Annotated in this window: 42 protein-coding genes and 1 pseudogene (1 of these 43 running past the window's edge); 9 read left to right on the top strand and 34 right to left on the bottom strand. The window is 70.5% G+C overall.

The features are described 5' to 3' along the window. Together ACZ6ZQ_RS28570 and ACZ6ZQ_RS28565 are read right to left on the bottom strand one after the other, a co-directional pair. Window positions 1-360, bottom strand: partial view of an NAD(P)/FAD-dependent oxidoreductase gene (locus ACZ6ZQ_RS28570; protein WP_469771382.1) — the 5' portion only. It extends 837 nt beyond the left edge of the window; only the first 360 of its 1197 coding nucleotides appear in the window; its start codon is at window positions 358-360; its stop codon lies beyond the left edge, outside the window. Between the two features lie 57 nt (window positions 361-417). Continuing rightward, window positions 418-2808: a collagenase gene (locus ACZ6ZQ_RS28565; protein WP_469771381.1), complete on the bottom strand. Its 2391-nt coding sequence runs from the start codon at window positions 2806-2808 to the stop codon at window positions 418-420. A gap of 182 nt (window positions 2809-2990) precedes the next feature. On the opposite strand from ACZ6ZQ_RS28565, the gene ACZ6ZQ_RS28560 reads away from it, so the two are divergent. Next, entirely contained in the window at window positions 2991-4367 is a 1377-nt protein-coding gene (locus tag ACZ6ZQ_RS28560; RefSeq protein ID WP_469771380.1) for an aminopeptidase P family protein, read from the top strand. Window positions 4368-4468: 101 nt separating this feature from the next. Here the strand turns inward: ACZ6ZQ_RS28560 and ACZ6ZQ_RS28555 are convergent, their stop codons facing one another. Beyond that, the gene (locus tag ACZ6ZQ_RS28555; RefSeq protein ID WP_469771379.1) at window positions 4469-4867 is read right to left on the bottom strand and encodes a RidA family protein; all 399 of its coding nucleotides are present in this window, start codon (window positions 4865-4867) and stop codon (window positions 4469-4471) included. Further along, the gene (locus ACZ6ZQ_RS28550) at window positions 4864-6012 is read right to left on the bottom strand and encodes an acyl-CoA dehydrogenase family protein (protein ID WP_469771378.1); all 1149 of its coding nucleotides are present in this window, start codon (window positions 6010-6012) and stop codon (window positions 4864-4866) included. The genes ACZ6ZQ_RS28555 and ACZ6ZQ_RS28550 overlap by 4 nt, the downstream gene beginning before the upstream one ends. Before the next feature lie 154 nt (window positions 6013-6166). On the opposite strand from ACZ6ZQ_RS28550, the gene ACZ6ZQ_RS28545 reads away from it, so the two are divergent. After that, a complete protein-coding gene (locus ACZ6ZQ_RS28545; protein WP_469771377.1) occupies window positions 6167-7792 on the top strand; it encodes an AMP-binding protein in 1626 nt (541 codons plus the stop codon). A gap of 4 nt (window positions 7793-7796) precedes the next feature. Next, the gene (locus ACZ6ZQ_RS28540) at window positions 7797-8606 is read left to right on the top strand and encodes a PaaX family transcriptional regulator (RefSeq protein WP_469771376.1); all 810 of its coding nucleotides are present in this window, start codon (window positions 7797-7799) and stop codon (window positions 8604-8606) included. Here ACZ6ZQ_RS28540 and ACZ6ZQ_RS28535 read toward each other — a convergent pair. From ACZ6ZQ_RS28535 to ACZ6ZQ_RS28465, 15 genes are all read right to left on the bottom strand, one after another. Then, window positions 8590-10965: a bifunctional salicylyl-CoA 5-hydroxylase/oxidoreductase gene (locus ACZ6ZQ_RS28535; RefSeq protein ID WP_469771375.1), complete on the bottom strand. Its 2376-nt coding sequence runs from the start codon at window positions 10963-10965 to the stop codon at window positions 8590-8592. The genes ACZ6ZQ_RS28540 and ACZ6ZQ_RS28535 overlap by 17 nt on opposite strands. 2 nt (window positions 10966-10967) lie before the next feature. Then, a complete protein-coding gene (locus tag ACZ6ZQ_RS28530; RefSeq protein WP_469771374.1) occupies window positions 10968-11795 on the bottom strand; it encodes an enoyl-CoA hydratase family protein in 828 nt (275 codons plus the stop codon). 290 nt (window positions 11796-12085) lie between these two features. Then, complete coding sequence (locus ACZ6ZQ_RS28525; protein WP_469771373.1) at window positions 12086-16249, bottom strand: trypsin-like peptidase domain-containing protein; 4164 nt, start codon at window positions 16247-16249, stop codon at window positions 12086-12088. 49 nt (window positions 16250-16298) lie between these two features. Continuing rightward, on the bottom strand, window positions 16299-17147 hold the full coding sequence (locus ACZ6ZQ_RS28520) for an amino acid permease (protein WP_469771372.1): 849 nt from the start codon (window positions 17145-17147) through the stop codon (window positions 16299-16301). Window positions 17148-17290: 143 nt separating this feature from the next. Continuing rightward, window positions 17291-18331: an ornithine carbamoyltransferase gene (gene argF, locus ACZ6ZQ_RS28515; RefSeq protein WP_469771371.1), complete on the bottom strand. Its 1041-nt coding sequence runs from the start codon at window positions 18329-18331 to the stop codon at window positions 17291-17293. A gap of 61 nt (window positions 18332-18392) precedes the next feature. Next, window positions 18393-19643, bottom strand: a complete 1251-nt coding sequence (locus ACZ6ZQ_RS28510; protein ID WP_469771419.1) for an arginine deiminase — start codon at window positions 19641-19643, stop codon at window positions 18393-18395. Window positions 19644-19920: 277 nt separating this feature from the next. After that, window positions 19921-22485: a polynucleotide kinase-phosphatase gene (locus ACZ6ZQ_RS28505; protein ID WP_469771370.1), complete on the bottom strand. Its 2565-nt coding sequence runs from the start codon at window positions 22483-22485 to the stop codon at window positions 19921-19923. Next, entirely contained in the window at window positions 22482-23942 is a 1461-nt protein-coding gene (locus tag ACZ6ZQ_RS28500; RefSeq protein ID WP_469771369.1) for a 3' terminal RNA ribose 2'-O-methyltransferase Hen1, read from the bottom strand. Before ACZ6ZQ_RS28500 ends, ACZ6ZQ_RS28505 begins: the two co-directional genes overlap by 4 nt. Before the next feature lie 47 nt (window positions 23943-23989). Continuing rightward, window positions 23990-24901, bottom strand: a complete 912-nt coding sequence (gene mmuM, locus ACZ6ZQ_RS28495; RefSeq protein WP_469771368.1) for a homocysteine S-methyltransferase — start codon at window positions 24899-24901, stop codon at window positions 23990-23992. 66 nt (window positions 24902-24967) lie between these two features. Next, window positions 24968-25891, bottom strand: coding sequence for an LLM class F420-dependent oxidoreductase (locus ACZ6ZQ_RS28490; protein ID WP_469771367.1), 924 nt, complete (start codon window positions 25889-25891; stop codon window positions 24968-24970). A 202-nt stretch (window positions 25892-26093) separates the two neighbouring features. After that, window positions 26094-26645, bottom strand: coding sequence for a DUF6099 family protein (locus ACZ6ZQ_RS28485; protein ID WP_469771366.1), 552 nt, complete (start codon window positions 26643-26645; stop codon window positions 26094-26096). Between the two features lie 125 nt (window positions 26646-26770). After that, entirely contained in the window at window positions 26771-27142 is a 372-nt protein-coding gene (locus tag ACZ6ZQ_RS28480; RefSeq protein ID WP_469771365.1) for a nucleotide pyrophosphohydrolase, read from the bottom strand. Further along, the gene (locus tag ACZ6ZQ_RS28475) at window positions 27139-28266 is read right to left on the bottom strand and encodes an AAA family ATPase (protein ID WP_469771364.1); all 1128 of its coding nucleotides are present in this window, start codon (window positions 28264-28266) and stop codon (window positions 27139-27141) included. Before ACZ6ZQ_RS28475 ends, ACZ6ZQ_RS28480 begins: the two co-directional genes overlap by 4 nt. 56 nt (window positions 28267-28322) lie before the next feature. Then, entirely contained in the window at window positions 28323-28742 is a 420-nt protein-coding gene (locus ACZ6ZQ_RS28470) for a cell division protein SepF (RefSeq protein ID WP_469771363.1), read from the bottom strand. Between the two features lie 435 nt (window positions 28743-29177). Next, on the bottom strand, window positions 29178-30152 hold the full coding sequence (locus ACZ6ZQ_RS28465; RefSeq protein WP_469771362.1) for an alpha/beta hydrolase: 975 nt from the start codon (window positions 30150-30152) through the stop codon (window positions 29178-29180). Between the two features lie 165 nt (window positions 30153-30317). Here ACZ6ZQ_RS28465 and ACZ6ZQ_RS28460 point away from each other — a divergent pair, with 165 nt between their 5' ends. From ACZ6ZQ_RS28460 to ACZ6ZQ_RS28450, 3 genes are all read left to right on the top strand, one after another. Then, a complete protein-coding gene (locus ACZ6ZQ_RS28460; RefSeq protein WP_469771361.1) occupies window positions 30318-32771 on the top strand; it encodes a SpoIIE family protein phosphatase in 2454 nt (817 codons plus the stop codon). A gap of 156 nt (window positions 32772-32927) precedes the next feature. Beyond that, the gene (locus ACZ6ZQ_RS28455) at window positions 32928-35000 is read left to right on the top strand and encodes a SpoIIE family protein phosphatase (protein WP_469771360.1); all 2073 of its coding nucleotides are present in this window, start codon (window positions 32928-32930) and stop codon (window positions 34998-35000) included. Between the two features lie 621 nt (window positions 35001-35621). Continuing rightward, window positions 35622-36353, top strand: a complete 732-nt coding sequence (locus ACZ6ZQ_RS28450; RefSeq protein WP_469771359.1) for a DUF4097 family beta strand repeat-containing protein — start codon at window positions 35622-35624, stop codon at window positions 36351-36353. Between the two features lie 147 nt (window positions 36354-36500). On the opposite strand, the gene ACZ6ZQ_RS28445 is transcribed toward ACZ6ZQ_RS28450, so the two are convergent. The 12 genes and pseudogenes from ACZ6ZQ_RS28445 to ddaH form a co-directional block, all read right to left on the bottom strand. Further along, window positions 36501-37004: a CYTH domain-containing protein gene (locus tag ACZ6ZQ_RS28445; RefSeq protein ID WP_469771358.1), complete on the bottom strand. Its 504-nt coding sequence runs from the start codon at window positions 37002-37004 to the stop codon at window positions 36501-36503. Window positions 37005-37097: 93 nt separating this feature from the next. Beyond that, the gene (locus ACZ6ZQ_RS28440) at window positions 37098-37853 is read right to left on the bottom strand and encodes an ABC transporter permease (protein WP_469771357.1); all 756 of its coding nucleotides are present in this window, start codon (window positions 37851-37853) and stop codon (window positions 37098-37100) included. Window positions 37854-37856: 3 nt separating this feature from the next. Then, window positions 37857-38603 (bottom strand): ABC transporter permease, encoded by a 747-nt coding sequence (locus tag ACZ6ZQ_RS28435; protein ID WP_469771356.1) that lies wholly within the window; start codon window positions 38601-38603, stop codon window positions 37857-37859. Continuing rightward, window positions 38600-39475: pseudogene (locus ACZ6ZQ_RS28430) on the bottom strand (ABC transporter ATP-binding protein); the annotation flags it as partial. The pseudogene ACZ6ZQ_RS28430 and the gene ACZ6ZQ_RS28435, both read right to left, overlap by 4 nt. A 71-nt stretch (window positions 39476-39546) precedes the next feature. Continuing rightward, window positions 39547-40878, bottom strand: coding sequence for a metallopeptidase TldD-related protein (locus tag ACZ6ZQ_RS28425; RefSeq protein WP_469771355.1), 1332 nt, complete (start codon window positions 40876-40878; stop codon window positions 39547-39549). Then, the gene (locus ACZ6ZQ_RS28420) at window positions 40875-42230 is read right to left on the bottom strand and encodes a TldD/PmbA family protein (RefSeq protein ID WP_469771354.1); all 1356 of its coding nucleotides are present in this window, start codon (window positions 42228-42230) and stop codon (window positions 40875-40877) included. Before ACZ6ZQ_RS28420 ends, ACZ6ZQ_RS28425 begins: the two co-directional genes overlap by 4 nt. Before the next feature lie 20 nt (window positions 42231-42250). Beyond that, window positions 42251-43354: a PqqD family peptide modification chaperone gene (locus ACZ6ZQ_RS28415; RefSeq protein ID WP_469771353.1), complete on the bottom strand. Its 1104-nt coding sequence runs from the start codon at window positions 43352-43354 to the stop codon at window positions 42251-42253. A 61-nt stretch (window positions 43355-43415) separates the two neighbouring features. Beyond that, window positions 43416-43604 carry a hypothetical protein gene (locus ACZ6ZQ_RS28410; protein WP_469771352.1) on the bottom strand — a complete coding sequence of 63 codons (189 nt, stop codon included), beginning with the start codon at window positions 43602-43604 and terminating at the stop codon, window positions 43416-43418. Window positions 43605-44458: 854 nt separating this feature from the next. Continuing rightward, the gene (locus tag ACZ6ZQ_RS28405) at window positions 44459-45142 is read right to left on the bottom strand and encodes a DedA family protein (RefSeq protein ID WP_469771351.1); all 684 of its coding nucleotides are present in this window, start codon (window positions 45140-45142) and stop codon (window positions 44459-44461) included. Continuing rightward, window positions 45135-45884: a lysophospholipid acyltransferase family protein gene (locus ACZ6ZQ_RS28400; RefSeq protein WP_469771350.1), complete on the bottom strand. Its 750-nt coding sequence runs from the start codon at window positions 45882-45884 to the stop codon at window positions 45135-45137. Before ACZ6ZQ_RS28400 ends, ACZ6ZQ_RS28405 begins: the two co-directional genes overlap by 8 nt. Window positions 45885-45922: 38 nt before the next feature. After that, window positions 45923-46669 (bottom strand): GNAT family N-acetyltransferase, encoded by a 747-nt coding sequence (locus tag ACZ6ZQ_RS28395; protein WP_469771349.1) that lies wholly within the window; start codon window positions 46667-46669, stop codon window positions 45923-45925. 179 nt (window positions 46670-46848) lie between these two features. Then, complete coding sequence (gene ddaH / locus ACZ6ZQ_RS28390) at window positions 46849-47709, bottom strand: dimethylargininase (protein WP_469771348.1); 861 nt, start codon at window positions 47707-47709, stop codon at window positions 46849-46851. A 511-nt stretch (window positions 47710-48220) separates the two neighbouring features. Here ddaH and panD point away from each other — a divergent pair. Further along, window positions 48221-48637, top strand: coding sequence for an aspartate 1-decarboxylase (gene panD / locus ACZ6ZQ_RS28385; protein ID WP_469771347.1), 417 nt, complete (start codon window positions 48221-48223; stop codon window positions 48635-48637). 56 nt (window positions 48638-48693) lie between these two features. Here panD and ACZ6ZQ_RS28380 read toward each other — a convergent pair whose 3' ends face one another. After that, window positions 48694-49548 (bottom strand): alpha/beta fold hydrolase, encoded by an 855-nt coding sequence (locus ACZ6ZQ_RS28380; RefSeq protein ID WP_469771346.1) that lies wholly within the window; start codon window positions 49546-49548, stop codon window positions 48694-48696. Window positions 49549-49764: 216 nt separating this feature from the next. Here ACZ6ZQ_RS28380 and ACZ6ZQ_RS28375 point away from each other — a divergent pair, with 216 nt between their 5' ends. Further along, window positions 49765-50742 carry a TauD/TfdA family dioxygenase gene (locus ACZ6ZQ_RS28375; protein WP_469771345.1) on the top strand — a complete coding sequence of 326 codons (978 nt, stop codon included), beginning with the start codon at window positions 49765-49767 and terminating at the stop codon, window positions 50740-50742. Window positions 50743-50807: 65 nt separating this feature from the next. Here ACZ6ZQ_RS28375 and ACZ6ZQ_RS28370 read toward each other — a convergent pair whose 3' ends face one another. After that, the gene (locus ACZ6ZQ_RS28370; RefSeq protein ID WP_469771344.1) at window positions 50808-51722 is read right to left on the bottom strand and encodes a GHMP family kinase ATP-binding protein; all 915 of its coding nucleotides are present in this window, start codon (window positions 51720-51722) and stop codon (window positions 50808-50810) included. A gap of 339 nt (window positions 51723-52061) precedes the next feature. On the opposite strand from ACZ6ZQ_RS28370, the gene ACZ6ZQ_RS28365 reads away from it, so the two are divergent. Beyond that, complete coding sequence (locus ACZ6ZQ_RS28365) at window positions 52062-53618, top strand: sensor histidine kinase (RefSeq protein ID WP_469771343.1); 1557 nt, start codon at window positions 52062-52064, stop codon at window positions 53616-53618. Window positions 53619-53633: 15 nt separating this feature from the next. Here ACZ6ZQ_RS28365 and ACZ6ZQ_RS28360 read toward each other — a convergent pair. After that, on the bottom strand, window positions 53634-57671 hold a 4038-nt coding region (locus tag ACZ6ZQ_RS28360; RefSeq protein ID WP_469771342.1), incomplete at its 5' end, for a non-ribosomal peptide synthetase.

The following is a 57671-nucleotide window of genomic DNA, read 5'->3' as shown; positions in this document are numbered from 1 at the left end:
GTCGTGCGCCTCGACGCCCGCTTTCCGCTGTTGTTCGGCGAAGTCGCGCAGTGCGGTGAGGGCGGTCTCGTCGGGCGCCACGACGAGACCGCCCTTGGGCTCGTACTCGGTCTCCGGTGGGAGCGCTTGGGCGAGCTCGCGCCAGAGTCGGGTGGACAGCAGCGCGAGATCGAGCTCGGGTCCCGCCTCCTTGTCGGAGACGAGCAGATTGCCTTCCCCGGCACCGGTGGTGCCGCCGGCGACGGAGCCGCGGTCGACGACCGCGACGGCGAGTCCGGCCCGGCTCGCGTAGTAGGCGCAAGCCGCTCCGACAACGCCGGCGCCGACGATGACGGCATCCAGGGGGTGTCTGTTGGGCACGGCAGTAATATGTCACATTGCCGCGTTCCCGGGGAAGGGAATCGCCGGAAACCACGATCAGCTGCGCAGCGGTCCCTCACAGCTGTAGGACGACGTGCCGGCCCGGCCGTTGGTCCAGATCTCGACCGGCCCGAAGGAGCAGTTCATGTCGGCGAGGTTGTTGGACGCGGCGCCGGCCCGGTCGAGGATGAAGTAGTCGACCGTCTCGGACATGTCCTTGAAGACGAGGTCCGGGCTGCCGGCGTCGGAGAGGTTCGCGGTGATCCTGCCCGTGCAGGTGAAGCGCCGCTTGCCCGGTTCGCCGCCCTCCGCGCAGGCCGGGTCGGAGTGCGTCGCGGAGGAGAAGGACGAGCGGACGGCGTCCAGCGAGGCGTCCCTGAGCTGCCCGTTGGGTGTGTATGTCGTGTGGGGCACGAACAGCTCGTCGGCCTTGGCGATCTGTGCGTCGAGGAACGTGTCGTACGCGCGCTGCAGCGCCGCATCGCCGCCGAGCCGGCTGCGCCAGGCGTCGAAGCCCGCCGGGTCGTCGGCCCGCAGACGGCCGTACATCTCGCGGAGCAGGGAGGGCCGCTGCGTCCACAGGAACTCGAAGAACGTGCCCGCGTAGTTGTAGAAGCGGAAGCCGTCCCCGTCGTAGGTGGCGTGCAGCAGCTGGTTCACGGTCATCCGCGGGCCGCCGCCCGCAGTGTCCCTGATGATCCCCTTGACCAGGGACTTGCGGACGGCGATGCCGTCGTCGCGGGTGGCGCCGTCGAAGAACTCCGCGGTGCCCTCGTCCATGGCGGTGGTGCGGTCGCCGGTGTACCAGGGACCTTCGCCGAAGTAACCGGGCACCGCCCAGCGGCCGTTGAGGTAGTGGACGTACTCGTGCCGGAAGAGTTCTTCGAGGGTGAGCGAGGAGTCCTGTGGGACGCGTCGCTGATAGGTGTAGAAGGTGGCGCCGCGCTCGATGTAGATGCCGCCGTTCTCGGTGCCCATGCCGGTGAGGATCGGGTGGTAGACCTCGTAGTCGGCGCGGGAGGCGTACAGCACGATGTTCAGTGAGGTGTTGGTGTCGCCGGCGAGTGGCTGCTCGGCGCCGAGTACCCGGTGGAACTGCGCCTTGACCTGCTTGCTCGCGTAGTAGAGCTGGTCGACGGTGGCGCGGTCGAGTCCGGTGCGAACCTTGATGGCGCCGTTGTCGTAGGTGTACGTGTAGGGGAAGATCTGCCGCTCGATGTCGTCCTTGCAGACCGCGTACGGCTTGCACGCCTCGTAGAAGTTCAGCCAGGAGACGAGTGAGGCCCAGGGGCGGCTGCCGTTGCCGAAGTTGGTGCGCGTGACGGGCAGCAGGGCGCCGAGGTCGGGCACGGTCTGCGCCTTGAGGGCGTCGATCTGGCCGAAGCGGCCGTACTCGCTGAGCGCGTCGCGCACGACCCATTCGTTGGCGGTGCCCTTGAGGTGGGTGTGGCCGGCGAACGCCCTGAAGGCGGCCCGGTACGAGGCGTTCTGCGTGACCACGTTGTGGAACGCGGTGTCGCGGTTGCCGGGGTAGATGCCGAGGTAGTTGACGGAGAGGGCGGCCAGGGCCGCGCCGCCCCAGGAGGCGTTGTCGTACTGGCCCGGGTGGTACCTGTCCATCGTGGCCAGGACCTTCTGGATGAGCCTGAGCTGGCTGTGCCGCAGGCCGGGAGCGCTGGCGGTGTAGAGCGCCTCGCGCAGGGTCTCGGCGTTGGCGCGGGTGACGTCGAAGGTGCGGGCGGCGGTGCCGAAGTCGTTGATGGCCCGGCGCAGCACTTCGGTGGTCGGGACGTCGGTGATGTCGATCTCGGGGCGCGAGAAGTCGTGGTACGCGACGGCGTGGAGATAGGTGAACATCTCCAGCATGTGGGTGCTGTTGCGGCCGTCGTGGCGGGCGGCGAGCGAGGAGATCCGCCGACCGACGGCCTGGACGTGCCGGTCCGACATGATCGGCGCGAGCCGGGCGTCCCAGGTCCATATGAGGCCGCTGAGACAGCCGTCGGCGGTGACGGCGGGGGCGGCGAGGAAGTCGGCGAGCTGCTCCGGGCCGAGGCGGGTGACGCCGTCGAGGGTGCAGGGGACTCCGGCGGCGCGAACAGCGGCGCCGCGGGCGGCCGTGCTCTTCCTGGGGCCCTGCCGGCCGGGGGTACGGCCTTCGGCCAACTCGCCGGGGGCCGGGGCCGGTCCGACGGCCGGCTTGGGGGCCCTGGCGAGACGCTCGACCTCGTCGAAGGGGTTCTCGGCGTGCGGAGCACCCGTGGCTGCGGCGGCGGCCTGGCCCGGCCGGGCGGCGAAGGCGGCGGGGACGGTGGAGGAGGTGGGCGTCGTCGCTTGCGTACCGGACGCCCGGGCGGTCTGCCCGAGCGGGGCGAGGAGGGTGACGGCGACGGCCGCGGCGAGCAGGGGTGTACGCGCGGATCTGGGCAGCACGGATCTGGGCTGGGACACCGAAAGCTCCTGTGTGTGGGAGGTGGCTGGGGTGTGGCAGCGGTGCGGTCATCGCGAAGCGCCGTGGCGCATATGGGGATTGGCCGTTTGGCCGTATCGGCTGGCGCGATGTGACCCGTAACATAGTAATGTGAAATTGCACTGACAACCCCTCAATGCATTTCCGTCACCAAGGAGTCGCGATGTCCGGCACCCCGCCGCGCCTCAACACCGGAAGTCATGACCTCCCCGTCTCAGCGGAGTTGGCCGCGTTCATGGGCAGCGGCTGGGCGGCCTCTCCCCTGCCCGCCGGTGCCCGCGTCCCGGCTCATGCCGTCACTCCGGCCCGCCGCGCCCGTCTGTCGGCGCGCTTCCCCGGTGAGCGACTGCTCGTCCCCGCCGGGGAGTTGAAGGTCCGCTCGAACGACTGCGACCACCGCTTCCGGCCGCACAGCGCCTACGCCTGGCTGACCGGGCTGACCGGCGAGGACCAGCCGGGCCATGTGCTCGTCCTGGAGCCGTCGGGGCCGGGCGGCCATGAGCCCGTGCTCTATCTGCGGCCGAGGTCGACCCGGGGCAGCGGCGGTGACGACGAGTTCTACCGGGACCGTCGCTACGGCGAGTTCTGGGTGGGCCGCCGTCCCGATGTTGCCGAGGCGGAGCAGCTGACCGGCATCCGCTGCGCACACCTCGACGACCTCGACCGGTTGCCGCCGGGCCGCAATGCGGCGTCCGACCCCGAGCTGGCCACGGCCCTGTCCGAGTTGCGTCTGGTGAAGGACTCCTGGGAAGTCGAACAGCTGCAGCTCGCCGTCGACCACACCACCGCCGGCTTCGAGGACGTCGTACGCGCGCTCCCCCGCGCCCTCGCCCACCCGCGCGGCGAGCGCTGCATAGAGGGCGTCTTCGGGCTGCGCGCCCGGCTGGAGGGCAACGGCACCGGCTACGAGACGATCGCCGCATCCGGCGCGCACGCCTGCGTACTGCACTGGATACGCAACGACGGCCGGCTCGACCCTTCGGAGCTGCTGCTGCTCGACGCCGGTGTGGAGACCGACACCCTCTACACCGCCGACATCACCCGCACGCTGCCGCTCTCGGGCCGCTTCTCCCCTGTTCAGCGCCGGGTGTACGAACTCGTTCTCGCCGCCCAGGAGGCGGGGATGGCGGCGCTCAGGCCCGGTGCGAGCTTCCGGGACTTCCACCGGGCCGGCATGCGAGTGATCGCCGAGGGGCTGGCCGACTGGGGGGTGCTGAAGAACGCCGAGGGCGATCTCCACCGCCGCCACACCCTGTGCAGCAGCGGCCATATGCTCGGCCTCGACGTGCACGATTGCGCGAAGGCCCGCGCCGAGACGTACCTCGACGGTGTGCTGGAGGAGGGCCAGGTCCTGACCGTCGAGCCGGGCCTCTACCTCCAGCCCGACGACGAGACGCTCCCCGCGGAACTGCGCGGTATCGGCGTACGGATCGAGGACGACCTGGTCGTCACGGCGGACGGCGCGCGGCTGATGTCGGGTGCGCTGCCGCGTACGCCGGACGCCATCGAGGAGTGGATGGGCGCGCTGCTGGACGGGTGAGCGTGCGGTGCCGCATGTCCGTGCAATGTCACGTGTCCGTGCAGACGTGCGGCGTCACGTGTCCGTGCAGACGTGCGGTGTCAGGTGTCCGTGCAGACGTGTCACGGCAGTACGGCGATCCCGTCCAGTTCGACGAGTGCCTGTTCGTCCCAGAGGCGTACGGCGCCGATGACCGCCATCGCGGGGTAGTCGCGGCCGGCGAGCCGGTGCCAGATGCGGCCGAGTTCGGCGGTGTGGGCCCGGTAGTCGGCGATGTCGGTGGCGTAGACGGTGACGCGGGCGAGGTCGTGGGGGGTGCCGCCGGTCGCGGCGAGGGCGGCGAGGAGATTGGCGAGGGCTGTCTCGAACTGCTCGACGAGCCCGGTCCCGGTCACCTTGCCGTCGGCGTCGAGCGCTGTCTGCCCGGCCAGGAAGACGAGCCTGGATCCGGTCGCGGCGACGGCGTGCGAGAAGCCGCTGGCCGGGGACAGTCCGGGCGGGTTGATGCGTTCGAGGCTCATCGGGTGTCGGCGTCCTTCCGCGTGTCGGCGCCCGTCCGGGCGTACAGCTCCTTGGCGATGATGCTGCGCTGCACCTCGCTGGCGCCTTCGTAGATGCGGGGGGCGCGGACCTCGCGGTAGAGGTGTTCGAGGAGATGGCCGCGCTGGAGGGCGCGGGCCCCGTGCAGTTGTACCGCTGTGTCGACGACGTACTGGGCGGTTTCGGTGGCGAACAGTTTGGCCATGGCGGAGCGTTGTGGCACGTCCGGGGCGTCGTTGTCGTAGGCGCAGGCCGCGGCGTAGACGAGTAGCCGTGCGGCCTCGGTCCTGGTGGCCATTTCGGCGGCCTGGTGGGCGACGGCCTGGAGGTTCTTGAGCGGCCCGCCGAAGGCGGTGCGCCGGGTGGTGTGGGCGAGTGTGGCGTCGAGTGCGGCCTGCGCCATGCCGATGGCGAAGGCGCCGACGCTGGGGCGGAAGAGGTTGAGGGTATTCATGGCGACCCGGAAGCCGCTGCCCGGTTCGCCGAGGACGTCGTCGCGGGTGACGGGCACCGCGTCGAAGGCGAGCGCACCGATGGGGTGCGGGGAGAGCATCTCCAGGGGGCTGCCGGTGAGGCCGGGGCGGTCGGCGGGGACGAGGAAGGCGGTGATGCCCCGGGCTCCGGGAGCCTCACCCGTTCGGGCGAAGACGGTGCAGAAGTCGGCTTCGGGGGCGTTGGAGATCCAGCGTTTCTCGCCGGTGAGGCGCCAGCCGTTGCCGTCCGGTGCGGCTTCGAGGGTGAGGGCGGCCGCGTCGGAGCCGGCGTCGGGCTCGCTGAGTGCGAAGGCGGCGATGGCGCGGCCGGTGATGACTTCGGGGAGCCATCGGGTGCGCTGTGCGCCGGTGCCCGCCTGGACGAGCGGGTAGGTGCCGAGGCCCTGGAGCGCGAGTGCGGTTTCGGCTTCCGTGCAACCGTGGGCGAGGGATTCCCGTAGCAGGCACAGGTCGAGCGCTCCGGCGTCGAAGAGCCGTTTGAGCAGGCCGAGTTCGCCGAGGGCGGCGACGAGGGGGCGGTTGACGCGGCCGGGTTCGCCCTTTTCCGCGAGGGGGCGCAGCCGTTCGGCGGCCAGGGTGCGCAGTTCGGCGCACCAGGCGGTTTGTGCCGGATCGAGCGAGAATACGGGCATCCGTGCCCCCATTTCCTGCGGTCGGGGGGTCGGGGTCGTGCGGAGGAGCCGCACGTGCAGGTGTCCCCGGGAAGGCAGAGTATCGCGGAGTGTTGACTGTCGTCACCTTGGCGATACGCTCGATGCGCGACCCCACCACGCCTAGGGGGCGAACATGGAGCTGACACCTTCGGCTCACCGCGACACGTTCACGCGCGACCATCTGCCGCCCGTGGACGAGTGGCCCGAGCTGATTTTCGATGTGTCCGGGCCGCCCGGGCTGCGCTATCCGGAGCGGCTCAACTGCGGGGCGGAGCTGCTGGACGGGACGGTCGAGCGGTATGGACCTGACCGGCCCGCGTTCCGTGACGGGTCGGGTGGTGTGTGGACGTACGGCGAGTTGCGTGAGCGGGTCGACCGGATCGCGCATGTCCTGACCGGCGAGCTGGGTGTGGTGCCCGGCAATCGGGTGCTGTTGCGTGGGCCGACCACGCCGTGGCTGGCGGCGTGCTGGCTGGCGGTGATGAAGGCGGGCGCGGTGGCGGTGACCGTTCTTGCGCAGCAGCGCGCCCGGGAGCTTGCCGTCATGTGTGACATGGCACGAGTCACGCATGCTCTGTGTGACGTCCGCGCCGTGGACGACCTGGTGAAGGCGGAGGTGGCCGGGCTGCGGATCACGGTGTTCGGCGGGGATGCGCCGGATGACCTGATGCGGCTCGTGGAGGGGGTGCCGTCGTCGTTCCGGGCGGTGGAGACGGCGGCCGACGATGTCGCGCTGATCGCTTTCACGAGCGGTACGACGGGGCGGCCGAAGGGGTGCATGCACTTCCACCGGGACGTGCTGGCCGTTGCCGACACGTTCTCGGCGATGGTGCTGCGGCCGACGCCCGACGATGTGTTCGCGGGCAGTCCGCCGCTCGGTTTCACTTTCGGGCTGGGCGGGCTGGTGATCTTTCCGTTGCGGGCGGGTGCGTCGGCGCTGCTGCTGGAGCAGGCGGGCCCCAAGCAGTTGCTGTCGGCGATCGCCGAGCATCGGGTGTCGGTGCTGTTCACCGCGCCGACGGCGTACCGGGTGATGCTGGACGATGTCGCCGGTCACGACGTGACGTCGCTGCGGCGGTGTGTTTCGGCGGGGGAGAATCTGCCGGCGGCGACCTGGCGGGCGTGGTTCGAGCGGACCGGGCTGCGTCTGATCAACGGCATCGGTGCGACGGAGCTGCTGCACATCTTCATCTCGGCCGCTGATGAGGAGATCCGGCCGGGGACGACGGGGGTGCCGGTGCCGGGGTGGGAGGCGCGGGTGGTCGACGGGGGGTCCGGGGAGCCGGTGCCCGACGGTGAGCCGGGGCTGCTGGCTGTGCGCGGGCCGGTGGGCTGCCGCTATCTGTCGGATCCGCGGCAGAGCGTGTATGTGCGGGGCGGCTGGAATTTCACGGGTGACACGTATGTGCGCGAGCCGGACGGGTGGTTCCGTTATGTCGCCCGGGCCGACGACATGATCATCTCGGCGGGGTACAACATCGCGGGTCCGGAGGTGGAGGACGCGCTGCTGGATCATCCCGATGTGGTGGAGGCGGCGGTGGTCGGCCGCCCCGACGAGCTGCGTGGCCAGATCGTCGTGGCGTATGTCGTGGTGCGCGACGGTGTGGTGCGTGGTGAGCGGACGGCAGGGGTGCTGCGGGACTTCGTCACCTCGCGTCTGGTGCCGTACAAGTGCCCGCGGGTGATCGTCTTCGTCGACGCGCTGCCCCGTACGCCGACGGGCAAGCTCCAGCGGTTCAGGTTGCGGGCCCTAGAGTGATCACGTGGCCGAGCAGCACACTCCCCGTTCCCTGATTGTCACCCTGTACGGCGCGTACGGACGCGAGAGGGCAGGTTCGCTTGCGGTGGCGGAGCTGATCCGTCTGCTGGGTGCGGTCGGTGTGGACGCGCCGTCGGTGCGCTCGTCGGTTTCCCGGCTGAAGCGTCGTGGGCTGCTGGTTCCGGAGCGTACGGCGTCGGGGTCGGCGGGTTATGCCTTGTCGGCCGATGCGCGTCAGCTCCTCGACGACGGTGACGAGCGTATTTACGGCCACCGGGCGTCGAGGCTGTCGGACGGCTGGGTGCTGGCGGTGTTCTCGGTGCCGGAGGCGGAGCGGCACAAGCGTCATCTGCTGCGCTCGCGGCTGGGGCGGCTGGGTTTCGGTGCGGCCGCGCCCGGTGTGTGGATCGCTCCGGCCCGTTTCTACGAGGAGACCCGTCATACGTTGCAGCGGCTGCAGCTGGATCCGTATGTGGATCTTTTCCGGGGTGAGCATCTGGGGTTCGTCGCGACGGCGGAGGCGGTGGCGCGCTGGTGGGATCTGGCGGCGATCGCGAAGCAGCACGAGGAGTTCCTGGATGTGCACGGCCCGGTGCTGCGGTCGTGGGAGTCGCGCGCCGGCACTCCGGCCGAGGAGGCCTACCGTGACTATCTGCTGGCGCTGGATTCGTGGCGGCGGCTGCCGTATGCGGATCCGGGTCTGCCGCAGGAGCTGCTTCCGGCCGGGTGGCCGGGTGGTCGTTCGGCGGCGGTGTTCGCGGGACTGCACAAGCGTCTGCGGGACGCGGGTGCGGGGTTCATGACGGAAGAGTGAGCCGTGGTCGGGGTGCGTCGGTGCGGCCGGTGGGTGGTGTGCGGCTGCCGGCGCGGTAGGGCGGGGGCCAGGGGGCGGCGGGGCCGGTGTAGTTCTGGTCGGCGGCTGCGTGGAGGGTCCAGTGGGGGTCGTAGAGGTGAGGGCGGGCGAGGGCGCAGAGGTCGGCGCGGCCCGCGAGGAGCAGGGAGTTGACGTCGTCCCAGGAGGAGATGGCGCCGACGGCGATGACGGGGATGTGGAGGGTGTTGCGGATCCGGTCGGCGTAGGGGGTCTGGTAGGAGCGGCCGTATTCGGGGTGTTCGTCGGGGACGACCTGCCCGGTGGAGACGTCGATGGCGTCGGCGCCGTGTGCGGCGAAGGCGCGGGCGATGTCGATGGCGTCGTCGGCGGTGGTGCCGCCTGGGGCCCAGTCGGTGGCGGAGATCCGGACGGTCATGGGTTTGTCGGCGGGCCAGATGTCGCGGACGGTGTCGAACACTTCGAGGGGGAAGCGCAGCCGGGCGGTGAGGGTGCCTCCGTAGGCGTCGGTGCGGTGGTTGGTGAGGGGGGAGAGGAAGCCGGAGAGGAGGTAGCCGTGGGCGCAGTGGAGTTCGAGGAGGTCGAATCCGCTGTGCACGGCGCGGTGTGCTGCGGCGGCGAACTGTTCGCGGATGGTGCGGAGTCCGGCCTGGTCGAGTTGGTGGGGGATCTGGTTGATGCCGGGCCGGTACGGGAGTGGTGAGGCGGCGACGAGGGGCCAGTTGCCGTCGGGCAGGGGCTGGTCGATGCCTTCCCACATGAGGCGGGTGGAGCCTTTGCGGCCGGAGTGGCCGAGTTGGACGCCGATGGCGGTGCCGGGTGCCTGGGTGTGGACGAAGTCGGTGATGCGGCGCCATGCGTCGGCCTGTTGGGTGGTGTAGAGGCCGGTGCAGCCGGGGGTGATGCGGCCTTCGGCGCTGACGCAGACCATCTCGGTCATGACGAGCCCGGCTCCGCCGAGGGCGCGGGCGCCGAGGTGGACGAGGTGGAAGTCGCCGGGGATTCCGTCGTCGGCACGGTATATGTCCATGGGTGAGACGACGACGCGGTTGCGCAGGGTCAGTCCGCGCAGCCGGAAGGGCGTGAACATCGGCGGCGTGCCGGGCGGGCAGCCGAAGTGCTGCTCGACGGACGCGGTGAACGCGGGGTCGCGCAGCCGGAGGTTGTCATGCGTGACCCGGCGGCTGCGGGTGAGCAGGTTGAACGCGAACTGCCGTGGCGGCTGGTCGAGATACGTCCCGAGCTCCTCGAACCAGCGCAGGCTGGCCGCCGCGGCGCGCTGCGTCGACTCCACGACGGGCCGGCGCTCGGTCTCGTACGCCGCGAGGGCCTCGGGGAGCGTGGGCTGTTCCTCGATGCAGGCGGCGAGGGCGAGGGCGTCCTCGACGGCGAGTTTGGTGCCGGAGCCGATGGAGAAGTGGGCGGTGTGCGCGGCGTCGCCGAGGAGCACGGTGTTTCCGTGCGCCCAGTGGTCGTTGACGACGGTGCGGAAGGCGGTCCAGGCGGAGGTGTTGCCGCGCAGCGGCCGGCCGCCGAGGGCGTCGGCGAAGATCTTGGCGCAGCGTTCGGCGGACTGCTGTTCGTCGCATTCGTCGAGCCCGGCGGCTCGCCAGACCTCTTCCCGCATTTCGACGATGACGGTGGAGGCGTCGGGCGCATAGGGGTAGCCGTGGAGTTGCATCACGCCGTGCTCGGTTTCGGCGATCTCGAAGCGGAAGGCGTCGAAGGCGAAGTCGGCGGCGAGCCAGATGTAGCGGCAGCGGTGGGTGGTGATGCGGGGCGCGAAGGCGTCGGCGTGTGCGGCGCGGGTGGGGCTGTGTACGCCGTCGGCGGCGATGACGAGGTCGTGGGTGGCGGCGAGTTCGGCGGCGGGCGGGGCCGGTGTGCGGAAGTGGAGCCGTACGCCGAGGGAGGCGCAGCGGTCGTGGAGGATTTCCAGGAGGCGGCGGCGGCCGAGTGCGGCGAAGCCGTGGCCGCCGGAGGTGAGGGTGTGGCCGCGGTGGACGATGTCGATGTCGTCCCAGCGGACGAACTCGTCCTGGAGGGCGCGGTAGACGGTGGGGTCGGCGTGCTCGATGCCGCCGAGGGTTTCGTCGGAGAGGACGACTCCGAAGCCGAAGGTGTCGTCCGGGGCATTGCGCTCCCACAGTGCAATGTCACGTGTGGGGTCGAGCCGTTTGAGCAGCGCGGCGGCGTACAGGCCGCCGGGGCCGCCGCCGATGACGGCAATACGGAGAGGGCTGCGTGGGCTGCGGGCGGCGCTGGGTGTGCGGGCGGTACGAGGGGTCTGTGCGGGCGGGGGCTGGAGGGGGCCGGGGCAATCTCCGGGGTGGGCGGGCATGGTCATCGCCCTTGCCATTTCGGGGTGCGCTTTTCGGTGAACGCGGCGTGGAATTCCGCGTAGTCCTCGCCGTTCATGAGCAGGGCCTGCGTCGCTGCGTCGAGTTCGACGGAGGCGGCGAGCGGCATGTCCAGTTCGGCGGTGAGGAGTGCCTTTGTCTGGGCGTAGGCGAGGGCGGGGCCTTCGGCGAGGCGGCGGGCGAGGGCGGCGGCCGCGGTGTGGGCCTGGCCTTCCTCGGTCAGTTCGCTGATGAGGCCGATGCGTTCGGCTTCGGTGGCCCGGACGGGTTCGCCGAGCATGAGCAGCCGGGTGGCGTGGCCGAGGCCGACGACGCGCGGCAGCAGGTATGCCGCGCCCATGTCGCCGCCGGAGAGTCCCACTTTGGTGAAGAGGAACGCGAACCGGGCGGAGGGGTCGGCGACGCGGAAGTCGGCCGCGAGTGCGAGTACGGCGCCGGCTCCGGCGGCGACGCCGTGTACGGCGGCGATCACCGGGAAGGGGCATTCGCGCAGGGCGCGTACGACGTGTCCGGTCATCCGGTTGAAGTCGAGGAGCTGGGCGGTGTCCATGGCGAGTGTGGCGCCGATGATGTCGTCGACGTCGCCGCCGGAGCAGAAGCCGCGGCCTTCGCCGCCGAGGACGAGTGCCCGTACGGACCGTTCCCGGGACAGTTCGGCGAGCAGGTCGCGCAGGTCGGCGTAGGCGCCGAAGGTGAGCGCGTTGAGTTTCTCCGGCCGGTCGAGGGTGACGGTGGCGACGCCGTTCTGCCTGGTCAGCCGGATGTGGCGCCATTGCTCGGTGTGGGGTGCGGAGCTGGTAAAGGGGCTCATGGGCGCGGCCTCCTTCAGCCTGCCGGCTACTGCCTGCCTCACGAAGTTATCACTTGTACGTGACTTCCGTCATGAGTGCGCGATACGGATGGTGTGGCCGGTGCGGGCGCTGTGAGAGGACCCCGCGAACGGAACCTGCCTCGCCCGGAGCCCACGGGACCCTTCCCGCCGCTTCCCCGGCGACCGCCTCCTGGCATGTCGCGCTGCCGCACACCGCGGCCGCCGTGCCGATGGCGCGTGCCCTGGTGCGTAGGGCCTGGTGCGTAGGGCCTGGCGCGTGGCGGTCCCGTTCACACTTCCCGCGCGACGTCCTGCGCGGAGCTGACGGGCTGCTCCGCCTCCACCTGGGTCAGGGCCAGCCTCCCCAGCCGGCTCGCGCCGTCCGGTGCGAGTACGGCCAGGGCGCGCAGGACGAGGTACCAGGCACCGGTTCCCAGTACCTCGCGCACGGCGGCCCGAGCCGTGGGATGGTCCTGAGCGCACGTCTGCCGCGGATCCCACCGGCCCGGCCCGCAGGCCAGAATGCGACGCAGTCCCTGGAGTTCCCCCTCGCCCGGAGCGCTGCCGAGGACTTCCGTCCTCGACAGATCGACTCCCGCGGCGAGCGCGGCGATCACCGCGAGCGCCTCGTCCTGGGCGACCGCCTTGCGCCGCTTGCCGTCACGAGCCCCCGGCCCGGCCTCTCCCCGGGCCAGTCGCATGCCTTCCCCGGGATCCCCGAGCGCGGCGAACGCGCAGGCCAGTTCGGCGCACTCCCCCTCCCACTTCACGATGGACGCCTGCAGGCCGGCCGAGGCGCCCGGATCCCCGTCTCGCAGAGCCACCAGGGCCGCGGCCCCGAGTTCGGCCTCCAGCAGGCCCTCGTCGGCCAGCGGCACGGCGACCTCCGCCAGCGCCTCGCGCTCACCGTCCGGCAGTCGCCCACGGTGTGCGATCGCCTCCGAGAGCTGAAGGAACAGCCCGTCGGGGCTGCCGAGATCGGCGAGGTCCTCGTAGTGGTGCGTCAGCCAGGGGTCGTCGTCCCGCTTGATCTCCTCAGCCAGGTCCTGGATCTGGAGCATGGCCCGGTCATGCCATTGCCGCCCGTCCGGCCCGCTGCCGCCCGCCACCGCCGCCAGCACGGAGAACGCGTCGGCCCGGTGCCTCCTGTCCTGGAAGGCGTGGGCGATGTCCCACGCGGACTGCACGTCCCCCGCACAGGTCAGCGCCTGGACGGCCCCGATGAGCCGGTGCCAGTACCCCGTGTCGTAGTGCGAGACCGTTCCGTCCACATCGCGCTCCGCGCCGTACTCGATCGTGCGCCGGGCGTCCTGCGCGAGCGCCACGGCTTGCCGCGGATCGCTGCCGGCCACCGTCAGTGCCAAGTGGTTCAGCACGGCGGCTTTGGCGTCCCTGGCCGGCAGGGAGTGGGCGAGCCGCTCCGCCGGGGCCAGGTCGCCGCTGTCCGCGAGCATCATGGAGATGGCAGCCACCGCGTGCTCCTTGTCCGGCAGGTCGGAGCTGGCGTACGTGCTGCGCTCCAGCTCCAGGGCGATGCCCTCGGCCGCCTCGGGGTCCCGGTGCACCAGGGCGAGAGCGCACAATGCCTCCGCTTCGCGCCGCAGCGGCCGCGGGAGGACGGCGAGCGCTTCCAGGGCCTCCTCCGGCTTTCCGTGTTCGACAAGCCCCCGGGTCCGCTCCATGTTCATCACGTCGTATGCGAGCGCAGCCGTCACGGGGCCGAGGAATGCTCTGCCTTGCGCCGCCGACTCCCTGACCAACGCCCCTTGCACTGCCGCCTGTGTGAAGTAGTTCATGCGCCTGGCGACCGCCCACGCGTCGTCGAACTCCCCGCAACGCGCGAGCGCCTGCGCGGCCATGAGTTCGTCCCTGGCGGCGAACCACCCTGTTGTCGCCGCGGCCGCCGCACGTTTCGCCAGGTTCCGGGCGTACTTCGGCCGCACTCTCGCAAGCAGCAGGGCGACCATGGCCGCGGCGGGTGCGAGCGCCGGATCGCCTTGGCCGTTCCACCGGACTGCCTGTGCCAGCAGTGCGTCGCAGCGCACTCGGTCGGTCCCCCACCAGGCGAGACCGCTGATCGCCAGGAGTGCGGCCCGGTCGGCTCCGTCCCCGGTCTGGGCCGCTGCGAGCCGCTCCGCCACCTCCGCGAAGGTGCCTCGTTCGTCCAGCGGCACATGCCTGAGTGCCTGGATCAGGGCGACGGCCCGTTCGCGGGGGTCCAGAATGCCGAGGACCGTGTTGAGTGCCTGGACGTACTCACCGGCGACGGCCCGGACCACCGCCAGGTCCCGGTACTCCGCCGGTGATCCGCGGCCGGGCGGGTCCGCTTCGCCGAGCAGCCGGCCGGCCTCATCGGCGAGTTCGAGCGCGCGATCGAGGTCGGTACTCAGCAATTGCCGGGCGATGCCCGCCAGCGCCCGGCCCCGGTCGTGGTCGTCCGGGATGCACCGGGCCTGCGCGACGGCCTTGCCGCTCTTGCCCAGTGCGGCCCACAGCACCGGTAATCCGGCCGGCAGCGCGGCGTTGCGGGCCGTCAGGCAGGTGTCGGAGAAGGCGAGCAGCGCGGCGGACCACAGGTCGTCGTCGCGGTCCGAGCCGGCCACCGCGGCACGGGCCGAGGTGATCTCCCTGAGGGCGGCTCCGTCGGCGCCGGTGGCTTCGCGCAGTCGTGCCTGGCGCCGGGTGTCGACGACGAGGTCCACATGCCGGCGGGCGCCCGGGCACTTCTGCTCCACGACCCGCCCGTACGCCTGGAGCAGATACCGGGGGGTCTCCCGCGGCCATCCTCGGTCGCGGTAGCCGTCGGCCCAGGTGTGCAGCCGCTCCAGATACTCGTCGACTCCCGTCCCGAGAGCCTGTTCGGCCTCCTCGCGCAGCGTCTCGTGGGCGAAGAGATATCCGCGGTCGTCCCGGTCGGATCCGTCGGCGGCGCTCAGACCTCTGGACCGTGTGGCGAGACTTCTGCCGAAGGTGCCGCCGAGGCACATCTGCAGTTCGTACGGGAGGCGTCGGGTGAGCTCTTCCAGGTCACGCAGGGTCAGACCGCCCTGCGCGGCCGTGACGAAGCCGACGATCTCGCGCTGGACGTCGTCGCCGCCGCGCAGCGCCCGGTACAGCTCTTCGCGGGCCTCGTTGCGCGTGTGCTGGGCGAACGCGCTGGTCCCCAGGATGCGGGTGGTGCAGTGGCGCAGTGGGTGCGAGGCCGGGACGTCGGACGGCACACCGGGGTGCGGGCGGCTCGTCAGCAGTACGCGGAGGTTGTCCGGGGGCCGAGGGGGCAGGAGCGAGGCGATGCTGGGGCGGCCGCTGCCGGTCGAGGCCGACTCGTCCTCGTCGAGTCCGTCGACGACGAGCAGCAGCCGTTCGCCGCGTTCGTCGAGCCGCTGGGCGGCCTCCTCGATCAGCAGGCGGCGATAGGTGTCACGGTTGCCGACGGTGGTGGCGGGCGATTCGGCCAGCGGCGCCAGCTGGTCGATCAGCGCGTCGGAGAAGGCATCGCTGTCGGCCTGGCCGGCGAGCCGGCGGGTGACGAAGAACGACACGGGGACGACGCCGGCCGGGGGATGCAGGGCGAGCCATGCGGCGAGTGCGGTCTTCCCTGCCCACGGTGGGGCCTGCCACCACTGGTAGGGGTCGTCCCCGGCGCAGAAGGCGACGATCTCGGCGAACTCGTCCTGCCTCCCGATCAGTTCGGGAGGGGCGATGTCCTTGACCTGAGCCCGGTAGGCGTTGCGGACGAGTTCGCCCGGGCCTGCGGGGAGTACGTCGTGGAGGGTCTGGGGCCGGACGGACTGCCCGAGCAGCTCCTGGAGCCGGTTCAGGTCGTCCTCGCCGAGCCCGTCCGCCCAGCGGTCGGCGCGGAGCACGGCGAGCCGGCCGGGACCGTCGCAGGCGTGGTGGAGGCCGACGATGCCGATGAGCCGGCCACCGCTGCACACGGGTGCTCCGGACATGCCCTCCCACGGTGAGTGCGCGGTGTCCGGCTCGTGCTCGGGTGGCGCCACGATGAGTTCGAGGGTGCCTTCGCGCCGGTTGGACAGCACGGGTGCCGTGCCCTCGGCGTGGCAGGTGTCGCGGTAGGTGGTGCCGCTGCCGTCGGTGTCGTCGCGGAGTTTGAACCGGGGAAATCCGAGTGTTGTGCAGCGCAGGACCGCGTCGCGCTCCGCGATCCGGCCCAGGAGGACCGGCTCGTCGGTGTCTTCGCCCGCGACACCGAGCAGCGCCATGTCCGACGGGGCGTGGGACCAGAGGATGCGGGCTGTGCGGGTCCGTTCGCCCGGCTGGTCGGCGTCGAAGCGTACGAGGACGTCGGCCGCGTCGTCGATGACGTGTGCCGCTGTGAGGACGACTCCGCTGCGCACGAGGTAGCCGCTCCCCCGTTGCCGGCCGCCGGTCCGCTGCGTCACGATGATCTCCGCGACGCGTCCGGCGGCCAGACCACCCCGGCCGTGCATGACGCCTCTGCTCCCCCCCTGGGCAGTTCCGTCGAAGGGCCTTGGCCCGTCAGGAAATGTCAGCGTACAAGCTCGGCGACGGTGTCGCGGGGGCTGTCTGCGGGCTGTCCGTGCCGTCCGCGTCGGCGAGGCGCGAATTGCGGCGGCCGTAGAGCGCGTACACGGCGGCGCCGGCGGTCAGGAAGACCGCGAACTGGACCCACGTCGTCCACCCCGTGCCCCACATCAGGTAGAGGCAGAACAGCACGCCCAGGACGGGGCTGACGGGGAACAGCGGCACGCGGAACGCGGTCCTGGTGCCGGGGTGGCGGCGGCGCAGGGCGATCACGGCGATGTTGACGACGGCCATCACGGCGGTGGCGCGGGCGGACTCGCGGATGCCGCGGACCAGGAGCAGGGCGGCGAGCAGGATCACGACGACGGCGGGGATGTTGACGATGCCGCCGTCGCCGGGCGGGCTGGAGAGGGCGGCGGGCAGCTGATGGCCGGTGAGGCTGCCGAGGAGTTCGCCCAGGTACTGGCCCCAGCCGACGGAGACGGCGGAGACGGACACGCCGTACTCCAGCAGCAGGCACCAGCCGGTGAGGAAGGCGACGCGTTCGCCGAGGGTGGCGTAGGCGAAGGAGTAGGAGGAGCCGGACACCGGGATCGCGCTGCCCAGCTCGGCGAAGGAGAACGCGGTGAAGACGCAGGTGATCGCGGCGAGGACGAAGGAGACGACGACGGCGGGGCCGGCTTCGGCGACGCTGTCGGAGAGGCCGACGAAGATGCCGGTGCCGACGATGGCGCCGACGCCGAAGCAGACCAGCTGGAAGAGGCCCATGGTGCGCTTGAGGCCGTGGCCCTCGCGGTCTGCGCCGGCTTCGGCGAGGAGCTGGGCTGGGCTTTTGATGCGCATGGGGGTGGTTCTCTTTTCGGGTCTTGCCAGGTTCGTCAGGTCGTGCACACAACGAAGTGGGGTCCGGGCGTGCGAGCCCGGACCCCACTGATCGGCGATTATCGTAGCGGCTGATTCACATAAGCACCCAATCGGGCGTATGGCTATTCGGCAGTGGCGAGTGTTGCCACCAGGACGGCCTTGATGGTGTGCATACGGTTCTCGGCCTCGTCGAAGACGACCGAGTGAGCGGATTCGAAGACCTCGTCGCTGACTTCGAGTTCGGTCAGGCCGTGGCGCTCGTGGATCTCGCGGGCGACCTTGGTGCCCAGGTCGTGGAAGGCCGGCAGGCAGTGCAGGAACTTGACGTCGGCGTTGTTGGTGGCGCGAAGGACGTCCATGGTCACCCGGTAGGGGGCGAGGGCCTTGATGCGCTCGTCCCAGACCTCCTTGGGTTCGCCCATGGAGACCCAGACGTCGGTGGCGATGAAGTCGCAGCCCTCGACGCCTTCGGCGATGTCCTCGGTGAGCGTGATCGTGGCGCCGCCGGCCTCGGCGAGCCGGTGGGCCTGCGCGACGACCTCCGGGGAGGGCCAGTAGGCCTTGGGGGCGACGATCCTTACGTCCATGCCGAGCAGGGCGCCGGTGACCAGGTAGGAGTTGCCCATGTTGAATCGGGCGTCGCCGAGGTAGGCGAAGACGATGGCGTCGTCGTTGTCGATGCCCTCACCGGTGCCCTTGCCGATGCCCTTGCCGCTGTGCTCGGTCATGGTGAGCACGTCGGCGAGCATCTGGGTGGGGTGCCAGTCGTCGGTGAGGCCGTTGAAGACCGGTACGCCGGCGTGTGCGGCGAGCTCTTCGACGGCGGCCTGGCTGTCCCCGCGGTACTCGATCCCGTCGAACATCCGGCCGAGCACGCGGGCGGTGTCCTTGACCGACTCCTTGTGGCCGATCTGGGAGCCGGAGGGGTCGAGGTAGGTCGTCGAGGCGCCCTGGTCGGCGGCGGCGACTTCGAAGGCGCAGCGGGTGCGGGTCGAGGTCTTCTCGAAGATCAGCGCGATGTTCTTGCCGCGCAGCCGCTGGACCTCGGTGCCGGCACGCTTGGCGGCCTTGAGCTCGGCGGCCAGGTCGACCAGACCGCGGAACTCCTCCGCCGTGAAGTCGAGCTCCTTGAGGAAGTGGCGGCCTTCGAGATGTGTCGCCATGGTGGCTGCTCCTGGGTCGCGAATGCGGGGACTATGGAAGTCTATACACACTCCCGTATTGCTATACGTTCGGGTGGGCGGCGTCCCGCTCCACGGGACAGCTCATGCAGCGGGGGCCGCCGCGGCCCCGGCCGAGTTCGCTGCCCGGGATCTCGATGACCTCGATGCCCTGCTTGCGCAGGTGGGTGTTGGTCGTGACGTTGCGTTCGTACGCCACGACGACGCCCGGCTCGACGGCGAGGACGTTGCAGCCGTCGTCCCACTGCTCGCGCTCCGCCGAGTGCACGTCCTGTGTCGCCGTGAGCACCCGGATGTCCTGCAGCCCGAGGGCGGCGGCGATCGCACTGTGCATGTGCTCGGGCGGATGGTCGGTGACCCGCAGGGACAGGGCCCGCTCGCCGGCGGCCGGCTCGATCGTGTACGAGCGCAGCATGCCCAGGCCGGCGTACTGGGTGAAGGTGTCGTGGTCCACCATCGTCATCACGGTGTCCAGGTGCATGAACGCCCGTCGCTTGGGCATGTCGAGCGCCACGATCGTCCGCGCGGAGCCGGCCGCGAACAGCCCTCGGGCGAGCATCTCCACGGCCTGCGGGGTGGTGCGCTCGCTCATGCCGATCAGTACCGCGCCGTTGCCGAGGACCAGGACGTCGCCGCCTTCGATGGTGGAGGGATAGTCGTCCTGCCCCTCCGACCAGTGGTGGAAGCCGCCCGCCTCGGGGCCGGTGAACAGCGGATGGTGCTTGTAGATCGCTTCGAAGTGCACGGTCTCGCGCCGCCGGGCGGGCCAGCGCATGGCGTTGATGGAGACGCCGTCGTAGATCCAGGCGGAGGTGTCGCGGGTGAAGATGTGGTTGGGGAGCGGGCCGAGCAGGAAGTCGTCCAGGTCCATGACGTGGAAGCGCACGGACGACGGCTCGGAGTGACCGGCGAGGAACTCCCGCTTGGTCATCCCGCCGACCAGCGCCTCGACCAGCACGCCGGTGTCCATCTCGTCGAAGGCGGCCCGCAGATGGTCGGTGGCGAGCGGGCCGTACTCCTTCTCGTCGAAGACCCGGTCCAGGACGAGTTTCCTGGCCGCCGGGATCTCCAGCGCCTCGCGCAGCAGATCGCCGAAGAGATGCACCTCGACGCCGCGGTCGCGCAGGACGTCGGCGAAGCCGTCGTGCTCCTGGCGGGCACGCCGCACCCAGAGCAGGTCGTCGAAGAGCAGCGCGTCCTTGTTGGTGGGGGTGAGCCGCTTCAGCTCCAGATCGGGCCGGTGCAGTATGACCCGGCGCAGGCGCCCGGTCTCGGAGTCGACATGGAATCCCATGCCCTCATCCTCACCGTCCGGACGCCTCTTCACCCGGCGAACGGCTGTACCGTCTCCATTCAGGGCCCTCGCCCGCTCGGGCGTGATGCCGCTGATGGCGCGGTCGGCGGCGAGGCGGAGGGGGAGCAGGGAGGACGAGTCGGCCGCGACGGCTTCCTTCAGCGGCTCGGTCACATGCGTGGCGAGGCTCCCGGATCCTGCTGTCCGGGCGAGTGATCACGCCTTACGGGGAGGCACGGACAACGCCTCCCCGTAAGGCAGGGACAGGGACGGGGTGCTAAAGCCGGGGGTCGACCGGCTCGGACTCCAGCGCGAGCACCGCGAACACCGCCTCGTGGACCCGCCACAGCGGCTCGCCGTCGGCGAGCCGGTCGAGCGCCTCCAGGCCCAGCGCGTACTCGCGCAGCGCCAACGACCGCTTGTGCCCGAGGAACCGGCTGCGAAGCCGGGTCAGGTTGTCCGGGCGGGTGTACTCGGGGCCGTAGATGATCCGCAGGTATTCCCGGCCGCGGACCTTGATGCCCGGCTGGACGAGCCGGCTCTTGTCGTCCCGTACGAGCGCCTGCAGGGGCTTGACGACCATGCCCTCGCCTCCGGTGGCGGTCATCTCCAGCCACCAGTCGATGCCGGCGCGCACCGACTCCTCGTCGCCCGTGTCGACGACGAGGCGGCGGGTGGTCCGCAGCAACGCGGATCCGGTGGCCGTTCCTGTCGCGGTGTCCGCCTCCACCAGCCGGTCCAGCCAGGCCAGTTGTTCGTCGTGGGGCACGGCGGCGAGGGAGCGGCCCTGGACGGCGAGGATCTGGAACGGCGCGAGACGCACCCCGTCCAGGCCTTCGGTCGTCCAGCAGTACCTGCGGTACGCGTCGGTGAACGCGGCGGCGTCCGCGGCCCGTTCGCGCTGCCGCTGGAGCAGTGCGTCGACGTCGAGGCCGCGCGCGGCGGCTGCTTCGAGGGCGGCGGTGGCGCCGGGGAAGACCGCGCCGGAGGCGGCGCCCACGGCCGCGTACTGCTTGCGGAGCAGCCCGGATGCCTTGAGGGACCAGGGCATCAGCTCGGCGTCCAGGAGCAGCCAGTCGGTCTGCAGTTCCTCCCACAGTCCCGCCGCGGTGACGGCGGCGCGCAGCCGCTGGAGGATCTGCTCGGTGACGTCGGGCTCGTCGAAGAAGGGCCGGCCGGTGCGGGTGTGCAGGGACCCCGTGGCGCCGGCCGCACCGAAGCGTTCGCGCGCCACGTCCGCGTCGCGGCAGACCAGGGCGATGGCGCGGGAGCCCATGTGCTTCTCCTCGCACACGACCCGTTCGACGCCGTCCGCCTTGTACTGGGCGAACGCCTCGGCCGGGTGCTCCAGGTAGCCGTCTTCCTGTGAGGTCGCGGTCGGTGCCATCGTCGGCGGCAGATAGGCGAGCAGCCGCGGGTCGACCGCGAAGCGGCTCATGACCTCCAGTGCAGCCGCGGCGTTCTCCTCGCGCACCGCGACGCGCCCCATGTGGCGGGTCTCCACGATGCGGCGGCCGTGGACGTCGGCGAGGTCCAGGGGACGGCCCTGGTGTCCGCCGGGCGCCTCGGTGGTGAGCGGCTTGGCGGGCTCGTACCAGACCTTTTCGGCGGGTACGTCGACGAGTTCACGCTCGGGCCAGCGCAGCGCGGTCAGCTTTCCGCCGAAGACGGCTCCGGTGTCCAGGCAGATGGTGTTGTTGAGCCAGGAGGCGGTGGGCACGGGTGTGTGGCCGTACACCACTGCGGCCTGGCCGCGGTAGTCCTCGGCCCACGGGTAGCGCACGGGCAGCCCGAACTCGTCGGTCTCCCCGGTCGTGTCGCCGTACAGGGCGTGCGAGCGGACCCGGCCGGAGGTGCGGCCGTGGTACTTCTCGGGCAGTCCGGCGTGGCAGACCACCAGCTTGCCGTCGTCGAGGACGTAGTGGCTGACGAGTCCGTCGATGAACTCCCGTACCTGTTCGCGGAACGACGGGTCGTCGGCGTCCTCCCGCTCCAGCTGTTCGATGGTCTCGGCGAGTCCGTGGGTGTGCTGGACCTGCCTGCCCTTGAGCCAGCGCCCGAGCTTGTTCTCGTGGTTCCCGGGCACGCAAAGGGCGTTGCCGGAGGCCACCATGGTCATCACGCGACGCAGCACACCGGGGCTGTCCGGGCCGCGGTCGACCAGGTCGCCGACGAAGACGGCGGTGCGGCCCTCGGGGTGTGCGCCGTCCACATATCCCAGCCGGCCGAGCAGGGTGTCCAGCTCGGAGCGGCAGCCGTGGATGTCGCCGATGATGTCGAACGGTCCGGTGAGGTGCCGCAGGTCGTTGAAGCGCTTCTCCAGGACGACCTCGGCCGCGTCGGCCTCCTCGACGCTGCGCAGGACGTGGACCTTGCGGAAGCCCTCGCGCTCCAGTCCGCGCAGGGAACGGCGCAGCTCGCGCCGGTGCCGCTGGATGACGTGGCGGGGCATGCCGGCCCGGTCGGGTCGTGCCGCGTTGCGTTCGGCGCACACCTCTTCGGGCATGTCGAGGACGATCGCGACCGGCAGCACGTCGTACTGGCGGGCGAGCTGGACGAGCTGGCGGCGGCTCTCCTGCTGGACGCTGGTGGCGTCGACGACGGTGAGCCGGCCGGCGGCGAGGCGCTTGCCGACGATGTAGTGGAGCACGTCGAAGGCGTCACCGCTGGCGCTCTGGTCGTTCTCGTCGTCGGCGACGAGTCCGCGGCAGAAGTCCGAGGAGATCACTTCGGTGGGTTTGAAGTGCCGGTGGGCGAAGGTGGACTTGCCGGAGCCGGTGGCGCCGACGAGGACCACGAGGGAGAGGTCGGGGACGGGCAGTGTGCGGGTGGTGGTGGTCATGCCGCCTCCACCTCCTTCGTGGTCATGGTGAATACGGCCATCTGGGTCGGCGGGCCCACTTCGGGGTCGTCGTCGCCGACGGGCGTGAACTCCACCGCGTAGCCGTGCCGGGCGGCGACCGACTCGGCCCAGGCGCGGAACTCCTCGCGGTTCCACTCGAAGCGGTGGTCGCTGTGGCGCACGTGCCCGGCGGGCAGGGTCTCCCAGCGCACGTTGTACTCCACGTTGGGCGTGGTCACGATCACCGTCCGGGGCCGGGCGGAGCCGAACACCGCGTACTCCAGAGCGGGCAGCCGCGGCAGGTCGAGATGTTCGATGACTTCGCTGAGTACGGCGGCGTCGTAGCCGGCCAGCCGCTTGTCGGTGTAGGTGAGCGAGCCCTGGAGCAGGGTGATCCGGTCGGACTGCCGCTCGCCCATGCGCTCCAGCCGCAGCCGGCGGGCGGCGATGGCCAGCGCCCGTACGGACACGTCGACGCCGACGATGTCGGTGAACCGCACGTCCTTGAGGAGCGCCTGGACCAACTGGCCCTGTCCGCAGCCCAGGTCGAGCACGGTGGCCGCGCCGGCGGTGCGCAGTGCGGCGAGGATGGCGTCGCGGCGCTGCTCGGCGAGCGGGACCGGCCGCTCGTCGGTGTCGGTGGTCTCGTCCACGGCGTTGTCGACGTCCTCGACCTCGAGGTCGTCGCTCTCGGCGAGCCGTACGAGTTCGAGGCGCTCCATGGCCTGGCGGGTCAGGCTCCAGCGGCGGGACAGATAGCGGCTGGTGATCAGCTTCTGCTCGGGGTGCTCGGACAGCCAGCCCTCGCCGGCCCGCAGCAGTTTGTCGACCTCGTCCGGCGCGACCCAGTAGTGCTTGGCGTCGTCGAGGACGGGCAGGAGGACGTAGAGCTGACGCAGCGCGTCGGCGAGCCGGAGCTCGCCTTCCAGCACCAGGCGCACGTAGCGCGAGTCGCCCCACTCCGGGAACTGTTCGTCCAGTGCCACGGGCTCGGCGTCGACCGAGGTCCAGCCCAGCGGCCCGAACAGCTTCCGCACCAGTTCGGCCCCGCCGCGGGCGGGCAGCGCCGGCACTTCGATCCGCAGCGGCAGCGGGCTCTGTGCCCGCTCCGGCATCGCGTTGCACACGCCGCGCAGGGCGCTCTTGAAGACGGTGCTCATCGCGACCGAGAGCAGTGAGGACGCCGCGTACGGCCGGTCGTTGACGTACTGCGCGAGCGCGGAGTCGGGTGCTCCGCCGCGGCCCTTGCCCTTGCCGCGCCGCACCAGCGCCACCGGATCCACCTCCAGCAGCAGCGCGGCCGTGCAGCGTTCGACGGAGGCCTCGGGGTAGAGGACATGCGCCGTGCCGTGGGAGGTCGAGAACGTCTGCGCCTTGTCGGGATGCTTGTGCAGCAGGAAGCCCAGATCCGTGGCGGGACGCTCGGGGGTGCCGGTCGTACTGATCGTCAGGAACACATGTCCGAGTATTGCCCACCCTGGGCCCTTGCGACCAGGCGTTTTCGTTATGCGCCGGTGCCGGTGAGGGCCGCCGACAGCGCGGCGACACGGTCCGGTCCGACGCGGCAGCATCCGCCCACCAGCCGTGCCCCAGCGGCAGTCCAGTGGGGCGCCCTCGCCGGGTCGAAAGTGGCGCCGCCGCGCCAGGTCCCCGTCGTGGCGTCCCACCGCTCGCCGCTGTTCGGATAGACGACGACGGGCTTGCCCGTCGTGCGGGCCGCGAGTGCCACGGCGCGGTCGGCGTCCGCGGGCTCGCAGCAGTTGACGCCGACGGCGATCACCTGGTCGTCGGCTGCGGTGAGGGCGAAGGCCGCCGTCAGGTCCTGGCCGGCCCGGGTGCGCTCGCCCGCGATGGTGTACGAGACCCATACGGGCAGCCCGCAGTCCTCCGCGGCCCGCAGCAGCGCCACGGCCTCGTCGGTGTCCGGCACGGTCTCCAGGGCGAGCGCGTCGGGGCGGGCCGCCGCGAGCGCCTCGATGCGGGCCCGGTGGAAGGCCTCCAGCTCGCGCACGGTCAGCCCGTACCGCCCGCGGTACTCGCTGCCGTCCGCGAGCATCGCCCCGTACGGTCCCACCGAGGCGGCGACCCACACCTCCCGGTCCGCGTGCTCCGCCGCGGCGCGGGCGAGCTCCACGCTGCGGGCCAGCAGTGCCGAGGCCTCGTCGGGGCCCAGGCCGCGCCGGGCGAAGCCTTCGAACGTCGCCTGGTAGCTGGAGGTGATGAGCACCTGTGCGCCCGCCCGCACATACGCGGTGTGGGCGGCCTCGATCTGGTCGGGGCCGTCGGCGAGCAGCCGCGCCGACCAGAGGTCGTCGGACAGGTCGCAGCCCTGCGCCTCCAGCTGGTTGGAGAGGCCGCCGTCGAGGACGAGCGGCCCTTCGGCGAGGGCGGCGGCGAGGCTGCGGGCGGGCTTCACAGTGGCTCCGGGACTTTGAAGACACGACCTGGGGACCTGGCTTTCGGGTCTTGCCGGGCTCGTGCGTCAGTTCAGCTGGGACTGGACCTGGGAGGAGATGAGCTCCAGGTGGTCGAGGTCCGCGAGGTCGAGGACCTGCAGATAGATACGGGAGGAGCCGATCTCGCCGTAGCGGCCGATCTTCTCGGTGACCTCGGCCGGAGAGCCTGCCAGGCCGTTGGCCTTCAGCTCCTCGACGTCGCGTCCGATGGCGGCGGCCCGGCGGGCGACCTCCGCGTCGTTCTTGCCGACGCAGACGACGAGGGCGTTGGAGTAGACGAGGTCGTCCGCCTTGCGTCCGGCCTGCTCGGCGGCGGCCCGGACCCGGTTGAACTGCCGGTCGCTGTCCTCCAGCGATGCGAACGGAATGTTGAACTCGTCGGCGTACCGGGCGGCCAGCCGGGGGGTGCGGATCGCCCCGTGCCCGCCGATGAGCACCGGGACCTTCTTCTGCGCGGGCTTGGGCAGCGCGGGCGACTCCTCCAGTTGGTAGTACGTCCCGTCGTAGGTGAACGTGCTGCCGGCCGGCGTGCCCCACAGGCCGGTCACGACGGCCAGTTGCTCCTCCAGCCGGGCGGACCTCTCCTTCGGGAACGGGATGCCGTAGGCCTTGTGCTCCTCCTCGAACCAGCCCGCGCCGAGGCCGAGCTCGACGCGGCCGCCCGACATCTGGTCGACCTGGGCGACCTGGATGGCCAGCACGCCGGGCAGCCGGAAGGTGCCGGCGGTCATGAGCGTGCCGAGCCTGATCCGCTTGGTCTCCCGGGCCAGCCCGGCCAGGGTGATCCAGGCGTCGGTGGGGCCGGGCAGGCCGTCGGCGGAGCCCATGGACACATAGTGGTCCGACCGGAAGAACGCGTCGAAGCCAAGGTCTTCGGTGGCTTTGGCGACGGTGAGCAGGGTGTCGTAGCTCGCCCCTTGCTGGGGCTCGGTGAAGATTCGAAGATCCATGCATCCATCCTGCACCGTTGTTCGTGCGTCAACCTCACGGTGCGCTGGTGATGCGGCGCGGACGCGGCACGGCCGGATGAAGGGCCGTCGACCGGGCGGGCGGGTCGTCCCGCCGGTGGCCGGGACCGGGCGCTGATCGTCGGTCTCGCGGAGCCGGACCGCCCCGGCGGCGCCAGGACCGGCCAGGGACCCGCGCAGGCACTCAGGGCGGGCTCGTCGCCGAGTCCGCCGGGTCCGGACGGCCGGGGTCGCGCACGCGCTCGCGGTCACGGTCCCGGTCACGGTCCCGGTCCCGGTCGGGAGCAAGGTCGCGGTCGCGCAGGGAGAGGCGGCGGAGCATCGCACGCACGCGGTCGCTCGATTCGTCCGCGGCGTCGATCGCCTCGATGCACTGCCAGTACAGGCCCTCCTCGTCCGTGGCGCATGCGACGCCGACGAGCGCCATGCCCACCTCTCCGAGGAGGGTGCTCAGCGCTGTCAACGCCCGTCGCGGGTCGGTGACTTCGCTGAGCTGGGAGGCTCTCAGGCAGCCGGTGCGCAGTACTTGAGGATCGACCATCGCGCCGCTGCGCCCGCCGGCCTCACTGAGGCCGCGGGCCTCGCCTCTCAGCTCCTGTGGGCCGCGAGCCGCCAGGTGGCTTCCCACCGCCTGTGCGAGGGCCTGCGCCTGCCAGGCTTCCGCCACGACGTCCAGCGCGGCGCGGCACTCCGCCAGTGCCCGCCTGCCGACCGCGATGAGCCGCTCCGCATCCATGTACGCCGCCCCCGTTCATACGACTTTCTGCCCACTGACTCACTACCCAGAGTGAAGGCGGCCCAGACGAAAAGCCAGGGGAATTCGGAAATCTGTGGACAGGAAGCCGGTTGGGGAAAGATCAGTCACTCCGTAGAGTGACGACGCGGTCGTGACGGTCCGTCCGACGGCCTCTCGGCCGGCGGGAAGCGCAGCTCGTTCCGGTCGATCTTCTCGGAGAGCGCGGAGAGCGCGTCGACGCCGAGCACCTCGCAGAACTGCAGCAGATATGCGAGCACGTCGGCGACCTCGTCGGCCACCCGGTGAGCCTTCGCCGGGTCGTCCATGACACGTGCGGACTCCTCCGGGGTCAGCCATTGGAAGATCTCGACCAGTTCCGCCGCCTCGACGGTCAGCGCCACCGCGAGATTCTTCGGCGTGTGGTACGGCTCCCAGTTCCGGGCCGCCGCGAACTCGGCCAGTCTGCGCTGCAGTGCCTTGACGTCCAGTTCTGTCACGGCACCAGGTCTACCACCGTCACTCCCTCGATCCCGCGCGCGGTGTCGCCGTCGCTCACCGCACCCACCAGCCGGAGATGTCCGCCGGCGCTGATCGAGGCCGCCAGTGCGGCCAGTTCGCGCGCCTGACGGCGGTCCAGGCAGCGGTCGAAGCCGTCGGCGAGGACGGTGAGCGACTGCAGGGCGCCGGGGACCTCCGCCGCCTGGTCCACGGCCAGCACACCGGGTCCGGTGAGCAGGACCAGCGCGAGGGCGAGGAAACGCAGTTCGCCGTCTCCGAGCCGCCCGAGCGGGGTGCCCCGTCCGCTCACGACCCGGCCGAGGACCGCGCGCACCGTCCCGTCGGTGAGTTCCTCGACGCCCACGTCGGCGACCGGGCCCGCGCAGCCCGCCCGGGCCGCAGCGGTCAGCCGCGCATGGCGTCTGGCGCACTCGCTGCGGGTGCGGTGGAGCACCGCCGCCAGGTTGTCGCAGCCGTGCCGCAGGCGGCCCTCCCCCGGCAGCACGGGCTCCCGCATCCGCTGGGGCTGCGGATCGCAGGGGAACACCGACCGCAGCGCCACCACCACCTGCTCGGCGGCGGCCAGCACCCGCCGTTGTCCGTCCGTCTTGCCCGCGACGCGCAGCGGCAGCAGTGCCGTGCCCAGCCGGTCGTCGGGCAGCGGGGCGCGGGTGACCCGGGCGGCGCCCGCCGTGTGCCAGGCGGCCTGGACGCAGGTGCGCCCGGGGTCGCGCAGTGCCGTGCTCAGCAGGGTCTGCCCTTCGCTGGTCAAACGCTCGCCGACGATGCGGAGTTCCGGCTCGGCCTGGACGGCGAGATCGAGCTGTACGGAACCGGCCGGGCCGTCGACCGTACAGCCGAGCCTGAATCCCCGTCTGCCCTGGGAGTCCCCCTCCGCACCTTCGGGAACACAGCCCGCGGGGTCCGGGAACACCTCGCCGATCCCGCTGCCCGCGCCGAGCCGGGCCAGTGCCTCGTAGGCCCGCAGCGCGCTCGACTTGCCGCTGCCGCTGGGCCCGGCGAACAGGGTCACCGGGCCGAGGGGGAAGGTGCCCGCGCGATGCGACGCGAAGGCGGAGAGGCGCAGTTCGGTGACCGTGGGACGGGTGCTGATCAACTCCATGCGGAAGACGCTACGCAGCGCGCCGTACGCCGAACCGTTACGCCTGAAAGGGCTTCCTACGAATGAGGGACGGCCGCCGCGGCGACGCCCTCGACCTCCGTGCCGACCGGTGCGAGCAGGAAGACGTTCCGGTCGACCCGGTGCATCCCGCTGCCGAGCCCGAAGACGACGCCGCTGCTGAAGTCCAGGATGCGCTTGGCGACTTCGGTGTCCGCGCTGGTGAGGTCCAGCAGTACCGGGACCTGCGCGATGAGGTGCTCGGCGACGTCGCGCGCGTCCGCGAAGACCTGTACCCGCAGGACGACCATCCGGCGCTGCTCGGCGGCGGCGCCGGCGTCCGGGGCGGCGAAGGCGTCCCGGGGGATCGTGCGATGGTCGATCCTTGACGGCCACTCGTTACGACCGCGCAGCGGGACGACCTGCGCCAGGCCCTCCCACTGCTCGTCGGTGACGTCGTGCCTCTCGTACCTGCTCATGGGACCATCTTCGCGTCCCTCACTCATTCGGCCCAACAGCGACACGAGGCGACGGGCCTCGGTTCTCGAAGCGGTTGCCGATGCCGGGGGCCGTGACGAGATGCCGCGGATGGGACGCCGCCGGATGAGACGCCGCGGTTGAGAGGGGTGGAGGACTCCCGCCGGGCGAGGCCCCGTCAGAGGGTCCGCCGTACCCCCGCCTGGTGTTCCAGATCACGGAGCTGGACGGACAGGTCGCCCTCGACGGCCGTGTGGGCCGGGCCGCGCCGCCCGGCGGGCCGGACGCTGCGCTTCACGAACGCCGGTGCGATGCAGGCGACTTCACGCCACCCGCTGTCGATCGTCAGCGGGTGTCCGCGGCCCTGCTTCTCAGTGACCTCAGTGAACTTGGTGATCTCAGTGACCTCGGTGAGCTCGGGGCGCGCCCCGCCCGGATCAGCCCGTGGGGTGCAGCGCGCGGCGCAGGGTGGTGACCGCCTGGGTGATGGCTCCCTCGGCGGCTTCCGTCCCGCGCAGGGGGTTGAGCATCACGAAGTCGTGGATGATGCCCTGGTAGCGGGTGGCGGTCACCGGTACGCCGGCCTGGCGGAGCTTGTTGGCGTACGCCTCGCCCTCGTCGCGCAGGACGTCGGCCTCGGCGGTGATGACCAGGGCCGGCGGCAGCCCGGCGAGCTGTTCGGTGGTGGCGCGCAGCGGGGACGCGGTGATCTCGGCGCGCTGCGCCTCGTCCGTCGTGTACTGGTCCCAGAACCACTGCATGGCGTCGCGGCGCAGGAAGTACCCCGTGGCGAACTGCCGGTAGGAACCGGTGTCGAAGGCGGCGTCGGTGACCGGGTAGAACAGCACCTGCTGGACCAGCGGCACATCACCGCGCTCCTTTGCCATGAGGGTCAGCGCCACGCTCATGTTGCCGCCGACCGAGTCACCGGCCACCGCCAGCCGCGCACCGTCCAGGCCCTGGCCGGCTCCGTCCGTGACGATCCAGCGGGCCACGGCGTAGTTCTGCTCGATGGCCACCGGGTAGCGGGCCTCGGGTGACAGGTCGTACTCGGGGAACACCACCGCAGCCCCGGCGCCCATGGCCAGCTCACGCACCAGACGGTCATGGGTGTGGGCATTGCCGAACACCCAGCCGGCGCCGTGGATGTACAGGATCACGGGCAGGGCGCCCGCAGCCCCGACGGGCCGGACCACCCGCGCCCGGACGGTACCGGTGGGACCGCCCTGTACGGTCACCCACTCCTCGTCCACCTCCGGCATGGCGATCTCACCGGACTGCACCTCGTCGACGGCCTTGCGGCCTTCGGCGGGAGGCAGGTCGAACAGGAACGGCGGGTTGGCCGTCGCCGTCGCGAACTCCGCGGCGGCGGCCTCCAACACCGGGGCCTGCGGGGCATAGCTCAAGGACATTTCCATACTCCCTCGTGAGCAGCCGGACACATGCACGCCTACCGACCTTACGATCGCAATTCGCTCCCCGCGCGCAGGCGGCTGTGCCCGCCCGGGCCGCGTGCGCGTGCGCCGGACCGGTGGAGCGCGTGCGCACGGGCCGCACCCGATGGAGCATGAGAAGTGATGACCGGATCCGTGTCCCTGATGAGTGAGAGCCCGGCGGACCCGTTCTCGTTGGGCAGCGCCGTCTCTCTCGTGCTCGACGGCCGCGGCTGGGTGGTGGGCTGGAGCGAACGCGCGCGCGAGCTGCTGGGATACACCGAGGAAGAGGCTCTCGGCCGGTCTGCCGCGGACCTTCTCGTGGATCCGCGCGATCGTGATCTCGTACGGGACGCGGCGGCGGCCTGTGTGCGGGACGGCCGCTGGTTCGGTGGTCTGCCCGTGCGGGACCACAAGGGCCGGCGGGCCGCCTTCGGCATCCGCGTCCACCGTGTGATCCGCGCCGGCCGTGCCGACGAGTGGTATGTGGACGGCGCGCCGGCGGAGGAGATCGCCCAGTGGGAGATCGACCGGTCGGTCCTGGACGGGCTGTTCCGCCGGTCGCCGATCGGCCTCGCCATCCATGACCCCACCCTGGCGGTCCTGCGGATCAACCGTGCGCTCGCACGCATCGGGCGGATCACGAGCGAGCAGGCGCGGGGGCGCCACATCGGAGACTTCCTGATCCGTTCTGACGCGGAGACGATCGAGGGCAGGCTGCGGCAGGTGCTGGAGACCGGCAGTCCGATGATCTTCACCGAGCAGTCGTGCCGGCTGCGCAGCGACCCGGGGCGGGAGCGGTACGTCGCCGTGTCCGCGTTCCGCATGGAGGATTCCACCGGCCGGACGCTGGGAGTGACGCAACTGGTCGAGGACGTCACCGACCGGCACCGGGCACGTCGCCGGCTGGCGATGCTCAACGAGGCGAGTACCCGGATCGGGACCACGCTGGACGTGCTGACCACCGCGTCGGAGCTGGTGGATGTCGCGGCCCCCGGGCTCGCCGACTGTGTGACCGTCGATCTTCTCGACGCGGTCGTCCTGGGCGAGGAGCTGTTCCCGGACGGCGCCGGCCCGCTCCGCAGAGCCGCGCTCAAGTCGGTCGCTCCGAACCCGGAGCAGGTGATGTTCCCGGTGGGCACCCTTCGGACGTTCCCGCCGGACACACCGCAGGCCCGGTGTCTGATCACCCGTCGTGCTGTTCTGGCGGCCCGTCTCGATCCTGTGAACCCCGTGGCGGGTCTGGACCGGGTGCGGTCGGAACAGACACGCAGGCTGGGCGTCCATTCCCTGATGGTTGTTCCGCTCACCGCCCGTGGGCTCCTGCTGGGGCTCGTCTGCCTGTGGCGGTACAAGGTGCCCGAGCCGTTCGAGGAGGACGATCTCACTCTGGCGAGTGAGTTCGCCGCCCGTGCCGCGGTCTCCATCGACAATGCCCGCCGCTACACGCAACAGCACCGCACCGCGCTGGCGCTGCAACGCCGTCTGCTGCCGCGCTCGTTTCCACTGCATCCGGCGGTCCGCGTCGCCCACCGGTATCTGCCGGCGGGCGGCGCCGCCGGGGTCGGCGGGGACTGGTTCGACGTGATCCCGCTCTCGGGAGCCCGTGTCGCGCTGGTCGTCGGGGACGTCGTCGGCCACGGCATCAACGCCGCGGCGACGATGGGCCGGCTGCGTACCGCCGTACATACGCTGGCCGATCTCGATCTGGAACCCGACGAGGTGCTCTCGCACCTTGACGACCTGGTGACGCGGCTGGCCGGCGAACAGGAGGCGGGGGACGAGGGCTCGTCCGGCGATCAGGTGGTGGGCGCCACCTGCCTGTACGCCGTGTACGACCCGGTGTCCTGCCACTGCTCCCTGGCTCGCGCGGGACATCCCCCGCCGGTGGTGGTGACGCCCGGCGGGGAAGCGAGCCTCCCCGACCTTCCTGCCGGGCCGCCGCTGGGGCTGGGAGGGCTGCCGTTCGAAGCCGCGGAGCTGGAGCTCTCCGAGAACAGCGTGATGGCCCTCTACACGAACGGGCTCATCGAGGGCGACGACCGTGACGTCGACGCCGGGCTGTCCCGGCTCTGTGCGGCGCTCGCGGGACCGGCCCGGTCGCTGGAGGAGGCCTCGCAGGACGTGGTCGACGCGCTGCTGCCGGTCCGGCCCACCGACGATGTCGCCCTGCTCCTGGCCCGGACCCGGACTCTGGCGCCGGAGCAGGTCGCGTCCTGGGAGCTGCCCGCGGAGCCCACCGCACCGGCCCGTGCCCGGGGGCTGATCGAACGGCAGCTCACCGAGTGGGGACTGGACGAGATGATCTTCACGACGGAGCTGATCGTGAGCGAGCTCGTCACCAACGCCTACCGCTACGCCGGCGGGCCCGTGACCCTGCGGCTCATCAACCTGCACCGGCTGATCTGCGAGGTTTCCGATCCCAGTGCCACCTCCCCCCATCTGCGCCGCGCACGCAGCACCGACGAGGGCGGCCGGGGACTGCTGCTCGTGGCGCAGCTGACGGCGCGCTGGGGCACGCGGCACGCGCGCGGAGGCAAGACCGTCTGGACCGAGCAGGAGCTGCCCTTCCCCGCCGTCGGGCGCCGGCCGGGCTGAGCGTGCGTGCCGGCACCGCCGGCCGGGTCGTGCGGATGCGGGGCGGGAAGTGCGCGGATCTGGGGGCGGAGGGACGATGGGAGCGCCCAGGTTTCCGGCGGTGTGGGCGTGGCCTGGGCGCGTACGCCGTCACGGCGGCGGGAGGAGCGGCTGCGGATGGGTGGCACCGAAGCGTTCTCCGGTGACCTGGTGCCGAACGCGGAGCTCGGACCCGCTCCGCCGGGCGGGCTGCTCGACGTGCTCGGCATGGCGGCCGTGGTGCTCGACGCGGACGGGCGGATCGCGCTGTGGAGCCGCCAGGCCGAGGAGCTGCTGGGATACACCCCCGAGGAGGCGCTGGGCCATTACGCGCTCCCGCTGCTGGTCGCCGAGGAGCACTACGACCTCGTGCTCCAGCTGTTCGCCGACGTGATGGAGAGCGGCGAGAGCTGGGCGGGGGTTTTCCCCGTCCGGCACAAGGACGGCGGCATGCGGCTGCTGGAGATGCGCAACATGCGTCTGCAGGACGAGCACGGCGGTTACTACGCACTCGGCCTGGCCACCGACCAGGCGACGCTGCGCCAGGTGGAGCGGGACCTGGCGCTGTCCGTGCGGCTCGTGGACCAGTCCCCGATCGGCCTCGCCGTCCTGGACTCCGGTCTGCGCTTCATCACCGTCAACCCGGCGCTGGAGCGTGTCAGCGGCATCCCGGCGTCACGGCATGTGGGCCGGCGCGTGGGCGAGACCCTGCCGTTCGTGGACGCCGACAGGATCGAGGCCGCCATGCGCCGGGTCCTGGAGACAGGAACGCCGCTGGTGGACCGCCGGGTGCTCGGCCACCCGTCCGCCCGGAACACCGAGCGGGCCTGGTCCCTGTCCCTGTACCGGCTGGAGGATCCCGGCGGGCGGGTTCTGGGGCTGGCGGCCTCGGTCGTGGATGTCACGGACCGGCACCAGGCGTCCCGGGAGGCGGAGCGTGCCAGGCACCGCCTCACCCTGGTGGCGGATGCCTCGGTGCGTATCGGCACCACGCTGGACCTGTGGCAGACCGCCCGGGAACTGGCAGATGTCGCCGTACCCGAGCTCGCCGACGTCGCGGCGGTGGATGTGCTGGACTCCGCCGTGGAGGGCCGCCGTGAAGCGGTGCCGGCGGGCGGTCCGGCGGTCTTCCGCGCCCTCGCCGTCGCCGCGGCCTATCCCACTCCCGCGGTCCGGGCGGCCGACCCTCCCGGCGAACTCGCCCACTACGATGCCGACCGGCTGGTCGCCCAGTGTGTGCAGACCGGGGAGCCGGTCATCGTGTCCCAGGTGACCGAGGGGGAACTGCCGGGCATCGCGCGCGACGCCGACTCGGCCGTGCTGCTGGCCGAGGCCGGTGTGCATTCCTACTTGGCCGTGCCGTTGACCGCCCGCGGTGAGGTGCTCGGCGTGCTGGATCTCAAGCGTTCCCGCAATCCTCTGCCCTTCGACTCCGACGATGTCCTGCTCGCCACCGAACTGGCGGCCCGGGCCGCGGTGTGCATCGACAACGCCCGCTGGTACCAGCAGCAGCGCAACGCCGCCCTCGCTCTCCAGCGCAGCTTGCTGCCCCGGCATCCGCCGTATCTGGCCGGCCTGGAAGTCGCCTCCCGCTACCAGCCGGCCGGGGCCGTCAGCGAGGTCGGCGGCGACTGGTTCGACGTCCTCCCGCTGAGCGGCGACAAGACGGCGCTGGTGGTGGGCGATGTCATGGGCAGCGGCATCAACGCCGCCACGGCGATGGGGCGGCTGCGCACCGCCACCCAGACCCTGACCTCGCTCGGCCTCGACCCCGAGCGGGTGCTGCACCATCTCGATGTGATCACGGGCGGGCTGGAGCCCTACATCGCCACGTGTCTCTATGTCCTCTACGACCCCCACCAGGGGCAGTGCACGATTTCCACGGCCGGTCATCTGCCCCCGGTGCTGCTGCGCTCGGGCCGCCCGCCGCTGCTGCTCGACCTGCCCAGCGGGGTCCCGCTCGGCGTCGGCGGCGTCCCCTTCCGTTCCCTCACCATCGCCCTCTCCCCCGGCGACACGCTCGTGCTCTACACCGACGGACTGGTGGAGACCCGGACCGACGACATCGACACCCGCCTGAATGTGCTGCTCACCCTGCTTTCGGACCCGCCCGCCGGGCTGGAGGAGACCTGCGACCGGCTTCTCGACGCACTACGGGGCGACAACTGGTGCGACGACGTGGCCCTGCTCATCGCCCGCGTCCGCGACTAGTGCCCCTCCCGGCAAGCTTTGCCCTGTCGCGCCGCCCGGCACGCAGCCATGCTGCGTTGGCCAAAAGCCCTGGTAGCTCCGCTACAAGGACTTCCGGCCGCCTTGCGATGGCACGCACCGGACGACGCTCCTCGACGGGCAGACATTGCCGGTCGCGGCACTAGGTCCTGTCCGGGCGATCTTCGAGGACCAGGCCGCGGCGTCAGATGCATGGGGTCTCCCCAGACCCGGAGGGCCGAGGGGACACATCGCAAGGCGGAGGGGGCACCTCCCAGCGGTAGCTGGGGGAGATCGCCCCCGTACTGGACGTACTTGGGCGACTCCGCCAACGCAGCGAGGTACCGTAGCCGGCGTCGCGGGCCCGACAAGATCGGCCGGACAGGGCCTAACAGCGGCGGTCGCCGGGGCGGTGGCGCTCGCCGCCTCGGCGGATGCGTGCGAGCGGCGCTCCGCCCGCGAGGGAACCGCGCGTCGCTCGCCCGGCATCGTCGGGGGGGGGAGCCCATAGCGGCACCCGGGGGTTTCCCCCATGTCCGGCCCGCAGCGCGTGCGGATAACTTCATCGAGGCCGGCCTGCAGCGAGCCGGGTGACAGCCAGCACTACAGAATCGGGGAAATCTCATGCGCCAGCAGCTCCGGCACTTCGGGGCCGTCGCGGTGGCCGGCATCGGTGTGATGGGACTCAGCGCGTGCGGCTTGGTACCCGGCTCCACGTTCGAGGATGACGCAAAGGTGACGGAGAAGATCACGTCCGTGCGGCTGGACAGCAGTTCCGGCGGCGTCACCCTGCGCGGCGCGAAGAACGTCAGCGTGGTGTCCCTGCACCGTTCCGTCGACTACAAGGGTGACAAGCCGGAAGGGGCGACCCACCGGGTCGAGAACGGTGTCCTGGTGCTCGGCGGCTGCGGCAAGGACTGCTCGGTGAACTACACGGTCGACCTGCCGGCGGGACTCCCGGTGTCGGGCAAGACCTCGTCCGGCGCGGTCAGTCTGACCCAGGTGGGCAAGGTGGAGGTGGCCACCAGCTCCGGGCGTATCGAGCTGGACGGTGTGGCCGGTTCGGTCGATGTGGAGACCAGCAACGGCCGGATCAACGGAACCGGGCTGCAGGGCACGGGCGTCCGGGCCAAGACGTCCAACGGCGAGATCACCCTCACCCCGGCGAAGCCGCAGGACGTCCGGGCGGAGACGTCCAACGGCGAGATCAACGTCACCGCGCCGCCCGCGCGTTACAAGGTGACGGTGAAGAGCAACAACGGCGACGAGAACATCCACGTGGACGACGACCCGGCCGGCGAGTACCAGGTCGACCTCACCACCAGCAACGGGGACATCACCCTCAACTCCGGCTGAGCGCACCGGACGCCGGAGTCGCGGGCCGGGCTGGGAGACGGCCCGCGCGGGTCCGCTCAGGGCGCCCACCAGGCGACGGTGCGCCCGTCGGCAGCGCGGCTCCGAGGTCGCGGAAGTCGTGCAGCCGCTCGAAGTCGATGTGCCGCATCACGCGGAAGCCGCTTCCTCCTGTGCCTTGGCCCTCGCCACGGCCGCAAGTTCCCGGTTGCTCCAGGCGAGGTGGCCGGTGATCTCCTCACCGAACCAGTCCGGCGGCACGAAGCTGCGAGCCTCCTCCACGCTGGCGAACTCGACCTCCACCACGCGGAGTCCTGCGAGGTGTCCGTCGTAGACGTCGACCGTCGCCACGTGCGGGCCGAGGGGAACGTTCCAGCGGAACTTGCTCAGACAGTCGCCGCCGGAGAGCTCCCAGAGTTGTCCGAACACCTCGTCGCTGATCTCGAACTCGATCTCCTGGCGCACCATGGAGTCGGTGGCGGCGTCGAAGGTCTTCACGGTCATGATCCGGGCGTCCCGCTTGTCGCGCACCCGGAATTCCGTGTCGGCGCCGGGTGGCGTCAGGTACGCCTGGCGCAGCTGGACCCCGGTGGTGCCCTCCGGCACCTCCCAGCCCTCCGCGATCGTGAACTTGCGCTCGATCTCCAGGTTCATCGCACAGCAACTCTCGTGTCGGCGGCGGTCAGCCGCGCTCGGTATCCGGTACCAGGTCCGCGGCTCGGCGTCGCCTGCCGGGGAGAGTGGGGGTCAGGACAATTCCGTCCGGTAGGCGGCCCGGCGTACCGCCCAGTACATGAATGCGGAACTCACCGCGAACCAGCCGACACCCACACCCAGTTCAATGAGGAGTTCCCCACCGTCCCACGCCTGGCCGGAAAGCCGGCCGACGACCGATTTCATGATGTGGGTGAGAGGGACGATCTCACTCAACGGCTGCAGAAAGGCCGGAAGCCGGTCGTGGGCGATGAGCGTTCCGGAGAGCACCATCAGCACGAGTTCGGCCGCGTTGGGACCGACGAAGAGATCCTCGATCACCAGTGCCAGGCCGGACAGAGCCAGGCCCAGACCGGCCGTTGTCACCACCCCCAGGGCAAGCAGTCCGAGGAAGGGAAGCATCCCGATGGGCAGCGTGCCGTAGAGCAGGCAGCACACCAGATAGGTGCACAGACCGCCGACGACACCGTCCGCGAGGTGCGGCAGCGCACGCTCGCAGGCGGAGGCGAGCTTGCCCTGGGGTGAAGCCAGCCAGATCCCGAGGGTGCCGAAGGAGCGCTCGTTGCCGACGGACAACGCCATCCCGTAGATCACGGCGCCCGCGCCGGCGAGCAGGCTCGCACCGATCAGCATCCGCCCGATCGCGGCGCCGTAGTAGGACGAGAGCGAGGTGAACGCGATCGCCATACCGATCGGGCGCACGATGCGGGAGCTGAGATAGCCCAGGGGATTGAGCCAGGTGAAGAGCGCCTTGTAGGACAGCAGCGCACCACGGAGCATGGTCGCCATCGGTCACACCTCCAGCGGAAGGGCTTGCCGGCGGGCGATGAGCTCCACGCGCCGCACCAACAGCACGACCAGGGCCCCGTAGACGGCCGTGAGCGCGAGCGCCGCGGCGACGGCGCTCCCCGGACCACCGCGCACCCAGCTCATGACATGGGACTGCGGCAGCAGGTAGGCCACTTTCTGCACCGGCCCGGGCAGCGCCGATTGCGGCACGATCAGGGCGGACAGGGCCATCACCAGACCGGTCAGGCCATTGGTCATGCCGGACGAGTAGGGGAAGCGGAGCACCGCCACGGCGAGCAGGCCCACGACGGCCGCCGTGGCCAGGGCCAGCAGCACACCGCCGAGGACCCAGCGGCCCCAGGCGAAACCGGAGTCGATCCCCCACAGCAGAGCCAGGATGACAAAGGTGCCGGGCAGCGCCGTCAGGGACTGGACGGCGATCCCGGTCAGCCGGCCGAGGACCACCGGCACCAGACCGCCCGGACTGCCCAGGGCGGCGTACAGCGTCTTCCACTGCTTTTCGCCCATCAGACTGAAAACGACGAGCACGATGATGGAATCCAGCATGCCGATGCCTGCCGACCCTACGGCCATGTCACTGGTGGTGTCGCTCGACCCCTTGCCACGTGCCATGTTGCTGTGCACGACAAAGGCGAATACGCAGGGCATGGCCAGTGTGGAGAAGATCGCCATCGGACTGGACGCATGCATGCGCAATTGGTCCGTGGTCGCGCGCATGAAGGTGTTCACGAAGTGGTCACCATTTCCAGGAACACTTCCTCCAGCGTGGGCGGCGTGACCGCCACGCTCACCGTCATTCCCGGGAAAGTGGTCAGGATCCACTGCACGGCGGCAGCGCCGTCCGTCGCCCGCAGCGTCACGGTGGCACCGTCTCGCTGCTCCCCGAGCAGGCCCGGGCAGGTGCTCACCGCGTCCGGCACCTCGGCGCCGGCGAACACCACGTGGACGGTGTGCCCGAGCCGTTCCGCGGCGGCCAGCCGCAGCTCGGAGGCGGTGGATTCGGTGTGGATCCGGCCATCCTTCATGAGTACGATCCGGTCGCTGAGTTCCTCGGCCTCACGCATGTCGTGCGTGGTCAGCAGGATGCTGCGGCCCTCCTCGGAGAGACGGGCCACCAGCGCGCGCATCGACGCGGCCGATTGTGGGTCCAGACCGGCCGACGGCTCGTCCAGGATCAGCACCGACGGGTCGTGCAGCAACGAGCGTGCCAGGTGGAGGCGTTGCTTCATGCCGCGGGAGAACGACCCGACCAGATCCTTGGCCCGGTGCTCCAGATCGACCGCGGCCAGCAGTTCCTCGGCCTTGCGGTCCAGCGCCGCTCCGCGCAGCCCGTACATCAGGCCGAAGAACGTCAGGTTCTGGCGTGCCGTCAGCCGTGGATACAGACCGGTGTCCCCGCCAAGGCTGAAGCCGCAGGCGAGCGCCGCCCGCCTGCGGTCGCGGACCACGTCATGCCCGTCGAGCAGGATGGATCCGGAGGTCGGCAGCAGCAGACCGGTCAGCATCCGGACCGTGGTGGTCTTGCCCGCACCGTTCGGCCCGAGCACCGACACCAACTCGCCGGGGCGTACCGTCAGGCTGACGTCGTCGACCGCTTTGCGCACCGTCCCGTCCCGGGAGGTGAATTCACGGCACAGATTGTCTACTTCGAGTCCTCGTCCGGCAGACACGATCAGACCTCACTCTTCGAAGGCAGCCTGGACAGGTCCATCGCGAGCTCGGCTCCACCGACGGAGAAGGGACCTGGGTAGTACGAGACGGTCTCCCCGACCGCGTCGACAGCGGCGAGGAAGTCGGCGGCCTCGCCCTCCACCGAAAGCGGCAGGTACGCACCGGTGGGAACTCCGTCCACGGCGCGCACGACCAGCAGCCGGAAGGCGAGCTGGCCGCCGGAGCGGTGCTCCTCGACTCCCAGAGTGCGCACGTCGACCACGACACAGCGCTCCCCCGCGTACGGGTCCCCGGCCGGACCTCCGGGTTCCAGGCGGACATTGGTGGCGGTGAGCTGCGGATGGCTCTTCAGCCGGTCCCAGGAGGCGTGACCCGTCAGCCACTCGGCCCCGTCACCGCCCGCCGATCTCAGCCGGGTGGCCGTGGCCTGCTGAACACCGTCCCGCGTCACCAGTTCCATGGCGCCGGTGGGAGTGCCCTCGCAGTCGAAAGCACGGGCCGACCAGCCCTCGACGGCCCGCCCGTCGTCCACCACGGCCGAGCACAGCGGGCGCCGGCCGGTCATCGGGTTGAGGAACAACGTGCTCACGACAGCACGCAACAGCTGCGCGGCGGCCGAGGGTGTGAACACCACGTCGTCGCCGTCGAAGACCTCCGATGCTGGACAGAACCCGGCCGAAGCCAGCGCCAGTTCACGGCCGAGCGCGGTCGCGTCGATACGGTCCAGGGACGTGGCGTATCGCGACAGCGAGGCGACCGCGGTGCCCTCGGTGTTCGACACCACGGCCTGCACCTCGACACCGCGGCAGCCGCTCTCGCCCCGTGCACCACCGGACAGGGCGTACACCGATTCGCTCAGCACCTCCGAGAGGTGCACCGTACGGACGGTGTGTCCGGGGCCGGCTCCCGCTGCGAGCCGCTCGAGCAACGGCGCCGGATCGGCGGCCAGCGATTCCAGGTCGATGCGCTCGGCCGTGTTCCGCCAGCTGCCGTCGACGGCGGCCGCCTCGTGCAGGGCGCGTGTGACCACCGGCGGCCGGGCGCTGCCGAGCGGCAGCGAGCCACGGCCGGTCTCCAGCAGAGCGGCACCGTCCCCGGCTGTCAGCTCGGGTGCGTTCAGGTACAGCTCGCGCCCCTCGCCGGACAGGCGCACATAGCCGCCGATCCGCCCCTGCTGGATCGCGATCCGCTTGTTGCCCGATTCGTCAACGGTCAGCCGCCGATGGGCGGTGCGGCTGAGGTGGGTGAGGGACTGCTCCCCCGGACGCAGGCAACGCTCGACGGCGTCCGCGACGGCCAGAGCCTCTCCGGTCCGGCTCTCCAACTGCTTCATGCGGCGCTCCAGTCGAGAGCCGCGTAACGCATCGAGGGAGAGTAGATCCCGATTCCCACCATCTGTCCTTGCTTGCCGCAGGTGATGTTGTCCCCGCCGAAGTCCGACCCGATGCCTTCGAGCCGGGCGAGGGTGTCGAGCGCATCCCCCACCAGGCTCACGTCGCGCGCGGGCACCCGGTCACCTGCCGGGGTGATGTAGGAGCAGTTGAGCGCCGCGAACGAGAACTCGCCGGTGCTCAGGTTGATCATTCCGGCGCCCAGGCAGCCGACGTACAACACTCCGCCGTCCTGGGTGTCCAGCAGCCCGGCCGGATCGTCGGGACCGGGCAAAGCCACGGTGTTGCTCGCCCGCGGGATGGCCGGCTCGCGGAAGTCCCTCCGACGACCGTTGGCGGTGGGGCGGTGGCCATTGCGCCGGACGACGCGCACGGAGGTGAGCGGGGAGCCGATCTCCCCGTTCTCCAGGAGGGTGGTGACAGCTGCCCGGCGGCCCTCGTCGTCGATCTGGTACGACCCGTAGCCGTGGGCAACCGTCGGGTCGTCGCGCAGGCTGAGGGCGGCCGGCACGGCGCCGGGCTTGCGCAGTCCGGTGATGTAGGCGCTGGTGAGCGCGAAGTTGTCGCCCTCGAGCGCGTGGCCCACGAGCTCGTGCAGGAACCCGGCGGCCGCCGACGGCCCGAACACCACCGGAGTGCGGTGCTTGCCGCTCACCGATGCCGCGGCGGAGCCCCGCGCGTGCTCCAGTGCCACGCGACTGATCTGCTGCCCGCCGGGGTGGGGCCGGCTGTCGTCCGCATCCCTTTGGAACCATCGGTTGAGACCGCGATAACGGCGGCCGTCCACGGTGACGGTGGCCTCGACACGCTGGCGCACCACCCGGGAGAGAGCGGTCTCGCGGACGCCTTCGGTGTCCACGACGGCGATGGCCCGCTCGGTGAAGTCCTCCCTGGTGCGGATCGAGTGGGGGACGCCCTCCGCCGGTACGAGCCATTCCGGCGCGGGCATCGGGGTGAAGCCGTGGGCGTCGGCCGTCCGCTGCCACGGGAGAGGGGTGGGGGAGTCCGGCGAGCGGCCGGCCGCGCCGGCCCAGCCGGCCAGGTCGCCCAGCCGCGTCGGAGGCAGCGCGCGGTAGCGCCAGCTGCCGCCCCGGCGGACGAGACACCCCAGTCCGTCCCGGGGCTCGACGCAGGTCGCCAGCACCTCGCCGTCGATACTCTCCACCTTGACCTCCAGCGAGGACTCGGCGAAGACCTGGACGTAGTCGGCCGCGCTCTTGAGTTCGCCCACGGCCCACTCGGCGAGTTCCAGGAGCTGCTCGCCGCGCGTGGCAGTTGGTTCCGCTTGGTTCATCGTGTGCTCCCCGGCACCCGTCAGACCGTGCTGAGCAGCGAGAACGGCTCTGTACCGACAAGGCCCTTCTTCTGAAGCGCGGCGAGCACGGCCTCGACGCGAGCGCGTGTCAGCGTCTTGAGGGCGGGCACGCCCTCGGCGAGCCGCTCCACACCGGCCACGATCCCATCCACCGAACGGCCGTCGCACAGGGCCCAGACGAAGGCCACCGGCTCCTTCAGCAGCAGCTGGCGCTGGAGCTCCCAGTGGAGCAGTACGCCCCCGTCGGCGGTCAGCACATTGAAGGCGGTGTTGCGGTACAGACCGGAAGCGGCCGCGGCAGGCGGCCACGAGGGCCAGTTGCCGAGCGGCACGCCGGCGGCGCCCAGCAGCTGGCTGACCGCGATGCAGGTCTGGGTGAAGAGCACCAGGGACTCGGCCTCGGCCGCGCCGCCCTCGACCCAGGCGCCCCGCTGGTAGCGGGTGAACTCGTCCATGGGGAAGCCGTCCACGCCGATGCGGGTGAGCTGCTTGTAGACCCACTTGTTGCTGAAGTAGAGATCGCCGGAGGCGGCGGCGACGGCCTTGCCCGCGTAGGCGACCAGGTTCTGGCCGACGAACGCGGCGGTGTCCAGATCGCCGGAGGCGGCGGCACCGAGGAAGTCTTCCAAGTGCCCGTTGATGGCAATGGCGGAATGGTTGACGGCGGTCCGCCGGATGGCCGCGATCGAGTCGGTGACACGCCGCTGGAGCCGGGAGAGGGCCTCCGAACCCACCACGGTTTCGGAGGTGTTGAGGCGGAAGACGAAGTCCAGCTTGCTCGGCAGCTTGTGCAGGGCGGTGAGGTTGTCCCGGCGCAGCTCGAACGCTATGAGCTCCTCGACCAGGGCCTCGACCTCGTCCAGCGCGTACCGTTCGACGTCGACACGGTGCCCGTCGACGCTGTACTGGGTGACGTCCTCGCCGACCGGTACGCCGGGCTTCAGGATGACGAACAGATCCGCGTCGCTGGTGGGGTTGCCCAGGCCGGCCGTGAGACTTCCGGCAATGTAGACAGAGTCGATGGCTGTCCCGGAATCCGCCACCAACGCACGGCCGAGTTTACGGGCCGCCTCCATCTTCTCCTCGACTGCGGAGAGTCCCATTTTCCGGTCGGTCCTTTCTCTGACGTGACGGGAGCCGGAACAGCTCCCGTCACGAACATCATCAGATGTTGGCCACGTTGGCGACGTTGGCGACGTTGGCCACGTTGGCCACGTTGGCCACGTTGGCGATGTTGCCGACGTTGGCGATGTTGCCGACGTTGGCCACATTGGCCACGTTGGCGACGTTCTCCTCAGCGGAGTCGAACTCGACGATGTCCTCGTCGATCTCGATGACGTCCACGTTCTCCATTTCGCACCTCCTTACAAGGAATCGACGCCCACGATCGGGCGAAACTCTGGAGCCTACGGTGGCAGGCCCCGATCGGCCCCCGCCGCATGACTGAACACATGGCGAACACCGAAACCTGTAGCGGTACGGGATATCCGTACGGCGCCGCCGGATGGAACGGCACACGACAGTTACCCATGGTGTGAACTCAAGAGAGAAGAAGCGCAGCACAGGAATACACCTCGCGCCCGCGAAACACCCCCCGTTGGGCTTTACCAGCCCTGGCAGTTCACAGAGCCGATCCCCAGAGTCCCTCCCCCATCATTCTCCGGGGAGGTGGCAACACTCTGTCGATTCGGATTTTGCCGTGAAGCAAGATCAAAGTAACTTTGGGCCGCCAGGGTGTCAAGGGCGATTCAAGGACGCCCCATCCTGCGCACCTTTGTCTGCTTCAGGGCGGGCGAAACCGGCCAAATAGCCGCCGCAGGCCACAAGTGCGCTGGGGGCATTTCTGCAAGAGTTCGACGCGCCTCTCAAACGGAATCGGAACAACCGCATCCGGATTCAGCGACGTGCAACTTTCCATCGACGTGACGGAATCGGACGAGACGGAATCGGACGAGACGCCCGTACCTGCGCCCTCATCCTCCGCAGTGGGACCAGGCGGATCAAGTCGTCATCGAGCTCTTGAGTTCGCGCGGGGTGAATTCACCGGCCAACTGGACCATCCACCTGGAACTGTCACGCTGTGCCTGCCTCGCGCCGGAACAGATCGACGGCCGGCCGGGTCGCCGTCCGCCCCCAGGGCCCTGCTCGTCCTGACGTGCGATCACAGCGGAGCAGCGGCCCGCCGGCCGGCCCCGTGCCCGCCCGGCTCAGTCGGACTTCGCGGCCGGCTTCAGCGACAGAACGTTCTGATCGGGGGTATCGGCGGGGCAGGAAGCATCGGCTGGTGTGCAGCGGGCGCGCAACCGGCGGGCCAGTTCCACGCATCCGACGACCACCAGGGCGAGCGCGAAGGCCAACAGCAGCCCCTTGACGGGTTCGTGGCCGAAGCTCGCTCCGCCGATGTATCCGATGGCGGTGCTGGTCACGGCCCACAGGATCGCGCCGGAGGCGTCGAGCAGGAGGAAGCGGCGGAAGGGGAAGCGCAGGCTCCCGGTGGACATGCTGGAGGCCACGCGGCCGCCGGGCAGGAAGCGGGCGGCGATCACCAGAGTCGACGCGTGCCGGTGGAGCATGGTCTGACCCCACTCGTAGCGCTTCCGGCCCTTCTCGCCGCGGATGAGGTGCTCCACGGCCCGTGGTCCGAACCGGCGCCCGATCCCGTAGCTGAGGCAGTCGCCCCACAGCGCGCCGGCCGCCGCGACAACGGCGAGGAGGGCCAGTTGGGGCACGGATCCGCCGAACAGCACTGCCACCGTGACGACGGTCGTCTCGCTCGGCATGAACGGCAGCAGGGCGTCGAGGCCCGCCACCAGGAAGACGATCAGCCACAGCCACGGCGAGTCCATCTTGGCCTGCAGCACCCCAACCAGTTGGTCGAACAACTCAAGCATGGGCCGGTAGCTCCGAGCCCGAAACGGCCTTCTGGGCCTCGGCGGCCAGCGAGCGCCGGTCACCACCGGACAGCGCACGGTGTGTGGTGATGCGTGCGGACAGTCCCCTGGCACCGGCGACCCGGCGCAGGGAAGTGCCGAACCCCTCGTCGCCGAGGAAGGCCGCGACCGTGCTGGGGGCACCGTGCTGGAAGTAGTCGATCGTCACCGGCCGGACCGGGGCACCCGCGTCCACCGCCGCCTGGAAGGTGGCGCGCCGGAAGGTGCCGCCCGGAACGGAGCACCAGGTGGTCGCCTGGGGGAACACCACAACGGTCTGCCCGGAGCGCAGCGTCAGCGCCAGTTCCTCGACCGCGGAGGGCAGTTCACGCATCCCGTTGCGGTCGATGAAGCGCGTGCCGATGCGGCGGGCCAGCACTCCTATGACAGGCCACGTGCCGACCTCGCGCTTGGCGAGCAGGGTCATGGGCTCGACCGCGAGCAGAGTGATCACGTCCAGCCAGGAGATGTGGTTGGCCACGATCAGGGTCCCGGTCGGCCCGGGCAGCGCCAACGGCTCGCGGAGCTCTTCCAGATCCAACCGGACCCCGAGAGCGGTGAGAACGGCCCTGGCCTCGTTGCGCAGGGTCGACGGGGCGGCCAGTCGGTCCCCCATCGCCACGCCCCGTATCAGCGTGCGGGCGAGGGACGCATAACGGCCGGCCGCCTCGGACACCGGCACACCAGGCACTGTGTTCTTCACGCAGGCCGGTGTGCAGACGGTGTCCACCGCCCACGGGCTCACTGCGTTTCCGCGAGGAAGTAGCGGCGGTAGCGGTCGTTCAGCCGCTCCATGTCCAGCAGGACGAAGAAGTCGGCGACGTTGAACTCCGGGTCGTGAGCCGGCGCTCCGCACATCCAGGCACCCAGCCGCAGGTAGCCGCGGAGCAGTGGAGGCAGCGTGGCGTAGCTCGGCCGGGCCTCGTTCAGGCTCTGCGGCATCCACGGCCGGCGCGGGTGGGCCCGGTATTCGGCGGGAGCGGCGTGCTTGGTGGTGCCGAGCAGCCATGCGCTGGCGGCGGCCTGGCCGCCGTCGTCCAGCGGGACGGAGGCGCAGCCGGCCAGGTAGCGGTGGCCGGAGAGCAGCACGTACCGCGCCATGCCGGCCCACATCAGGTTGATGACGGCGCCGCTTCGGTGGTCGGGGTGGACGCAGGAGCGGCCGACCTCGATCATCGAGGAGCGCACCCCGGACAGGCCGTGCAGATTGAACTCGCTGTCGGAGTAGGACCATTCGGTGCGCCCCGGCGGCAGAAGCCGATAGGTGCCGACGACTTCGCCCGTCGTGGTGTCGGTGACTATCAGGTGGTCGACCAGGTCGTCGTAGTCGTCCACGTCGTGGCCGCTCAGCGGTGTGTCGAGATGGGCGCCCATCTCCTCGGCGAAGACGTGGAAACGCAGTCGCTGGGCAGCCCGTATCTGCTCCTTCGTGTCAGCGATGGAGGTGACGTAGTTGCTGCTGACCGTTGTCGTAGTTGTCGAGAGCATGGGTTGCCGTTCTCCGTTCGGTGGGCGTGCTGCGTCGGCCTGACAGCGCCGTGTGAGCGCTTGCTCTGGAGAGGCGTTGATTCCTCACTGAAGACCGTAGGAGCGGTCTCGCGGCGGGAGAAGTGCACAAAAGGAAGCACCGGGCCCTGACTTTCGTCAGGGCCGCGGGGCCCCTTCCGTCACCCTTCGCGCAGCTCGAGCGTGCAGCACTTGACGCTGCCGCCGGCTTTGAGGAGTTCGGTCAGATCAACTCCGATCGGTTCGAAGCCGCGCTCCCGAAGGCCGGCCATGAGCCCCGTCGCGGACTCCGGCAGCAGCACATGGCGACCGTCGCAGAAGGCGTTGAGCCCAAAGACTTCCGCGTCCTTTGCGGTCGCGAGGAGCGCGTCGGGGTACAGCTCCCGCAGCACGGCCCGGCTGCCCGGCGAGAACGCCTCGGGGTAGTACATGACTTCGTCGTCGCCCAGCACGGCGAGCGCGGTGTCGAGGTGATAGAAACGCGGGTCGACCAGCGTCAGCCCGGTGACCGGCACGCCGAAGAACTCCTGGGCCTCGGCGTGCGAGCGGGGATCGGTCCGGAAGCCCGTACCCGCCAGGAGTCTGCGGCCGACGAGAAGGTAGTCGCCTTCGCCCTCGTTGATGTACTCGGGCCAGTGCGTGTCGGTGAAGCCGTTCTCGCGCAGCCAGGAGAGATACAGCGGCCCCTCGGCCGTCCGCTCCTCGTGGCGGAAGCGGGCACCGAGCACCCGCCCGTCCACGACGGTGGCGCCATTGGCCGCGAAGACCATGTCGGGTAGCCCTCCCACCGGCTGGACGACCTCCACGGTGTGGCCCAGGTCCCGGTAGAGGTTGCGCAGTTGCTCCCACTGGGCGAGGGCGAGACCGCCGTCGACCGGCTTCTCCGGCTCCATCCACGGATTGATGGAGTAGGTGACGTCGAAGTGGCTGGGTGAGCACATCAGCAGTCGGCGCGGCACCGCGGTACGGGGGCCGGGGACCTTGGCGGGGCTGGACTGGGCGGTGGTGCCGGATTCGGGCATATCGTTTCCTTCTCGGTTTCCTGGGATTCGGAGTATCGGCGCGCGCCGGTGAACAGCGAGCGATTCGGGGTGGAAGCTCAGACGTCCGGCTCGGTCTCCGCCGGTTGTCGGGCAGGCAGCGGACGCGGCGACGGGTGCCGGTGGTCAGGGAAGGGATCCGGCCCTCGACGGCTGATCGGAACATTCAGGACCGGCGCAAAGACCCTGACCCCGCCCCGGTCGGTTCCTGCCGCGAGGCTACGGACCGGGCCGGGCGACTTCACTGTGCGAAGGGAAGTTCCTCCCCTGACTTTCGTCAGGGGTACAGACGCCGGGTCTTCGGAGAACTGGGCCATACCGACTCGCCCGGTCGCACCTCGACTCACGGTGAAGCACATCGAGGAGCCGGCCTGCCCGCGCATCGAGAGACGACCGCGGAGATGAAATGGCTCACGTTTCGCTGCAGTTACTTCTATCCTGAATCCGATATTGAAACTATCATCGCGTACAGACCTATCAGGAAATGAGAATCATGTATCGAACCATGATGAAGTCCAAGATTCATCGGGCGACCGTAACTCAGGCGGATCTGCACTATGTCGGGTCACTCACCATCGATGCCGGCTTGATGGAATCCGCCAACCTGCTCCCCGGAGAGCGGGTCGACATCGTCGACATCGACAATGGCGCGCGCCTTTCCACCTACGTCATCGAAGGTCCCCGGAATTCGGGGATCATAGGGATCAATGGCGCGGCAGCCAGGCTGATCAGCCCCGGCGACCTTGTCATCATCATCGCCTACGCGATGGTGGCGGACGAGGACGCGGCAAAGCTGGAGCCACGGGTCGTCTTCGTGGACCAGGAGAACAACGTGGTCAACCTGGGCACGGACCCCGCCGATGTGCCGGAGGGTTCCGAACTGCGGCGCGGGGACGTGATCAGCGGATAGTGCGGCGTACGGCAGCGGCCGGAACCTTTCGTCTCCGGCCGCTGCCGACGGCGGCGTCATACGGAGCTTTGCACGCCGGTCTCGTGGGGGATCGCACGTCCGGACCGCTGCACGAGGCGCAGCGCCTCCAGCAGAGCGCGGTTCACGGTGTCCGGATCCTCCAGGTAGCCGATGTGTCCGCAGCCGTCGATGACCTGGAACGTGGAGTCCGGGATGGCGGCAGCAACCTCCCTGCCCGCGGGAGGCGGGGCCAGGACGTCGTCGGAGAAGGCGATGATGTGGCTGGGGGCCCGGATGTTTCTGTAGGCGGCGAGTCGGTCCGGCATGGGGTAGAGCCCGCGCTGCGCGCGCACCGCCGAGTCGGCCGACGTGGAGAGTTCGAACACCTCCAGCCAATCCGTGGTCCGCAGGTCGTCCGTGAGGCTCTGCCGCGACAGTTGCTGGAGCACCTGCATCACCGCGCGATAGCGCGGGGGCAACTCGATGCCGAGTTCGTCCAGTTCGCGTTCGGCGTGGGTCAGCGCCATGCTCATGGCGTCACTGCGGCCCCGCGCCGCCATGAGGACGAGCCTGCTCACCAGTTCGGGACGGGCGAGCGCCAGCTCCGCGGCGATACGCGCCCCCAAGGAGGTGCCGGCGACCGCACACGGTCCGATACCGAGGTGCTCGATGAGCGCGGCCACATCCGCCACCATGTCGTCGACGGTGAATTCCGGCGGGCTGTTGTCGGTCGAAGACACACCCCGGTTGTCGAAGGTGATGACCCGGTGTCCTGCTGCGACCAGCGCGGGGACCTGATGCAGGTGCCAAGCTCTTCCGCTGCCGCCGGTGCCCATGATGAGAACCACGGGTACGCCGCTCCCGGCATCCTGGTAGTTCAACCTGAATCCGTCGCGGACGATTACGGGCATGAGAACTCCTCGATTGGCGCACAGGCGGGTCGGGCGGACGGGGAAGTCTCCTGCGGTCCGGTGGCGATTCCGGATGACGGGCAAGCGACGTCAATCCCGAGCCGGTCTGCGTACAGCGACAATCGCGCCTGGGTGAAAGGCTTCCACTTTCCGCGGGCAGTGTTATGTGATGTCAGCGTTCGAATCCTCATGGTGAAAGCGAAAGGACGAGCCATGATGTCTGGCGGTATAAACCGGTTCTCGCGAGAACTGGCGGACTGCGCCGAGGACGAGATCCTCACCATCGAGGCGGCCGCCGACGGCGGTCCCCGATGGCTCCGTGAGAACGCCGATGCGCTGCGGTCGGTCGCCCTGGAGCGGGGGGCGGTGCTGGTGCGAGGGCTGCACATCCGCAGCCACGCCGACGCCGCCGCGGCGAGCCAGGCGCTCACCTCGGAGCTGATGACCGAGGTGGAGGGGTTCGCCCCGCGCAAGGCGCTGACCGGCGGGGTGTACTCGTCCTCGGAATGGCCTCCGGACCAGCCCATGTGCATGCATCACGAGCTGACCAGCGCCCCGAGGTATCCGCAGTGGATGATCTTCTCCTGCCTGACGGCGAGCGCTTCTGGTGGATCCGTGTCCGTGGCCGACGCAGGGAAGGTCCTCGACTCCCTGCCGGCCGAGATCGTGGAGCCCTTCGAACGGGAGGGCTGGCAGCTCGTCCGCAACTACGACCAGCTGGTGGGGCTCTCCTCGGCCGACGCCTTCGGCACGGCCGACCCGGAGGCGGTGGAGCAGTACTGCCGTACTCATGGCATCGACTTCCAGCGGTCCCCGGGAGGCGGCCTGCAGACCCGTCAGACACTGCCCGCCGTCGTGAAGCACCCGCTGACCGGACGGCGGTGCTGGTTCAACCAGATCGCCTTCCTCAACGAATGGACGATGGACCCGGCGGTCCGAGAGTTCCTGGTCAGCGAGTTCGGCCCCGAAGGCCTGCCGTTCACGACGTTCCTCGGCGACGGAACGCCTCTGGACTCCTCCACCGTCGACGTCATCAACGAAACGTACGACAGGCACGCCATAGCGGTGCCCTTCCGCGACGGCGACCTGCTGCTGGTGGACAACATCGGCACCTCGCACAGCCGCGAGCCCTACAGCGGTGCGCGCGAGATCGTGGTGGCGCTGGGAGATCCGCTGCCGAGGCTGCGGGGGTAGCCGCCGCCAGGCCGGGCGGGGGGGCTCATCCCCCACCGTCCGTCCCGTGCGGCGCGGCAGCATGTTCATCGGTCCGGTCCGAAACTGAGCGTCCGGTAGGTCGTCACGTTTCCCGCCAGGGCGGAGCATGCCTGGACGGCCCGTACGATCTTGCGCGACCGGTCCGGATCGGCGTTGTCGATCAGGATGCCCAGTGACGTTCCGCTGTGCGCGGCGACGATGCCGAGGCCGCCGACGTCCTCACAGAACGCGATCATCCGCTCCAGCGTCCGCTTGGGGCGCAGCGCCTGATTCATCACCGCACTGCGCGTGGCGACGGCTCCCACCTCGCGGAGGTCGCCGTCTCGTACGGCGGCCGTCAAGCGGTCCAGAAGACGTGCGTACTCACGGTGTTCCGTGGCGGAGAACGGCTTGGGAATCCGGTTGAACTCGACCGTGTCGACAGTGCCCCCCTCGTCGATACCGACGACGGTCATGGGACGCAACGAGCCGAGCATCCGGCGCAGCCGGACCTGGCGGTGGTGGTATGCGACGATTCCGTCGTAGAGGACGCCGTCGGTCGGTTCGATCCGGCTGAGGTACGACTCGATACGCCGGGGCGGCATGGGGATGCCGAGGGCGTTGCCCGCTGCCCGCGCGGTGGCCACCAGGTCCGCGGAGGAACTGGCGAGGCCCTTGCCCTCGGGCAGGGCACTGTCCAGGGTGAGGAAGCCGCCCATGGGCACGGGCAGTTCCTCCGTGATCATCGACAGCAGGCGGGCCGCCTTGCGTTTGTGGTCCGGCACCACCCGCACCGACGTCGACTCCGGGTCGGTGCGGAAGGTCGCCACGGTCCAGCGCGCGATGGGCAACGTCACCAGGAAGTCGCCGTCGGGGCCCGGCAAGACACCTTGCAGCAGCTCACCGAAGGTGCCGAACGCAGTACTGACGCCGGTCATCCCCCGGTGGGGCAGTCCGGCGTACCGAAGGGCGGCCGGCATGGCAGACTCGTCCTTGAGAGCATTCCGGGATGGTGCCAACTCTGTTCCCCACTCGCATGAATTGGAACGTTCGCAGTAATCCCGAGCTCACGGATGTCCTGTAGGCGAATGCTGCGGGAAGCGCTGTCCTGAGCCAACGGTGCCAACGGACCGCGATCGGCGTCAACGAGCTGTATCCCTCTCGCAAACTGCCAGCTCACTCACGGCGTTGAGCACAGTTGCGGATGACGCGCGGGCGGTGTGGAGAGGTTCGATACTGTCGACCGGGTGATACGGCAGAGCGAGATCGAAGAGACAGGAACACCACAGAACGCACCCAGGCCGTTACCGCCGGCCAGGATGGCACCGCACGATGTGGCCCTGTGGGTGGTGCTCTCCGGGGCGGGGGCTTTGGGGTTCTGGTATGCGTCGGAGCCTTCGGTGGTCCTGGACCTGGGGCTGCCCGTCCTCGCGCTGGCGGCGGCCGTTCCAGGGAGCCGACGATGGCCGGGTGCCGCGGTGTTCGTCGTCAATGGACTCTGTGCGGTGGGTCTGGCCAACGAGTCGAACCCGGCCAACGCCTACGCCTTGGCGCTGGCCGTGATGACGTACCTGATGGGTGCCCGTGCGAAGGCGGGCTTCGTCCCGCTGCTGGTGCTCACCTCATGCCTCGTCGTCGACCTCGCTCTGTGCGCGGTACTCGGGGCGGGCCCGGTGTGGTGGTTCTACGCGGTCACCGTGCTGCCGCTGGCGCTGCTGGTGCCGTGGCTCGTCGGCCGCTACCAGCAGGCACGCCGGGCGCTGGTGTCGGGCGGCTGGCGGCTGGCCCAGAGCCTGGAAGAACAGCAGCGCTTCGTCGCCGAGCAGGCCAGGCTGCGCGAGCGGACGCGGATAGCGGCCGACATGCACGATTCCCTCGGGCATGTACTGAGCCTCATCGCGTTGCGGGCGGGCGCGCTGGAACTCTCGCCGGCCCTGAGCGAGCAGGACCGTGACGATGTGGCCGAGCTGCGCAAGGCCGTGTCCGAGGCCGTCGACCATCTGCGCGAGACCGTCACAGTGCTGCGTGACGGCACAGAGTCAGATCCCAAGGAATCGTCCGTCGAGTCCGTCGAGGAGCTCCTCGACCGGGCGAGCGCGTCCGGCATCGCGGTGGACCTCGTCCGGGTCGGCGGGAGCGCCGCCCTCTCCCCGCTCGTCGGACACGCCGTGTACCGAGTGGTTCAGGAATCGCTGACGAACGCCACCAAGCACGCCCCCGGCAGCGCCGTACACGTCCGGATCATCCACGAGGGCGGCCGTACCAAGGTCAGCGTGATCAACTCGGCTCCGCCCGCTGGCCCGCTACCGGGGCTGGTGCCCGGAAACCGCGGTCTGGCCGGGCTGCGGGAGCGGGTGACCGCGCTCGGCGGTGTACTGCAAGCCGGACCGTTCGAGGACGGGTTCAGGGTGACCGCCGCAATGCCCGACAGGGTGAGCGCCACACGCCCGGAGCTCGCCCCGCAGGCTCCGCCCTCGACCGGAGCCGAGTCGACGCGCCGGATGGGGGACGCGCGGCGCAAGGTCCGGCTGCGGTTCGCGGCGGCGTTCGTCGCGCCCGCCGCGCTCGCCCTCACGGTCCTGCCGGCCGCCGGATACCTCGCCTACCAGCTGGCGACGTGTGTGCTGTACCCGACGACCTATGCGACCCTCCACGTCGGCCAGGAGCGAGCGGAGTTCGCCCATCTCCTTCCGCTGCAGAGCTACCCCTACCCGTCCGACACCGCGCAGTCGGCGCCCCGGCCGCGCGGCACCCACTGCGACTTCTACCGGTCGAACGGCAACCTCCTGGACGAGGTGGACATGTACCGGCTCTGCTTCTCCGGTGACCGCCTGGTCGCCAAGGACGTCATCCCGGGCGGCCCGGGAGACTCCTGACGGCCAGGCGCCTGCTCAGGACGTCTGCGGCGAGACCGCTTTCAGCCTCGCCGCCAGCACTCCCCCGATGGTCGCGATGTGAGCGGGGACGGTCAGCAGCTGCTCATGTTCGGCGTGGACGGGGTGGTCCTCGATGGAACCGCTCACGTGGGGTGCCCACGAGCCCGCACCGACCCGGCCGGCGACCCGCTCCGGCACCTCGGTGGCGGTGAACAGCAGCATGTCACCCCGGAAGTGGCCCGGGCGGTGCACCGTCAGCAGTCGGCTGTTGTTGATCCACACGTCCTTCATAGCCAGCAGAGTGCGCTCGCCCACTGCCGCGAGCGGATGCTGGTTCTCCTCCAGGAAGAGCAGGTAGCGCGAGATCAACGCGTCCCGGTCGGTGTCGAGTTCCGCTGCTTCGAAGGAGAACCGGGAGGCGGTGAAGTTGTCGACGAGCAGCCGGTCCTCCAGTTCCCGCAGAGCCTGCTCCAGTGCTCCTTCCTCGGACGCCTCGTCGACCAGGTGCGGATAGGAGTCCACGAGAGCGAGCAGCTCCACCTCCTGGCCGCGGGCCTGCAGTTCCACAGCGAGCACGTGGCACAGGACGCCGCCGAAGGACCAGCCGAGGAGCCGGTAGGGGCCCTCCGGCTGGATCTCCAGGATCTGCCGGAGGTAGTCCGCGGCCATCTCGTCGACGCTGGCGGGCATCGCCCCGGGCTGACTGAGCGCCCTGGCCTGCAGGCCGTAGACGGGCATCTCAGGGTCCAGGTGGGTGAGCAGGCCCGCGTAGCACCAGGACATCCCGCCGCCGGGGTGCACGCAGAACAGCGGCCGGTCCTTGCCGGTGGTGCGCAACGGCAGCATGGGGGCGAAGGAGTCCCGCGTACCACTGCGCTCCACCTCCAGCGCGAGTCCGGCAGGGGTCGGCGCCTCGAACAGGGTCCGTACGCTCAGGTCGGCCTCCAGCCGCTCGCCGAGGAGCGCGACAGCCCTGGTGGCGAGGAACGAGTGGCCGCCCAGACGGAAGAAGTCGTCGTCAGGACCGACCTCTTCGACTCCCAGCACGTCGGCGAAGACCGCGCAGATCCGCTTCTCCACCTCGGTGGCGGCCGTGCGGGGAGCCGGCCTGTCCACCTCGATGGCCAGGAGCGCACGCCGGTCGAGCTTTCCGTTGCGGGTCAAAGGGAGCTCGTCCACCACGACGTACTCCACCGGGACCATGTACTCGGGCACGGTCCGCAGCAGGCGGGTGCGCAGCTCAGCCGCCAGGGGCGTGTGGTCCTTCGCCGGTGTGACGAACGCGACGAGTGAGGCGCCGTCGCGGACGAGGACGGCCGCCGCGGACACCGCGGGGTCGGTGCGCAGCGCCGCCGCGATCTCGCCGGGTTCGATGCGGAAGCCACGGAGCTTGACCTGGTCGTCGGCCCTGCCCAGGTGGTGCAACTGCCCGTCGGCGGTGCGGCGTACGAGATCGCCCGTCCGGTACATCCGCTCGCCCTTCCCCTCGAAGGGGCAGGCCACGAACCGTTCCGCCGTCATACCGGGGCGGCCCCGGTAGCCGCGCGCCAGCGCGGCACCCGAGATGTACAGCTCCCCCGGCATGCCGGGAGGCACGGGCCGCAGCCACGCATCCAGCACATGGGCGTGGACATTGGGCAGCGGAACGCCGATGGGGGGCGTGTCCGTCCACTCCGCCGGGTCGGCGGGAAGGGACGACGCCGTCACCACGTGCGTCTCGGTGGGCCCGTAGTGGTTGTGCAGGGCCGGACGCCGCGTCGCCGCACGGGAGAAGAAGCGCTGAACTGCCCCGCGGGTCACCAGTGCCTCACCGGCCTGGGCGACATGCCGCAGGGCGGGCAGTTCCTCGCCGGCTTCCAGGGCAGCGGAGCACACCGCGTCCAGAACCAGAGTGGGCGCGAACAGCTCGCCCACTCCGGCGTCGCGCAGCCAGGAGACCAGGCGGGCCGGGTCGCGGCGTACGTCCTCCGGGCAGACCGCGAGGGTCTTGCCGGACAGCAGAGCGGAGAGGATCTCCTGGGCGGAGACGTCGAAGCCGCTCGAGGTGAACTGGGCCGTGACGGTGTCCTCGTCCGCCGGGATCGCCTGGTGATGCCAGTCCAGAAGGTTCCGGATGGCGCCCAGGGTCATCTCGACCGCCTTCGGCTCACCGGTCGAGCCCGAGGTGTGCAGTACGTAGACCGGGTGACCGGGCAGCAACGGCCCGCCCCGGTCGGCGTCGGTCACGGGGGCCGGGGACGTGGCCGTGATCGCCGCCTCGTCGAGGACCAGCACGGGGCTCGCGAATCCGTCGGCCCCGTACCTGTCGGCCAGATCGCCGGTGGTCAGCACCACTGCGGGCCGGACGTCACGGAGGACGAACTGGATGCGCTCCTCGGGAAGTTGGGGATCGACGGGAAGATAGGCGGCGCCGGCCTTCAGGGTGGCGATGAGCCCGGCGACGAAGTCCACGCCGCGCGGCAGTGCCAGGGCGACGACGGCGTCCGGGCGCGCGCCGTGCTCCAGCAGTATCCTCGCCAGCCTGGTCGACCGGTCGTCGAGCTCGGCGTAGCTGAGCGTCCTGTCCCCGTGCACGACAGCCGGGGCGCCCCCGCGCCTGACGGCCTGCTTGGCGAAGAGCTCGGGCAGCCCGGCCGCCGGGGTGTCCAGGGGGGTGCTGTTCCAGGCGCTGATCGCGGACTGCTCGTCGGGGAGCATGAGGCTGACCGCACCTGCTGTGAGCTGCGGATCGCGCGTGACCTGCTCGAGCAGACCGGTCAGACGCTGTCCCAGTCGGCGTACGGTCGACTCGTCGAACCGGTCGGTGTCGTACTCCAGGACTCCGGCCAGCCCGTCCGGTTCGCCCTGCGCGGTGTGCAGTTCGGTGACCGACAGCAGCAGATCGAACTTGGCGGTGGCGGTGGCGCTCTCCTGCGCCCCGATGACCAGATCCCCACCAGTCGTGTGCGATGCGGTGTCGCCCAGGCCGCCCGTGTTGTTGAACGTGAGCATGACCTGGAAGAGGGGGTGGCGGGAGAGGGAGCGTTCGGGGTTGATGATGTCGACGAGGCGTTCGAAGGGGAGGTCCTGGTGGGCGTAGGCGCCCAGGTCGGTCTCCCGGACGCGAGCCAGGAGTTCGCGGAAGGTGGGGTTGCCGGACAGGTCGGTGCGCAGGACGAGGGTGTTGATGAACAGGCCGACGAGGTCGTCGACGGCGTCGTCACTGCGTCCGGCGATCGGCGTGCCGATCGGCACGTCCTCGCCCGCGCCGGACCGGGACAGGAGCAGCGCCAGGGCCGCCTGCAGCACCATGAACACCGTCGTGCCACTCTGCCGCGCGAGCTCCTGGGCCTTGGCGTGTACCTCGGCGGGGAAGCGGATCTCGTGCCGGTCGCCGGTGTGGGTCGGGACGCCGGGGCGGGGCCGGTCGGCGGGCAGGACGATCTCGTCTGGAAGGTCTGCCAGCTGTGTCTTCCAGTAGTCGATCTGCTGGGAGATCAGGCTGTCGGGGTCGTCCTCGGAGCTGAGGAGCTCACGCTGCCAGAGCGTGTAGTCGGCGTACTGCACCGGCAGCGCCGACCACTGCGGAACCTCCCCTGCCACCCGCGCCTGATAGGCAGCAGCCAGGTCGCCGATAAAGGGTCTCACGGACCATGCGTCGACGACGATGTGGTGGAACGAGAAGTGGATGACGTGCTGGTCGGGTGCGATCTGGAAGAGCGCGGCCCGGACCGGGATGTCGCCGGTCAGGTCGAACCCGTGGCGTGCGGCGGTGGCCAGGCGGGCGGGCAGCTCGTCCTCGGTGACGCTCTCCGTGTGCCACGGCACCTCGATCCCGGCATCCAGCACGACCTGGTAAGCGCCCTCGGCGTCCTCGGCGAAGACGGTACGCAGGCTCTCGTGCCGGTCGACGACATCGTTCAGCGCCGCGCGCAGCGCCTGAGGGTCGAGCTTGCCGGTCAGACGGAGGGCGAGCGGGATGTTGTACGTCGGGTTCGGGCCGTCCAGGCGGTGCAGGAACCACAACCGCTGCTGACCGAACGACAACGGCACCCGCTCAGGACGTACACCGGC

The organism is Streptomyces sp. NPDC053673, from assembly GCF_055585225.1.
Note: the sequence above shows the minus strand (reverse complement) of the source record. Positions and strands in the feature narration are given on the sequence as shown.

Coding starts and splice junctions, on each gene's coding strand:
- ACZ6ZQ_RS28550 (WP_469771378.1), bottom strand. CDS start 6,012: ATGCCCGTATTCTCGCTCGATCCGGCACAAACCGCCTGGTGCGCCGAA.
- ACZ6ZQ_RS28525 (WP_469771373.1), bottom strand. CDS start 16,249: ATGCACGGCCGGGGTGGTCTGGCCGCCGGACGCGTCGCGGAGATCATC.
- ACZ6ZQ_RS28375 (WP_469771345.1), top strand. CDS start 49,765: ATGTCTGGCGGTATAAACCGGTTCTCGCGAGAACTGGCGGACTGCGCC.
- ACZ6ZQ_RS28545 (WP_469771377.1), top strand. CDS start 6,167: ATGGAGCTGACACCTTCGGCTCACCGCGACACGTTCACGCGCGACCAT.
- ACZ6ZQ_RS28455 (WP_469771360.1), top strand. CDS start 32,928: ATGGGTGGCACCGAAGCGTTCTCCGGTGACCTGGTGCCGAACGCGGAG.
- ACZ6ZQ_RS28425 (WP_469771355.1), bottom strand. CDS start 40,878: ATGAAGCAGTTGGAGAGCCGGACCGGAGAGGCTCTGGCCGTCGCGGAC.
- ACZ6ZQ_RS28465 (WP_469771362.1), bottom strand. CDS start 30,152: ATGTCCTTGAGCTATGCCCCGCAGGCCCCGGTGTTGGAGGCCGCCGCC.
- ACZ6ZQ_RS28510 (WP_469771419.1), bottom strand. CDS start 19,643: ATGGGATTCCATGTCGACTCCGAGACCGGGCGCCTGCGCCGGGTCATA.
- ACZ6ZQ_RS28405 (WP_469771351.1), bottom strand. CDS start 45,142: ATGCTTGAGTTGTTCGACCAACTGGTTGGGGTGCTGCAGGCCAAGATG.
- ACZ6ZQ_RS28365 (WP_469771343.1), top strand. CDS start 52,062: ATGGCACCGCACGATGTGGCCCTGTGGGTGGTGCTCTCCGGGGCGGGG.
- panD (WP_469771347.1), top strand. CDS start 48,221: ATGTATCGAACCATGATGAAGTCCAAGATTCATCGGGCGACCGTAACT.
- ACZ6ZQ_RS28530 (WP_469771374.1), bottom strand. CDS start 11,795: ATGAGCCCCTTTACCAGCTCCGCACCCCACACCGAGCAATGGCGCCAC.
- ACZ6ZQ_RS28445 (WP_469771358.1), bottom strand. CDS start 37,004: ATGAACCTGGAGATCGAGCGCAAGTTCACGATCGCGGAGGGCTGGGAG.
- ACZ6ZQ_RS28415 (WP_469771353.1), bottom strand. CDS start 43,354: ATGGGACTCTCCGCAGTCGAGGAGAAGATGGAGGCGGCCCGTAAACTC.
- ACZ6ZQ_RS28450 (WP_469771359.1), top strand. CDS start 35,622: ATGCGCCAGCAGCTCCGGCACTTCGGGGCCGTCGCGGTGGCCGGCATC.
- ACZ6ZQ_RS28560 (WP_469771380.1), top strand. CDS start 2,991: ATGTCCGGCACCCCGCCGCGCCTCAACACCGGAAGTCATGACCTCCCC.
- ACZ6ZQ_RS28410 (WP_469771352.1), bottom strand. CDS start 43,604: ATGGAGAACGTGGACGTCATCGAGATCGACGAGGACATCGTCGAGTTC.
- ddaH (WP_469771348.1), bottom strand. CDS start 47,709: ATGCCCGAATCCGGCACCACCGCCCAGTCCAGCCCCGCCAAGGTCCCC.
- ACZ6ZQ_RS28490 (WP_469771367.1), bottom strand. CDS start 25,891: ATGGATCTTCGAATCTTCACCGAGCCCCAGCAAGGGGCGAGCTACGAC.
- ACZ6ZQ_RS28470 (WP_469771363.1), bottom strand. CDS start 28,742: ATGAGCAGGTACGAGAGGCACGACGTCACCGACGAGCAGTGGGAGGGC.
- ACZ6ZQ_RS28380 (WP_469771346.1), bottom strand. CDS start 49,548: ATGCCCGTAATCGTCCGCGACGGATTCAGGTTGAACTACCAGGATGCC.
- ACZ6ZQ_RS28370 (WP_469771344.1), bottom strand. CDS start 51,722: ATGCCGGCCGCCCTTCGGTACGCCGGACTGCCCCACCGGGGGATGACC.
- ACZ6ZQ_RS28460 (WP_469771361.1), top strand. CDS start 30,318: ATGACCGGATCCGTGTCCCTGATGAGTGAGAGCCCGGCGGACCCGTTC.
- ACZ6ZQ_RS28485 (WP_469771366.1), bottom strand. CDS start 26,645: ATGGATGCGGAGCGGCTCATCGCGGTCGGCAGGCGGGCACTGGCGGAG.
- ACZ6ZQ_RS28440 (WP_469771357.1), bottom strand. CDS start 37,853: ATGGCGACCATGCTCCGTGGTGCGCTGCTGTCCTACAAGGCGCTCTTC.
- ACZ6ZQ_RS28505 (WP_469771370.1), bottom strand. CDS start 22,485: ATGACCACCACCACCCGCACACTGCCCGTCCCCGACCTCTCCCTCGTG.
- ACZ6ZQ_RS28555 (WP_469771379.1), bottom strand. CDS start 4,867: ATGAGCCTCGAACGCATCAACCCGCCCGGACTGTCCCCGGCCAGCGGC.
- argF (WP_469771371.1), bottom strand. CDS start 18,331: ATGGCGACACATCTCGAAGGCCGCCACTTCCTCAAGGAGCTCGACTTC.
- ACZ6ZQ_RS28395 (WP_469771349.1), bottom strand. CDS start 46,669: ATGCTCTCGACAACTACGACAACGGTCAGCAGCAACTACGTCACCTCC.
- ACZ6ZQ_RS28420 (WP_469771354.1), bottom strand. CDS start 42,230: ATGAACCAAGCGGAACCAACTGCCACGCGCGGCGAGCAGCTCCTGGAA.
- ACZ6ZQ_RS28535 (WP_469771375.1), bottom strand. CDS start 10,965: ATGCCCGCCCACCCCGGAGATTGCCCCGGCCCCCTCCAGCCCCCGCCC.
- ACZ6ZQ_RS28520 (WP_469771372.1), bottom strand. CDS start 17,147: ATGCGCATCAAAAGCCCAGCCCAGCTCCTCGCCGAAGCCGGCGCAGAC.
- ACZ6ZQ_RS28475 (WP_469771364.1), bottom strand. CDS start 28,266: ATGGAGTTGATCAGCACCCGTCCCACGGTCACCGAACTGCGCCTCTCC.